Raw genomic sequence first — 56,796 nt, forward strand, 5'->3', positions numbered from 1 at the left:
TCCGTCGGTGTGTAGCGCAGCCAGGTAGCGCATCTGCATGGGGTGTAGAGGGTCGGAGGTTCGAATCCTCTCACACCGACCAAATTCCCCGAGAAAGGCCTTGTCAGACGACAAGGCCTTTTCTTTTATGGTCTTCCACCGCGATTGTCTCTCCGATCCCTTTGTGCTGTAGTAAAACCCCCTTTGCCAAGCGGCCCGCATCATGTTGCCTTCCCTTCGTACTTTCTGCACCCTTGCCCTCAGCGCCCTGCTGGTCGGCCAGCTCGCGGGCTGCGCCACCGCCTATGACAGTGAAAAATCGTTCTGGAATGGCCAGACCGGTTTTTCACAGACCCAGCTTGGCCCGGCCCGCTGGCAACTGGAGTTTGTGGGAAACGATCTGGTGGACAGGGAAACGGCGCGCAAATACGTGCTCAAGCGGGCCGGTGAGGTGGCACTGGCAAAGGGATACCCCTGGATTCGGGTCGAGACGCTGACCCTGTCGCGGGATGCCGTCAGGGTCACCCCGACCCGCCCCCAATTCGGGTTCGACGAGTACGAGCCAGACACCTTCATGGACGACATGCAGGTGGAACATCGCACCTCGGCCCTGCTCGTCTTCACCCTGGAGGCCAGCCCCCGGGACGCACAGAGCATGGAAGCCGTTTATCTCGCAAAAATTAAAATAAACAGCGATTAATACAAATAAATCACAAGATGCATATCAAATGCAGCTAACAATAGCGCAAAACTCCGAAACAAGTCACTGGATTTCCCCTTCGCGATTAGGCATGCTCCAGCACACCGGCTGTCTGGATTCCACCGCCCGGATCACAAAAAAGGACTGAGGCGGCCCCTCGCCGCCTGCACAGGCATTGCACCTATCGAAACCGGAACTCCCCCATGAAAATGAACAAGTTGACCGTTGCCATCCTCATTGCGATGTTGCTTGGCATCGTGACCGGGCAGGGTTATCGCCTGCTCGCGCCCGCACAGGCCGCAGGCTTTGCCGATGACATCACCCTGCTGACCGACATCTTCCTGCGCCTCATCAAGATGATCATCGCCCCCCTGGTGTTCACCACGCTCGTGGTCGGCATCGCCAAGATGGGTGACACCCGCACCGTGGGCCGCATCGGCGTCAAGACCCTGGGCTGGTTCATGCTCGCCTCCCTGATGTCTCTGACCCTGGGGCTGGTCATGGTCCACCTGATGCAACCTGGGGTGGGGCTCTCCCTCTCCCTGCCCGATGACGGCGCCAGCTCCGGCGTGCTTGCCACCGCCATCTCCCTCAAGGATTTCGTGACCCACGCCATCCCGAAAAGCGTGGTCGAGGCGATGGCCACCAACGAGATCCTGCAGATCGTGGTCTTCTCCCTCTTCTTCGGGCTGGCCGCCGCCGCCCTGGGGGACGACGCCAAGCCCGTGGTCAAGCTGATGGCCAGCGGCGCCGAGATCATGCTCAAGGTGACCGGCTACGTGATGAACTTCGCCCCGTTCGCGGTGTTTGGCGCCATCGCCGCCATGGTCGCCAAGGAGGGGCTCGGCATCCTCGCTACCTATGGCACCTTCATGGCCCAGTTCTATCTGGCGCTCGGCTGCCTATGGCTGCTGCTCATCGCCATGGGCAGCCTCTTCATCCGCCGCCGCATCCTGACACTGCTCGCCCTCATCCGCGAGCCCATCCTGCTGGCCTTCTCCACCGCCAGCTCCGAGGCCGCCTACCCCAAGACCCTGGACAGGCTGGAGAAATTTGGCTGTGACAAGCGCATCGCCAGCTTCGTGCTCCCCATGGGCTACTCCTTCAACCTGGACGGTTCCATGATGTACTGCACCTTCGCGGTGATGTTCATCGCCCAGGCCTATGGCATCGAGCTCTCCACGGCCCAGCAGATCACCATGCTGCTGCTGCTGATGGTCACCTCCAAGGGAATGGCCGGGGTGCCCCGCGCCTCCCTGGTGGTGATTGCCGCCACCCTCAACCAGTTCCACATCCCGGAAGCGGGCATCCTGCTGCTGCTCGGTATCGACCACTTCCTCGACATGGGGCGCTCCGCCACCAACGTGCTGGGCAACGCCATCGCCGCGAGCGTGGTGGCCAAGAGCGAAGACAGCCTGGGGGAGACCGCCCCCCTCGGCGAGGTGGACACCGCCAAGGCGTGATCCCCCCTGACCCCCATGACAACGGCCCGCTTCTGCGGGCCGTTGTCATATGCCTGATGGGGCACGCCGCGCCTCAGCACCAGCGCCTGACCTGTCGGCAATAGTCGTCATAGGCATCGCCGAATTGTCGCCGCAGCGCCTGCTCCTCCGCCAGGATCTGGAAGCGGGTAAGCCAGCCCCAGAGCAGCAGCGGCCCGAGCCACACTGCCATGCCTCCCAGATAGCACGCCAGCGCCAGGGTCCAGCAGAGCAGCCCCAGGTACATGGGATTGCGGCTGATGCGATAGACGCCCCGGGTCACCAGCACCCGGCTGCTCTCCAGCCGCTGGGGGTGCACAGTGGTGCGCTGCTGCCAGAAATGCAGAAGCGCACCGCCCCCCAGCAGGGCTCCCGCCAGCCACAGCGTGGCGACCAGCACCAGCCACAGGGGCGCCGCCCTCCCCTCACCCCGCCCCAGCCACATGGCGAGCACGATGACGACGAACAGCAGCAACGGTGGAATCCGCAACGTCAGCTTCATATTTTCTTCCTGCAACACGTGCCACGATTGACGCCGTTGAGATACACTCCCAGAGTCGGCATCTGGATAAAAAGTGAAATATATCATTAGCATAGCAACATGCTATGACCAGCCCTGCCGCAGCTCGCCTCAGCGATGAGCCCAGCCTCAACTCAAGACAATAAGAAAGGACTTGCCCCATGCACAAGAAAACACTGCTCGCGACCCTGATTTTTGGCCTGCTGGCCGGCCAGGCGGTCGCCGCCCCCTATCTGCCGCTCGCCGACGACCACCGCAACGGTCAGGAACAGACCGCCGCCAACGCCTGGCTGGAAGTGGATCTCGGTGCCTTCGAGCACAACATCCAGACCCTGAAGAATCGCCTCGGTGACAAGGGCCCGCAGATCTGCGCCATCATGAAGGCGGACGCCTACGGTCACGGCATCGACCTGCTGGTCCCTTCCGTGGTCAAGGCAGGCATCCCTTGCATCGGCATCGCCAGCAACGAAGAAGCACGTGTTGCTCGCGAGAAGGGCTTCGAAGGTCGCCTGATGCGGGTGCGGGCCGCCACCCCGGATGAAGTGGAGCAGGCCCTGCCCTACAAGCTGGAGGAGCTCATCGGCAGCCTGGAGAGCGCCAAGGGGATCGCCGGCATCGCCCAGCGCCATCACACCAACATCCCGGTGCACATCGGCCTGAACTCCGCCGGCATGAGCCGCAACGGCATCGATCTGCGCCAGGACGATGCCAAGGCCGATGCCCTGGCCATGCTCAAGCTCAAGGGGATCACCCCGGTCGGCATCATGACCCACTTCCCGGTGGAGGAGAAAGAGGACGTCAAGCTGGGGCTGGCCCAGTTCAAGCTGGACTACCAGTGGCTCATCGACGCCGGCAAGCTGGATCGCAGCAAGCTCACCATCCACGCCGCCAACTCCTTCGCCACCCTGGAAGTGCCGGAAGCCTACTTTGACATGGTGCGCCCTGGCGGTATCATCTATGGCGACACCATTCCCTCCTACACCGAGTACAAGAAGGTGATGGCGTTCAAGACCCAGGTCGCCTCCGTCAACCACTACCCGGCGGGCAACACCGTCGGCTATGACCGCACCTTCACCCTCAAGCGCGACTCCCTGCTGGCCAACCTGCCGATGGGCTACTCCGACGGCTACCGCCGCGCCATGAGCAACAAGGCCTATGTGCTGATCCATGGCCAGAAGGCCCCCGTCGTGGGCAAGACTTCCATGAACACCACCATGGTGGACGTCACCGACATCAAGGGGATCAAACCCGGTGACGAGGTGGTCCTGTTCGGACGCCAGGGTGATGCCGAGGTGAAACAATCTGATCTGGAGGAGTACAACGGTGCCCTCTTGGCGGACATGTACACCGTCTGGGGCTACACCAACCCCAAGAAGATCAAGCGCTAAGCAAATTGCTGACATGAAAAAGGGCCCCCTATGGAGCCCTTTTTTTTACTGCGCCGTTCACGCCGTCTTTTTGCGGGTCATCAGCAGACTCAGTCCCATGGAGGCCAGCAGGATCAGCGCCACCACGCCAAGGGCGATGCCGGTCGGTATCTTGAAGATATCGAGCAGCAACATCTTGACCCCGATGAACATCAGGATCAGCGCCAGGCCGTATTTGAGCAGGGCGAAGCGATCGGCCACCCCGGCCAGCAGGAAGTACATGGCGCGCAGCCCCATGATGGCGAAGATGTTGGAGGTGAGCACGATGAAGGGATCCGTGGTCACCGCGAAGATGGCCGGGATACTGTCCACCGCGAAGATGAGGTCGCTCACCTCCACCAGCACCAGGATGAGCAGCAGCGGGGTCGCGTAGCGCACACCGTCACGCCAGACGAAGAACTTCTCCCCCTCCAGCGTCTCGGTCACCTTGAAGCGACGACGCATCCAGCCGAGCAGGGCATTGTTCTCGAGATCCGGCTCCTTGTCGGCCGCCCACAGCATCTTGGCACCGGTCAGCAGCAAGAAGGCCCCGAACAGGTAGAGGATCCAGTGGAACTGCTCGATGAGCCAGCTGCCCGCGAACACCATGCCCGCGCGCATCACGATGGCCCCCAGCACCCCGTAGAGCAGGACCCGGCGCTGCAGCTCCGCCGGGATGGCGAAGTAGCCGAACAGCATCAGCCAGACGAAGACGTTGTCCACCGCCAGTGCCTTTTCGATGAGGTAGCCGGTGAGAAACTCCAGCCCCTTCTGGTTCGCGATTTCGCGCCCGGCACTGTGATCCAGCCAGAGCCAGATGGCCAGGTTGAACAGGAGCGCCACGCTGACCCAGATGAGAGACCAGATGCCCGCCTCTTTCAGGGACACCTTGTGCGCCTTGCCGCCACCGACAAAGCGGATATCAATCCACAACAGGACCAGCACTATGCTGAAGAAACCGGTCCACATCCACCATTCACCCATTTTCACTTCTCCCAAAACGACAAAACCCACGGCCGGGAGGCAGTGGGTTCGCGTTTGGAGCAGATACACCTTGCCTCTCGGCAAGGTCTCACTTACAGCCGACTTGCGTCAACTGCCCGGCTGCCGGGTGCACTGCAGGATATGGGTGCACCGTAATGACGACAAACCGGCGAGAAGTTACTCCCCTTGTAAGGCGGATAGTAGCAGCGACAACCGCTGGCGCCAAGAGAGGATTTGATGGGCAGGCAAAAAAGAGGGGCGCCACCCGGGCGCCCCTGTCACGCTCCCATCCTCAGAGCGGGTCCACCTTGAGACAGGAAACCGCGTGGTCGAAGTTGCCCTCGAGCTGGGGCCGGGTCTTGGCGCACTCCGGACCTGCCACCGGGCAGCGGGTGCGAAACACGCAGCCGGAGGGCGGATTCATGGGGGATGGCAGGTCCCCTTCCAGGATCTGGATGACCTTGCTGCGCTCCAGATCCGGATCCGGGATGGGGACCGCCGACATCAGCGCCTTGGTATAGGGGTGCAGGGGATTGGCGAAGATCTCCTTGCCGGTCCCCAGCTCCACCGCGTTGCCCAGGTACATCACCAGCACCCGATCGGAGATGTGTTTGACCACTGAGAGGTCGTGGGCGATGAAGATGAGGGAGAGACCCATCTCCTTTTGCAGGGATTTGAGCAGGTTCACCACCTGAGCCTGGATGGAGACATCCAGCGCCGAGACCGGCTCGTCACAGATGATCATCTTGGGCTCGAGGATGAGCGCCCGGGCAATGCCGATGCGCTGGCACTGGCCGCCGGAGAACTCATGGGGGTAACGGTTCACCAGGTTCGGCAACAGACCCACCTTGGTCATCATGGCGCGCACCTTCTCCTTCACCTCTTCCCTTGGCAGGGTCGGGTAGAAGGTGATGAGGGGCTCGGCGATGATGTCCCCTATGGTCATGCGGGGGTTCAGGGAGGCCAGCGGATCCTGGAAGATCATCTGGATCTCCTTGCGCTTCTCCCGCAGGGCGTTCTGCTCGAGCTTGGTCAAGTCCTGCCCAAGCCACACCACCTTGCCGTCGGTGGCCGGTACCAGGCCGATGAGGGCACGGGCGAAGGTGGATTTGCCGCAACCGGACTCCCCCACTACGCCCAGGGTCTCCCCTTCGTAGAGGCGCAGGGTCACCCCGTCCACCGCCTTCAGGGCGGAGGGCTTGGCCCAGGGCCAGGCCTTGTCACTCTTGATATGGAAGTGAACCTTGAGGTCGGACACTTCCAGCAGCAGTTTCTTGTCAGTACCCATTTAGTTCACTCCCTTGATCATGGCATCCGATACCCAGTGGCACGCCCGCTCCCGACCGTCGTTGAACGGTGTCAGGATCGGCGATTGCTGGCCACAAATCTCGCTCACCCGGTGGCAACGCTCCTGGAAGGGACAGCCGGTGGGCAAACGCAGCAGGTTGGGCGGATTGCCCGGAATGGTGGGCAGCTCTTCCCCTTCGGTGTCGAGGCGGGGAATGGCGCGCAGCAAGCCTTCGGTATAGGGGTGGCTCGGGCGATAGAAGATATCGTTGACCCGGCCGTACTCCATGGTCCGGCCTGCGTACATCACCAGCACCTTGTCGCAGATGCCGGCCACGACGCCAAGATCGTGGGTGATCATGATGATGGCGGTGTTGAACTCGCGCTTGAGCTCGTTCATCAGGGTCATGATCTGGGCCTGTACCGTCACGTCCAGCGCCGTGGTCGGCTCGTCGGCGATGAGCAGCTGCGGCCGGCACAGGAGCGCCATGGCGATCATCACCCGCTGACGCATGCCGCCGGAGAACTCGTGGGGGTACATGTTCATCCGCTTGCGCGACTCGGGGATCTTCACCGCGTCCAGCATGCGCACCGACTCCTCGAAGGCGGCAGCCTTGGTCATCCCCTTGTGCAGCATCAGCACTTCCATCAGCTGATCCTTGACCTTCATGTAGGGGTTGAGCGACGTCATGGGGTCCTGGAAGATCATGGCGATCTTCTCGGAGCGGATCTTGTTGAGCTTGTGCTCCGGCAGATTCAGGATCTCGTCCCCCTGAAATTTGGCCGAGCCGGTGATGACACCGTTCTTGGCGAGTAGCCCCATGATGGCAAAGGCAGTCTGGGACTTGCCTGAGCCCGACTCCCCGACGATCCCCAGGGTTTCGCCGGCAGAAAGAGAAAAGTTGAGGTCGTTGACGGCCACCACATTGCCGTCCGGGGTCTTGAACTCGACCCGCAGATCTTTCACATCCAGTAATTTCATCTCAGTACTCCTTATCGCGCTGTCGTGATGGGGGCCTGCCCGTGGTGAACGCGGTGCGTTCCCTGAACGGGTCTGATGGCCCCTTGGCGTCTTGCCGGTCCCTGGGTATCAGCGATCCTTGGGATCCAGGGCATCACGCAGACCATCCCCGAGGAAGTTGAAGCAGAACAGGGTCACCACCATGAAACCGGCGGGGAACAGGAGTTGCCAGATGGCCACTTCCATCGACTTGGAGCCTTCATCCAGCAGGGCGCCCCAGCTGGTCATGGGCTCTTGCACGCCCAGACCCAGGAAGCTCAGGAAGGATTCGAACATGATCATCCCCGGCACCAGCAGGGTGGCGTAAACCGCCACTATGCCGAGCACGTTGGGCACGATATGACGGGTGATGATCTTCCACTTGGAGACGCCGCAGACGTGGGCCGCCTCGATGAACTCCTTGCTCTTGAGACTCAGGGTCTGGCCGCGCACGATCCGCGCCATGTCGAGCCAGCTCACCGCGCCGATGGCGAGGAAGATGAGGGCCAGATTGCGACCGAAGAAGGTCACCAGCATGATCACGAAGAACATGAAGGGGAAGGCGTTGAGGATCTCAAGCACGCGCATCATCAGGCTGTCGACGCGACCGCCGATGAAGCCGGACGCGGCGCCGTAGAGGGTGCCGATGATGACAGCCACCAGGGCCCCCATGATGCCGACCATCAGGGAGATGCGTCCGCCGAGCAAGGTACGCACGAACAGGTCGCGCCCCAGGCTGTCGGTGCCGAACCAGTGGCCGGTCTCCATGTCCGGGGCACTCTGCATGGCCCCCCAGTCCGGGTCATCGAACGTGTACTGGGACAGGTGGGGCCCCACGATCACCGCCAGACCGATGATGGTCAGGATGATGAGGCTGGTCAGGGCCGCCTTGTTGCGCAGGAAACGGCGACGGGCATCCTTCCACAGGGAGCGTCCTTCCACCACTTCCACTTTCTGGGCGAACGCCTCGACGGCTTCGCGCTTTTCAGTTGTGACTACCATGATGAACTCCCGGCTTAGTAACGGATCTTGGGATCGATGACGGCATAGAGAATATCGACCACGGCGTTAAAGGTGATGGTGAGGGCGCCGACCAGAATGGTCAGACCGAGCACCATGGAGTAATCACGGTTGAGGGCACCGTTGACGAACAGCTGGCCGATCCCCGGCAGGCCGAAGATGGTCTCGATGACCACGGAGCCGGTGATGATGCCCACGAAGGCCGGTCCCAGGTAGGAGACCACCGGCAGCATGGCCGGGCGCAGCGCGTGCTTGAGGATGATGTGACGCAGGGGCAGCCCCTTGGCGCGGGCGGTACGGATGAAGTTGGAGTTCATGGTCTCGATCATGCTGCCGCGCATGATGCGGGAGATGGCGGAGATGTAGTACATCATCATGCCGAACACCGGCAGTACCATGAACTGGGCGCCGCCCCCCTGCCAGCCTCCCGCCGGGAACCAGCCCAGATAGATACTGAAGAAGAGCACCAGCAGCGGTGCCAGCACGAAGCCGGGTATCACCACCCCGGCCATGGCCGACGACATCAACAGGTAGTCGATGAGGGTGTTCTGTTTCAGGGCCGCAATGGTGCCGAAGGTGACCCCCAGGGTCACTGCCAGCAGGAAGGCGACCGAGCCTATCTTGGCGGAGACAGGCAGGGCCTGGCTCACCAGATCATTGACGGTGAAGTCCTTGTATTTGAAGGAGGGCCCCAGATCCCCCTGGACCAGGTTGCCGAGGTAAGTGAGGTATTGCATGCCGATGGGCTTGTCCAGGCCATATTTGGCTTCGATGTTGGCCAGGACTTCCGGCGGCAGGGCGCGTTCGCTGGTGAAGGGGTTACCCGGGGCGAAGCGCATCATGAAGAAGGAGACGGTGATCAAGACCAGCAGAGTCGGGATCGCTTCCAGTAGACGTTTAAGGATGAATTTCAACATAGACATTTCCTGTCCTGTACTGCTTCCAAAGGGTCGCGGTTGTAATAAAGGCCCGCCGTCTGGCGGGCCCTGCTTGTTATGCGACTTGTTTCTTTACTCAGTGAGCAACGATGTACATGTCTTTGCTGTAGATGTTGTCCAGCGGGTTGGCCGGGTAGCCGCCCACGTAGGGCTTGACCATGCGGGAGGTCACGTACTGATAGATGGGGGCGATCGGCATGTCCTTGGCCAGGATCTCTTCGGCCTGGACATAGAGCTTGTTGCGCGCCTCGGCATCCACCTGGTTGCGGGACTCGCTCATCAGCTTGTCGAACGTCGGGTTGGAGTATTTGCCGTCGTTGTTGCCGTGAGTGGTCTGCATCAGATCCAGCATGGAGGAGGCTTCGTTGTAGTCCGCAATCCAGCCGGCGCGGCCCACGTCGAAGTTACCCTGCTTCTTGGTCTCCAGGTAGGTCTTCCACTCCTGGTTCACCAGGCTCACCTGCACGCCGAGCTTCTTCCACATGGAGGCGACGGCCACGGCCACCTTTTTGTGGTTGTCGTCGGTGTTGTAGAGCAGCTCGAACTTGAGCGGCTTGCCCGGGCCGTAACCGGCTTCGGTCAGCAGCTCTTTCGCCTTGGCATCGCGCTCTGCCTGGGTCAGCTTGGACCAGGCCGGCGCCACCGGCTTGAAGCCATCTACAAAGTCAGGCACGAGCGTGTAGCCCGGGGTTTCGCCCTTGCCCATCACCTTGTCGGCGATCACGTTGCGATCGATGGCATAGGAGAGGGCGGTACGCACCCGCACGTCGTCAAACGGCTTGTGCTTGAAGTTGTACTGGTAGTAGTAGGTGCCCACATAGCCGCTGACCTTTACTTCGTCCGGCAGCTCTTTCTTCATCTGCTTGAAGCGTTCGATGGGCATGTTGTAGGTCAGATCCACTTCGCCAGCCAGATAGCGGTTCAGCTCGGCGTTGGTGGACTGGATGGGCAGGTAGGTCACCTTGTTGATGACGGTCTTGCCGTTGTTCCAGTAGTTGGGGTTGCGCTCGACGTCGACGCGCTCGTTGACCACCCAGTCCTTCAGCACGTAGGCGCCGTTGGATACCATGTTGCCGGGCTGGGTCCACTTGTCACCGAACTTCTCGATCACCTTCTTCGGGACCGGATAGGTGGTGGTGTGGGAGAGCATGCTGACGAAGTAAGGCACCGCCTTCTCCAGCTGCACCTCGAAGGTATGATCGTCCACCGCCTTCACACCCAGAGTGTCGGCCGGCTTCTTGCCCGCGATGATGTCGGAGGCATTGATGATGGTCGGGATCTCCATGTACCAGGAGTAGGGAGAGGCCGTCTTGGGATCCACCGCGCGCTGGAAGGCAAAGACGAAGTCATGAGCGGTGACGGGATCCCCGTTGGACCACTTGGCATCCTTGCGCAGGTGGAACACGTAATGTTTGTTGTCCTTGGTTTCCCAGGACTCGGCGACGCCGGGCAGGGTCTCACCCTTGGGGCCGGAGGAGACGAGACCTTCGAACAGGTCACGCAATACGTTGGATTCGGGGGTACCTTCCACTTTCTGGGGATCCAGGGTGGCGGGTTCGGAACCATTGCCTTTCACCAGGGTTTGCTCGGGAGCAAGCTTGGTACCGGCGGGGACATCGGCGGCGTGAGCCAGGGTGGCGCCACCGAAAAGTGCAGTCAATAAAAGGGTATTAATAATTGTTTTTCTATGAGTCATTTCCATACTCCAACAAGAACATTCCATGCATTTGTTATCCACGAGACAAACACCTCGCTGCCCGCATAATTCCCTGACAATTCTGATAATGCAATAGATATCATCAGGAACAGGCCGCTTTCATGGTCAAAAAAACAACTTAAAACCATTTATTCAGCATTTAAATATCCCGCAGCGGTCATTTTTCGTACAAGGCAGCTCGATTCTAGGAAATGACCAACAAAAAAGAAACAATAAAAAGCCGGTCACAAGGACCGGCTCCGACAAAAACGGACCTGGCTCACACCAGACCGGGGAAGACTCCCTTGATGCCCGCCACGATGATCTCGATGCCAAGGGACATCATGATGAGACCCATGATACGGGTCACCACGTTGATGCCGGTGTTGCCCATCAGCTTGAACAGCAGGGGAGCGGCGCGGAAGATGAGCCAGGAGCAGCAGGCAAACGCCACCACCACCACGAACATGCCGGCCATCTGGGGCAGGGTCTTCTGGCTGGCATAGACGATGGAAGAGGAGATGGCACCGGGTCCGGCCATCAGCGGCAGAGCCAGGGGCACCACGGCAATGGATTCACGCGCAGCCAGTTCACCCTTCTCCTGCTTGTTGTGCTTCACCTCCCCCAGCTTGCCCTGCAGCATGGACCAGGCGATCAGGGTGATCAGCGAGCCACCGGCAATGCGAAACGATGCCAGGGAGATGCCGAAACTGTCGAGGATGAGCTGTCCCATGCACATGGAGACCATCAGGATGATCATCACGGCAATGTGGGCGGTGGTGTTGGTCTTGCGTCGCTCCTCCGGCGACATGTGGCCCGTCAGGCTCACAAAAACCGGCAACAGACCCAGCGGGTTGATGATCGCAAACAGGCCGACGAAAAATTTCAGGTATAAAGAGAAGTCTATTGCTGCCATAGGCGCCATCCAGAACCAATACGAGCCACAAGGGGCCAACCCCCAAACTACGCGTAAATTTACACCATGGCTTTTCCCTTCTCCAATCAAATAATCTCACCCTTACCGGGGCTTTTTAGTTAGTTCCGCTAATGTATCGACAAAATTCAACATATCGGGTTGTTAAGGGAGAGTGGCCACCATTAACATCGCCGGGTGCCATGACAGCGCGTTATATCAACCCTCAGCCAAGAAACGATATTTTCGGCAAATGGCACCCTTGCTTCTCACCACACCTGCTTGCCGCCCCCACCCGCTCCTGTGACCCCGATTTTGGCCTTTCTCACCCTGGTGCGGTGCAGTGGGGCCGGCTGTGCAGAGGTGACAAGCTCCCTGCCACCGCCAGATGTGCTGTTTCGCCAGGGCGACTGGATGAAAACAACAACCCCTTTCTCAACATAAATGAAACGTCAGGGGGCTAGGCGTTCTGCCGCCATCATGGCAATGCCACCTTCCCCCATCCCGGTCAAGGCGAGAATTCATCGGATCCCCTTCCCTGAGCAGATATTTCAAGGGCGCGTGACAGCAGCTCGTGATGCCAAGAAAGGATGACACACTCCCGTAACATAGTGGTGCGATAAGGGGTGAAACAAAATTTCTTTTGTTCTTTTGTTACATATGATCCAGATCAATCTTTTCTGACACATCCCGACCCTATAATCGAGTCAGAAAACAGTTTACTAAGGCATGTAAATACCCCGTTATGGTGATTCTCGCCTTGACAAGGTGGCTATAATTGCCGGGCATTGCCAAGGTCTTACTAAACAGTTTTCAAATCATCAGGAGATAAACATGGCAGTAACCAATTTGGCTGAACTGGATGCACTGGTTGCCCGCGTCAAAGAAGCACAGCGTCAATTCGCCAGCTTCTCGCAAGAGCAGGTAGACAAGGTCTTCCGTGCCGCCGCCCTGGCCGCCAGCAACGCCCGTATCCCCCTGGCCCAGATGGCCGTGGCTGAATCCGGTATGGGTATCATCGAAGACAAGGTTATCAAGAACCACTTCGCCTCCGAATACATCTACAACGCCTATAAAGATGAAAAGACCTGCGGCATCCTGAGCCAGGACGACGAGATGGGCACCATCACCATCGCCGAGCCGGTAGGCATCATCTGCGGTATCGTACCGACCACCAACCCGACTTCCACTGCGATCTTCAAGGCCCTCATCTCCCTGAAGACCCGCAATGCCATCATCTTCTCCCCGCACCCCCGCGCCAAGAACTCCACCAATACCGCTGCCAAGCTGGTACTGGATGCAGCCGTGGCTGCCGGTGCGCCGAAAGACATCATCGGCTGGATTGATCAACCCTCCGTCGAACTCTCCAATGCCCTGATGCGTCACGACGACATCAACCTGATCCTGGCCACCGGTGGCCCGGGCATGGTGAAGGCCGCCTACTCCTCCGGCAAACCCGCCATCGGCGTGGGTGCGGGCAACGTGCCCATCGTCATCGACGAAACCGCCGACGTGAAGCGTGCCGTCGCCTCCATCCTGATGTCCAAGACCTTCGACAACGGCGTGGTCTGTGCCTCCGAGCAGGCTGTCATCGTGGTCGACTCCATCTACAACCAGGTCAAGGAGCGTTTCGCGACCCACGCCGGCTACATCCTCTCCAAGGACGAAGCGGACAAGGTGCGTAAAGTGCTGCTGATCAACGGCGCCCTGAACGCCGACATCGTGGGCCAGCCTGCCACCAAGATCGCCGCCATGGCCGGTGTGACCGTGCCTGCCACCACCAAGATCCTCATCGGTGAAGGTCTGGAACTCTGCGCGGAAGACGAGTTCGCTCACGAGAAACTCTCTCCAACGCTGGGTATGTTCCGTGCCAAGAACTTCGAAGAAGCCGTCGAAATGGCCTGCGACATGGTCAACATCGGTGGTATCGGCCACACCTCCGGTCTCTATACCGACCAGGATCGCAATGCCGACCGCATCAAGTACTTCGGCGACAAGATGAAGACCGCCCGTATCCTCATCAACACCCCCTCCACCCAGGGTGGTATCGGTGACCTGTACAACTTCGCGCTGGCCCCGTCCCTGACCCTGGGTTGCGGCTCCTGGAGTGGTAACTCCATCTCCGAGAACGTCGGTCCCAAGCACTTGATCAACAAGAAGACAGTCGCAAAACGGGCAGAAAATATGCTGTGGCACAAACTTCCGAAATCCATCTACTTCCGTCGTGGTTCCCTGCCGATCGCCCTGGGCGACCTGGAAGGCAAGAAGCGCGCCATGGTGGTGACCGACCGATTCCTGTTCAACAACGGCTATGCCGATGAAGTGGTTCGCCTGCTCAAGAAGCTGAACATGGAAGTGGAGATCTTCTACGAAGTGGAAGCCGACCCCACCCTGTCCGTGGTCCGCAAGGGCGCCGAGATGGCCAACTCCTTCAAGCCGGACGTGATCGTCGCCCTGGGTGGTGGTTCACCCATGGATGCCGCCAAGATCATGTGGGTCATGTACGAGCACCCGGATACCGCGTTCGAAGACCTGGCCATGCGCTTCATGGACATCCGCAAGCGTATCTACAAGTTCCCGAAAATGGGCGTGAAGGCCGAACTGGTCTGTATCACCACCACGTCCGGTACCGGTTCTGAAGTGACCCCGTTTGCGGTCGTGACCGACGACGCCACCGGCATGAAGTACCCGCTGGCCGACTACGAGCTGACCCCGAACATGGCCATCGTGGATGCCAACCTGGTGATGGGCATGCCCAAATCCCTGTGTGCCTTCGGTGGTATCGACGCCGTGACCCACGCCATGGAAGCCTATGTCTCCGTGCTGGCCAACGAATACTCCGACGGTCAGGCGCTGCAAGCCCTGAAACTGCTCAAAGAGTACCTGCCGTCCAGCTACATCAACGGCGCCAACGACCCGGTTGCTCGCGAGAAAGTACACAACGCTGCTACCATCGCCGGTATCGCGTTCGCCAACGCCTTCCTGGGTGTGTGCCACTCCATGGCCCACAAACTGGGTGCCGAGTTCCACATTCCGCACGGCCTGGCCAACGCCCTGCTGATCAGCAACGTCATCCGCTACAACGCGAACGACAACCCGACCAAGCAGACCGCGTTCTCCCAGTACGACCGTCCGCAGGCTCGCCGTCGCTACGCCGAAGTGGCTGACCACCTGGGCCTGACCGCTGCAGGTGACCGTACCGCCGCCAAGATCGAGAAGCTGCTGACCTGGCTGGACGAGCTGAAGGCCACCCTGGGGATCCCGGCCTCCATCCGCGAAGCCGGCGTGAACGAAGCGGACTTCCTGGCCAAGGTAGACCAGCTGGCGCTGGAAGCCTTCGATGACCAGTGCACCGGCGCCAACCCGCGCTACCCGCTGATCACCGAGCTGAAAGCCATCCTGATGGACACCTACTACGGCCGTCCCTTCATCGAGGAAGCCCCTGTTGCCGCCCCGGTTGCAGCCAAGGTCGACACCAAGGTGGACAACAAGAAAAAATCCAAGGCCTGATAAACGCCACGGATGACAAGAGCCCGCGCACATGCGCGGGCTTTTTTGTTTGTCTATCTGTTTAATTTTGCTAGCTTGTTGATAGGCAAATTCGACAGAAGAGCTAGTCCATGGCGCTGATACAGGCCTCCATCGAGCAGTTGAGAGTCGGCCACTACATCCATCTTCCCACGGGATGGACGAGCCACCCTTTCATGTTCAACGCCTTCAAAATCAAGGACCAGCAGCAGCTCGACATCATCCGCCACCTCGACCTGACCCTGCTGATGGTGGATCCCGACAAGAGCGATCTGCCGGTAGAGCCCCTGCTGCGGGCCGAACCCGTTCCCTCTCTTGAGATGAGCGACACCGGGGATACCGCCCCCTCTTCTGAGGGCCCCACCTTCGACGAAAAGGCGTTCAGGCGCTCCCTTCGCATCGCGGACAAGGCGTTCGGTCAATCCCTGTCAGATCTTCGCGACGCCCTTGGCGCCCTCAACCTCAAACCGGACGAAGGCCTGGCCAATACTGCGCAGATAGTGCGCAGCACCGCCGCCCGTCTGGCAGAACACCAGGGGCCGCTCGGTCTGCACCTCATCCGCAACCAGAACACGGATACCCTGCTGCAACACAGCCTGAGCGTGGCCTTCATCGCCATGCTGGTGGCACGGGAGCTTGGCATGAATCCCGTCGAGATCGAGGAGACCGGTCTGGCGGGCCTGATCCACGACATCGGCGAGCTCAGGATCCCGAGCCAGATCATCCAGAAGCGGGGGGAGCTCAGCAAGGCGGAGCAGAATTTCCTCAACATGCACCCCCAGTACGGACTGGTGATGCTCAACCAGTTGCAGGCTTTCGAACCCAGGATCCGTGAGGTCGCCTACCTGCATCACGAACGCCTCGATGGCAGCGGTTTTCCCCTCGGGATCAAGGGCGACAAGATCCCCCCCCTCGCCCGCCTCATCGGGCTGGTGGATCACTATGACGAGCTGCTTCACCCGCGCAGCGGCCTCAACCCGCCGGGGCCCAGCCAGGTGATCGGCCAGCTCTACAAGCTCTCCCAGAAGAAGTTCGAGCAAACCCAGGTCAGGTTGCTGATAAAGGTGCTGGGGGTCTATCCACCGGGTTCCCTGGTGCGCCTGGATGACGATGCCCTGGCCCTGGTGCTCTCCACCGAGCCCAGCATGCCCCTCAGACCCAAGGTGCTGCCCTACCTCAAGGGGCAGCGGCCGGAAGGAGTGGCCATGATCGATCTGCGGGAAGATGCGCGAAGCATCGTCGCCACCCTCAGACAGGAAGAGCTGGACGACGCACAACGCGCTTTTTTCGGTCTGGGTCGGCGGGTCTGTTACTATTTCGCCTTCTGAGTTATCCCCAGAAGCTGGGGATAACTCATTGGACAAACCTGAATAATTGCTCAGGTCCCCTCGAAATCGTCCACCATTGGAGCTGGATAAAAAACGCCCAGCCGATGGCCGGGCGGAGCATGCCACCTCCGTGTGGCGTATCCGGTGGATACCTTCATGCTCGCATCAGCAATATCAAGCGGGCATCGATTACACAAATATCAATTTAACGTGCTGATTTTATATGGTTTTATTTTTCCATTCTGGCAAACTGCCGCAGCGTTCAGCCCGCAGCCCGCATCAAGACGGGCTCAGGCTCACCCTGCGTCATGACAACGCCCGGCTCCGGCGTGGTGTTTGAGGAAGCTTTTTTATGCAACTAGTCCTCTCTCTGCTCCAGCAGATGAGCGTCAGCCTGGTCATCGCCTACCTTTTTTCCAAAAGCCCCCTGTTGCGTCCCCTGGCCAACTACTCCGTCAGGCTGCCCCACAAGGTGCTCATCTATGTCATCTTCTCCTGCTTTTGCATCCTGGGAACCTATGTGGGCCTCGACATCGATGACGCCATCGCCAACACCCGGGCGGTCGGTGCCGTACTGGGGGGACTGCTGGGCGGCCCCCTGGTGGGATTCCTGGTGGGGCTGACCGGCGGCCTGCACCGCTATACTCTGGGGGGGTTCACCGATCTCGCCTGCGCCATCTCCACCACCTGCGAGGGGCTGTTGGGGGGGCTGGTGCACTGGCGGCTGATGCGGGCAGGCAGGGTCAATGACCTCTTTGCACCCAGGGTCGCCTTCTTTACCACCTTCGTGGCCGAGATCATGCAGATGGTGATCATCCTGCTGGTCGCCACCCCCTTCGACAAGTCCCTGCTGCTGGTGCGCACCATCGCCACCCCCATGATCCTCGCCAACTCCTGCGGGGCGGCGCTCTTCATCAGCATGATCCGCGACCAGCAGCGGATGTACGAAAAGTTCTCCCGGGTCTTCTCCGCCAAGGCGCTCACCATCGCCAACCGTACCGTCGGCATCATGAGCCAGGGGTTCACTCCGGAGGCCAGCGGCAAGATAGCCCATATCGTTCAGGAAGAGACCGGCGTCGGCGCCGTCGCCATCACGGACACCGACAAAATCCTCGCCTTCATCGGCACCGGGGAAGATCACCACAAGCCGGGCACCCCCATCACCTCGGCGATCACCCTGCAAGCCATCGCCCAGAACAAGGTGCTGTTCGCAGATGGCAACAGCCAGCCCTATCGTTGCAGCATCTCCCCCCAGTGCCAGCTCGGCTCCGTGCTGGTGATCCCCCTGCAGGGTGACGAGGGGGTGATCGGCACCATCAAACTCTATGAGCCCAAGAAGCGGCTCTTCCTCAAGATCAATCACACCCTGGGAGAAGGGATCGCCAACCTGTTGTCCCAGCAGCTGCTGGCAGGCCGCCTGGAGCAGCAGCAGCGCCTGCTGGTGCAATCCGAGCTCAAGCTGGTACAGGCACAGATAAACCCCCACTTCCTGTTCAACACCCTCAACACCATCAGCGCCATTACCCGCCGCGATCCGGGACGGGCACGGGAGCTGCTGCTGCACCTCTCCCGCTTCTTTCGCAACAACCTCAAGCGCCAGAGCGGCCTGACCACGCTGCGTGAGGAGCAGGAGCACTGCCTCTCCTACCTGGAGATAGAGCAGGCCCGCTTTGGCGAGCGGCTCACCGTCATCAACGAGATCCCGCCCCACCTTGCCGAGGTGCAACTGCCGAGCTTCACCCTGCAGCCCCTCATCGAGAATGCCATCAAGCACGGCATCTGCTCCCTGCTGGGAGAGGGGCGACTTCGCCTCTTCGCGAGGGAAACCCCCGAGGCGATCACCCTTTGCGTCGAAGACAACGCCGGGGCCTGGCAGCCATCCGGCCAGGGGGATGGTCTGGGGATGAGCCTGGTGGACAAGCGCCTCAAGAGCGCCTTTGGCGAGCGCTATGGCATTGACGTCCAGTGGGAGCCGGAGCAATGGACCCGGGTCTCCCTGACACTCCCACGACAACCCCGCACCACCGCCAAGGAGATGACATGATCCGCACCCTGATCGTCGATGACGAGCCCTATGCCCGCGAAGAGCTGGCAGAGCTGCTGGCCAGCGATCCCGACATCGAGATCCTGGGCATGGCGGGCAACGCCATCGAGGCGCTCGGCCTCATCCAGCAACTCAAGCCGGATGTGGTGTTTCTCGATATCCAGATGCCCAAGCTCAGCGGCATGGAGCTGGTGGCCATGCTCGATCCCCTGCCCCGCATCGTCTTTGTCACCGCGTTCGACGACTACGCCATCCAGGCCTTCGAGGAGAACGCCTTCGACTACCTGCTCAAGCCGGTGGAGCCGGCGCGCCTCGCCAAGACCCTGGCGCGGCTCAGGCAGGACATCACCCCGCAACCGGTCGGGACCCTGGCCCCGACCATCCACCATATCCCCGGATACCTGCACAACCGGGTGCGGCTGCTCCCAACCTCCCAGGTGGAGTACGCCTTCTCCGATCTCGGCGGCGTCCATGTCGCCTGCCAGGGCGAGCTGTTTCACACCCAGCTCACCCTCAAGTCCCTCGAGGAGAAGACCCCGCTGCTGCGCTGTCACCGCCAGTATCTGGTGGCCCCGGCCGCCATCTTCGAAATCCGTTTGCTGGAGAATCAACTGGCGGAGATCGTGACCCCGAGCGGGGCCCGGGTACCGGTCAGCCGCCGCTACCTCAAGGAGCTAAAAGACGAGCTGGGACTGGAATAAAGCGGGGCGCGATGTGCGCCGGATCACAGCGGGCAACCACTCGGGTCGCCATGTCGCCGCTCACCCCCTTTCACCTGCCGTTAACAGAAGTCCCCACCTACACTGGCTGCGCACACCAAAAAATAACAAAGCAGGAGCGTAGCAATGATCTGGTTCTTCCTCTGTGTCGGCTTGTTGATAGCCGGCTACTTCATATACGGCAAATTCATCGAACGGATATTCGGGCCCAAACCCGAGTTGAAGACCCCCGCCATCACCATGGCGGACGGGGTGGACTATGTCCCCATGTCGGACAAGAAGGTCTACCTGGTTCAACTGCTCAACATCGCCGGCGTCGGCCCCATCTTCGGCCCCATCCTGGGTGCCCTCTATGGTCCGGTCGCCATGCTCTGGATCGTGTTCGGCTGCATCTTCGCCGGTGCGGTCCACGACTATTTCTCCGGCATGCTGTCGGTGCGCGCCAGGGGCTCCTCGGTGCCGACCGTGGTCGGTGAGCACCTGGGCACCGCCGCCAAGCACTTCATGAACCTCTTTGCCGTGGTGCTCCTGATGCTGGTGGGCGTGGTCTTCGTCCTGAGCCCGGCGGGCCTGCTCGCCAACCTCACCTCCACCGATCTGGTCTACTGGATTGCGGCCATCTTCGCCTACTACATCCTCGCGACCATCGTCCCCATCGACAAGATCATCGGTCGCTTCTACCCCATCTTCGGCGCGCTGCTGGTCTTCATGTCGGTCGGCCTCATCATCGGCCTCATCGTCTCCGGCAAGGGCTTCTACAACACCGGGATGGACTTCTCCAACCTGCACCCGACGGACCTGCCGCTCTGGCCGCTGCTGTTCATCACCATCGCCTGTGGTGCGGTCTCCGGTTTCCACGCCACCCAGTCCCCGCTGATGGCGCGCTGCATGCAGAACGAGAGCTCCGGTCGCTTCATCTTCTACGGCGCCATGATAGGGGAAGGGATCATCGCCCTCATCTGGTGCACCCTGGGTCTCTCCTTCTACGACAGCACCGAGGCACTCAACGCCACCCTGGCCAGCGGCGGCCCCTCTGCCGTGGTGCACGAAGTCTCCACCAGCCTGCTCGGTACCGTGGGCGGCATCCTGGCGATCCTCGGCGTGGTGATCCTGCCCATCACCTCCGGTGACACCGCGTTTCGCAGCGCCCGCCTCATCGTGGCGGACTTCCTGAACCTGACCCAGAAGCCCATGGCCAAGCGTCTGCTCATCGCCATCCCCATGTTCATCCTTGGCTTCATCATCTCCAAGGCAGAGTTCGGGGTGATCTGGCGCTACTTCGGCTGGGCCAACCAGACCACCGCCGTCATCATGCTGTGGGCTGCGGCCGCCTACCTCATCAAGGAAGGCAAGCTGCACTGGGTATGCACCATTCCCGCCATCTTCATGACCGCAGTGGTCATCACCTACCTGGCCAACGCCCCCATCGGTTTCGGCCTCGAGATGAATGTTTCCACCATCATCGGTCTGGTGAGCACCGCCCTCATCACCCTCGCCTTCCTGGTAAAATTCAGGCCCTCCCAACTGAGAGAGGCCAAGGAGAGCTGAGGCATCAGCTTCTCTTCATGACAAGAGGCCCGGCATTGCTGCCGGGCCTCTGCTTTTTGTGGTCACTCTCTGGCGGGGGGCTCGGCGGAATCGGGCGCCCGGGCCGGCGCCTGATACCACTGCTCCCTGGCCACCAGCACAGCCTGTTCCGGCTGGGCAATGAAGTTGGGGGACATGATCTGCACCCCGAACTCGTTGAAGACATCCTGAATATGGCCATGGAGCTCCGTCTTGACCACCGCAGGGAGTTCGCTTGCCTTCATCCTCACCTGCAACTCGTACTCCACATACCAATCCTGCAGATGCAACTGCCGCACCAGGGGAGCTTCATCCTGATTGAGCCGGGTGCAGCGCCGCGCGGCCAGCTCCAGCATGGCATGTACCTGACGCCAGGGGGTGTCATAACCGATGGTCACCTTGGTCAACAGGGCCACCCCCTTCTCGCCCGCCAGCCGTGTCAGGTTCACCACCTTGCCCCCCACCACCACTGCATTGGGCAGCGTGACCTCGTGATCCTGGCGCGTCACCAGCTTGGTCGAGAGGGCATTGAGCTCGCTCACCATCCCCTCCACCTCGCCGATCTGCACCAGATCCCCTGGCCGCAGTGCGCGGGAGTAAATGAGCACCAGGCCGCTCATGGCATGGTTCATGATACCGGCCGATCCCAGTGTCACCATCAGACCGAAGAAGACGCTGATCCCCTTGAAGGCATCGGAATCCGCACCCGGCAGATAGGGGTAGGCCACGGTCAGGGCAAACAGCCAGATCACCACTGACAGCAGTCGCCGGGTGGCGCCTATGGTCTCGGCGTGCAAACCCTGCACCCGAAACTGGCCACGCTCGATGCGGTCGAAGAGGATGGCCAGCATCTTGATGAAGAAACGGGTGATGACCACGATAAGCAGCACGGTTACCAGACCGGGCATGGCGGCAATCATGCCCTCCAGCATGTCGCCACACAGGGCAAACAGGGATTCCCCAAGCTGATAGCTCCAGGCCCGGGTCTGGGGGAACAGGCCGAGCACATAGGTCAGCCAGCCATAGGTGAGCATGAAGATGAGCAGCAGCGTGATGAGGCCGAGCAAGCGGACCTCGACATTCCCGGTGACCTGGCGCCAGGAGTGGGGGACCAGCCCCTTCTGCAGCAACAGGCGGTTGGCCAGCCACTTTCTGACTCGCCGATGCCCCCGCTGCAACAGCCAGATGAGGCCGAAGAAGATCAGGCTGACCACCACCGCCAAGCCGGCGGCTCTGAGCAAATAGGGGGTCGAGTGCAGCTCGAGATACTTGATGCGCACGCCGTCGAGCCGATGCAGGACACGTTCGGCCGCCTGATCCAGGGTCAGCTCGTCGAATTCATCAAGGTCCCCTTCCAGCAGCACCAGAATGCGCTTGCCATTGACCAGAAACTCCCGGCTCTCCTGGCCGTGTCGACTGCCTTTCGTCACGGCCACAGGCGTCATGAGGTCGCTTGGCTCCATCCGCTGAACTCGCTCATGGGCCAGCCGTACCCTGGCCGCCCCATCCAGGTTGCCATATTTAGCCGTCAGCATGACGATGGGTTCATGAAGCAGGACCAGGGTCTGTGCCAACTCCTGCTCATTGGGCTCCATTCTGGGTTCGGCGGTCCAGCCGAGGCGGGACCACAACAGGCAGATCAGCAACAGGCCAAGCCGCCATCCTTTGCCACTGCACCATTCGTTCATCAGGTTCACCTCTCACCTTGCCCGGGCATCCATTGCTGCTTGATTTTATCTAACCAAATCAATTTTGTGTGTTAAATGAGCAACCGATGAACCATGCCTGTACCGCCACACCAACTCTCCGATTGCAGACTTGCACCGACGGCATATGCTGTCATTATTGCCGAAGCCTCGACTCGACAATCGAAGCATTGTTAGCGACTCAGACGGGAGAAATCGATGGTACTTGACTACATTGCCCTGGGGATCCTGGTGTTTGTCGTCTTGGTCATGTTCTATGGCATTATCGTCATTCACGATATTCCATATGAAATTGCCAAGCACCGTAATCACCCCCACCAGGACGCCATTCACGTGGCAGGCTGGGTCAGCCTGTTCACCCTGCACGTGCTCTGGCCCTTCCTCTGGATCTGGGCCACGATTTATCGCCCCGATCGCGGCTGGGGCTTCTCGCAACGCCTACAACATGACGAAACAGAGATCAGCGCACTCAAAGAGGAGCTGGCCGCACTGCAGGCTCGCATGGCCACGCTCGAACAGACCGACAAATAGGTAACGCCCCATGGACCTGCTACTTATTCTCACCTATACGGCCCTCTGCATAGGTATTTTCAAGATCTTCAAGATCCCGCTCAACAAGTGGACCGTGCCGACCGCCGTGCTGGGTGGCGTCATCATCATCGGCACACTCATCATGCTGATGAACTACAACCACCCCTATTCCGAGCTGGCTCGCAACTATTATGTCTCCACCCCGGTCGTGCCCCTGGTCAAGGGACGAGTCACCGACGTCCCGGTCAAGCCCAACCAACCGGTCAAGAAAGGGGATGTGCTGTTTCGCATCGACGCTGAGCCCTTCCAGGAGAAGGTCGCCAGCCTGACGGCGCGCCTCGCCTCCAACACCGATTTTCTGAAGGCTCTGGACGCCCGCCTGCGCTCCGCCAGCCTGGACAGGGATCGCGCCCAGGAGCTGATGCGACGGGGCATCGGCAAACAGCGCGACCTCGACGTCACCCAGGCCAACGTGGATGACATCGTCGCCCAGATAGATCAGCAAAAAGCGACCCTCAATGACCTGAGTGCCCAGCTCAACATCGCCAAGTACGATCTGGAGCAGACCGTGGTCTACGCCCCGAGTGACGGTCATGTCGTGCAACTGGCATTGCGCCCGGGCATGATTGCCGCCCCCTTCATGTTCCGCCCCGTGATGACCTTCATTCATGAAGATGCCAATGCCTATGTCGGCTGGTTCTGGCAGAACAGCATGCAGCGGCTCAAGGCGGGTGACGAGGCCGAAGTCGTGCTCGACGGCATCCCGGGTCGCATCTTCAAGGCCAAGGTGCAGTCCGTTATCCCGGCCATGGCACCGGGCAACATCCAGGCACAGGCAGGTCTTATCGATCAGACTTCGGCTCAGGTACCGGGTCGCCTGCCCATCGTGCTCGAGATCACCGATCCCGAGTGGGCAAACTACCAGGTGATCGCGGGCTCCAGCGGTCAGGCCGCCATCTATACCGAGCACTTCCACCACGTGGCCATCATGCGCAAGATCCTGATGCGCATGGGTAGCTGGCTCAACTACCTGTTCCCCTTCCACTGAGGTCCCTGACCTGCACGGGCCGGCATCTTGCCGGCCCGCTTCCTGTCAGCACGCCCCCCTCACTGCATTTTCCCTGCAAGATCCCTATAATGGCGCCACCTTGCGCCACAACCGTTCCCCATGTTCGTTCTCAGACCCTATCAAACCGACGCGGTCAACGCCGTCATCAGCCACTTTCGCAAACACCCGGATCCCGCCGTGGTGGTGCTGCCCACCGGGGCCGGCAAGAGCCTGGTGATCGCCGAGCTGGCCCGCAAGGCCCGTGGCCGGGTGCTGGTGCTAGCTCACGTCAAGGAGCTGGTGGAACAGAACCACGCCAAGTACGAGGCCTGGGGACTCCGGGCCGACATCTTCGCCGCCGGGCTGGATCGGAAGGAGGCGAGCGCCCAGGTGGTGTTTGGCTCGGTGCAGTCGGTGGCGCGCAATCTGGATGCCTTCGACGGGGCTTTTTCGCTGCTCATCATCGACGAGTGCCACCGGGTCTCGCTCGATGACGACAGCCAATACCATCAGGTGATCGAGCATCTCAAGGCCGCCAATCCGGCCCTCAAGATCCTCGGGCTCACCGCCACCCCCTATCGGCTGGGGCTGGGCTGGATCTACCGGCGCCACTACCACGGCATGGTCAAGAGCCACGGCGAGCGGCTGTTCGGTGACTGCGTGTTCGAACTGCCCCTGCGCTTCATGGTGAAAAACGGCTACCTGACCCCGCCGCGCCTGGTGGACGCCCCCATCGTCCACTACGACTTCAGCAAGCTGGTGCCGCGGGAAAACGGCCTGTTCAGCGAGGCGCAGCTCAACGGCGAGATCAAGCGACAGGAGCGGGTCACCCCCCATATCCTTAGCCAGGTGCTGGAGTATGCGGCCGACCGGCAGGGGGTGATGATCTTCGCCGCCACCGTCGAGCATGCCCGGGAAATTCATGACCTGCTCGGTGCCAGAGACCAGCAGGCCGCCCTCGTCACCGGCGAGACGCCGGGACCGGAGCGCGACGCTCTAATCAGTGCCTTCAAGGCGCGCGAGCTCAAGTTTCTGGTCAACGTGGCAGTGCTCACCACCGGCTTCGATGCCCCCCACGTCGACCTCATCGTGATGCTGCGCCCCACCGAATCGGTGTCGCTCTATCAGCAGATTGTGGGACGGGGCCTGCGCCTCTCACCCGGCAAGAGCGATTGCCTGGTGCTCGACTACGCAGGCAACAACTTCAACCTGTTTGCCCCCGAAGTGGGGGAACCCAGGCCCCACGCCGGCACCGAGCCGGTTCAGGTGCCCTGCCCCGCCTGCGGCTTTGCCAACACTTTCTGGGGCAAGACCGACGAGGATGGCAAGGTGGTCGAACACTACGGCCGCCGCTGTCAGGGACTGTTTGAAGATGACGAGGGCAACCGCGAGGAGTGCGACTACCGCTTTCGCGCCAAGATCTGCCCAGGTTGCGGTGCTGAAAACGACATCGCCGCCCGCCGCTGCCAAAGCTGTGACCAGCTGCTGGTGGACCCTGACGACAAGCTCAAGGAGGCCCTCAATCTCAAGGACTGCATGGTGATCCGCTGCGCCGGTTTGATCCTGAGCCCTGGGCGCGGCAAGCAGGGGGAGCGGCTGGAGGTGACCTACCACGACGAGGATGGCCTGACCCTGACGGAGTACTTCCCCTTTCACTCCCGGGGTGCACAGCGCTTGTTTCAACAACGCTTTGTGCGTCATCATTGGCCCGCCCCGGGCCTGGAGCCCGAATTCACTACCCTGGCGAGCGTGATGCTCGCGGCAGACCAGTTCCGTCACCCGGATTTCGTCATCGCCCGCAAGTCGGGACGCTTCTGGCAGGTGAAGGAAAAAATATTCGATTACGAGGGGCGTTACCGGACTGCCAACGCCCCGGCCTGACCCCATGGCAGGCGATACCCGGCAGTCACCCGGTTTGATTATCGGGGCGGTTTCTGATGCCGCCCTTTCGTTCAGTTAGAGGATCCTATGCAGCGGCTGTTGATTGGTTTTTGTGCTCTCTTTTCTCTGGCGGTCCAGGCCGCCCCGCTGACCCCGCCCAAGGGGGGCCAGTACGCCGTCATCGTACAGGGTAACAACGGGGTGGAATTTGCCCGTCACGCCGATGACATGATAGCCCCCGCCTCCACCATGAAGGTGCTCACCGCGCTCGCCGCCCGCCTCGAACTCGGTGCCGACTTCCGCTTCGCCACCGACATCCAGGCCCAGCCCGGCGCCAAACAGGGCACTACCATCAACGGCGACATCTGGATCAACTTCGTCGGCGACCCGACCCTGTCGCGCATGGATCTGGTTGCCCTGTTCAAACAGTTGGGCGTCACCCGCATTCAGGGCAACGTCTATGTCAACACCGGTGCCTACAACGGCTATGAGCGTGGCAACGGCTGGTCCTGGGGGGATCAGACCCTCTGTTTCGCCGCTCCCGTCTCCTCGGTCATCATCGACAAGAACTGCGCCTACGGCACCATCACCGCCACCCAGATTGGCAAGCCTGCGGTGGGCAACGTGGCCACCGGCGTGCCCATCGGCATCGGCGCCGACAACGTGGAGGTGATGAGCTATGGCGACATGGCGCGTCAGTTCTGTGCTCTGGAAGTAGACATGGCCAAGGGCAACTTCTACGAGCTCAAGGGCTGCATCACCCCGAACAAGGAGCCACAAGGGCTGCGCTTTGCCATCCATGACGTGGAGGCCTGGGGCTGGGACAACATCCGCTGGGCCATGAACCGCGCCGGGATCAGCCACGACGGCCTGCTGCGGGTCACCCATCAGGCCCCTGTCGGTGCCCAGACCCTGGCGACCCACTACTCTGTCTCCCTGCCGGTGATGCTCGCCAAGATGTTGAAAAAGTCCGACAACCTCTACGCCGATACCTTCCTCAAAACCGTGGGGCGTCACTACTACAACAAGCCGGGCAGCTATCGCAGCGGCACCATGGCGGTGCGCGCCATCCTGACCAAGCACGGCATTGACCTTGGCAACGCCACCCTGGCCGACGGCTCCGGCCTCTCCGCCCACAATCTCATCAGCGCGCGCCAGATGTTGTCGGTGCTTAACTTCATCCAGAAGAACGATGCCGAGCTCGACTTCATCAAGCTGCTGCCAAGCTCCCAGGTGGACGGCACCCTGGCCTGGCGCCGCAGCGTCACCGCCCCCATGATGAAGAACAAGGTGCACGCCAAGACGGGCACCATCACCGGCACCTCGAACCTCGCCGGCTTCATCGACACCGCAAGTGGCCAGCGCAAGGCCTTCGTGATGTTCCAGCGCGGCCTGTCGCAAGACCCCGCCACCCACGAGCGCTATCGCGCCAGCAAGGCCCCCTGGCCCTGGACCGTCTTCGAAAAAGGCGTGCTGGAGAGCATCTACCAGCAGCAGCCCATCCAGATCGCCGAGCAGTGATGAACGATATAGGTGGCCTTGCCAGCAAGGCGGCCCCCATTCCCCGACCTTGGCGCGAGACAGGGGCTCTGGAGCCTTCATCAGCAATGGGCGCAATCGGGGGTGGCGAACGGACGCATCGCTATTTTCGGCTTTGACTGGCACGGCGGCGGGGCTATGCTGTGCCCAGCCTCATCTCAATGGCCTTCTTCAACGGCTTGTTTAATGGAGAGAAAAGATGTTTGTAGAGATTTTTGGTCGTCCCGGTTGCCCCTATTGCGTGCGTGCCAAGCAGATTGCCGAGCAACTGACCGAGGAGCGCGATGACTTCGAGTTCCGCTACGTGGATATCAACGTGGCCGGGCTGACCAAGGACGATCTCGCCGCCAAGGCGGGCAAGCCGGTCACCACTGTGCCGCAGATCTTCCTGGATGAGCAGCACATCGGCGGCTGCACCGATTTTGAGGCCTATGCCAGAGCCAATCTGGGTCTGTAAGCCCCGACACCATGAAAAAAGGCGCCTCTGGCGCCTTTTTTCATGTCGCCAAGCCTGCCTCAGGCCACCGGCGTGAAGCGGCTCACCACCTGTCCCTGATGTTCAATCCACTCCATGAACATGGCGACGGGGCGGGCATAGACCTGACCATCCTGTTCGGATTGATAGATCACCAGCTGCTCCTGGGTTTCGGTGTGCAAGGCCAGGGCAAGAACCTGGTAATAGCCCCCCTTGAAATGGCGGTAGCGACCGGTGGCGGGTGCCTGCATGAGTGAACCTCGAGAGCGGGAAGATGAGCCCCTGTGCCTGCGTGCTCCCCTGGCAGACCGACGGGTCGGGGCCTTTTTTACCCCAGCCAATCGTGCCAGATGGGGGAGATATTTCAATACACTCATGTTGCTTTATGAATCTGCCCCTCATCTTTCACTGATCTACCAAAGAGAGGCAAACGATCATGCTGAATTTAACATTTCAACAACCCTGTTTCAGGGGTAAATATCAGGGATTTATTCCATAAATTAGATTGTTCTAGCATTCAATTCTGTGAAGAATAGGGGCAGAGAAATTTGATACTAAAAACAGCTTTTCTGCCAACGCGCCCCACGGGGAAGGAATCACGCTCACCATGTTCACTATCGACAAGTCGCACAAGCTCGACGATGTCTGCTATGACATCCGCGGCCCGGTGCACAAAGAAGCTCGCCGTCTCGAAGACGAAGGTCACCGCATCATCAAGCTCAACATCGGCAATCCGGCCCCGTTTGGCTTCGAAGCACCGGAGGAGATCATCAAGGATGTGATCCTCAACATGCCCCAGAGCCAGGGCTACTGCGACTCCAAGGGGCTCTTCTCCGCCCGCAAGGCGGTGATGCAGTACTACCAGCAAAAAGGGATGCGCAAGGTCGACATCGACGACATCTACATCGGCAATGGTGCGAGCGAGCTCATCGTGATGGCGATGCAGGCGCTGCTCAACAACGGCGACGAGATGCTGGTGCCCTCCCCCGACTACCCGCTCTGGACCGCGGCCGTCACCCTCTCCGGTGGCCATGCGGTGCACTACCGTTGCGACGAAGGGGCTGACTGGTATCCGGATCTCGACGACATCCGCGCCCGCATCACCCCGCGCACCCGCGGCCTGGTGCTGATCAACCCCAACAACCCGACCGGCGCCGTCTACGGCAGCGAGTTCCTGCTGGAGGTGATCGAGATCGCCCGCCAGCACAACCTCATCATTTTCGCCGACGAAATTTACGACAAGATCCTCTACGACGACATCTCCCACACCAGCGTCTGCACCCTGTGCGACGATGTCATGGTGGTGACCTTCAACGGCCTCTCCAAGGCCTACCGCGCCTGTGGCTTCCGCCAGGGCTGGATGGTCATCACCGGTCCCAAGGGTCGCGCCAAGGGCTACATCGAGGGGCTGGAGATGCTGGCCTCCATGCGGCTGTGTGCCAACGTGCCCATGCAGCACGCCATCCAGACCGCCCTTGGGGGCTACCAGAGCATCAACGAGCTGATCCTGCCGGGGGGCCGCCTGCGTCGCCAGCGGGACAAAGCCTGGGAGCTTTTGAATGAGATCCCCGGTGTCTCCTGCGTCAAGCCCAAGGGGGCGCTCTACATGTTCCCGCGCCTCGACCCCAAGGTGTACGACATCCGCGATGACCAGAAGATGGTGTTCGATCTGCTGCAGCAGGAGAAGCTCCTGCTGGTGCAAGGTACCGGCTTCAACTGGCCTGCACCGGATCACTTCCGCCTGGTGTTCCTGCCCCGGGAAGAGGAGCTGGAAGAGGCTATCGGCCGTCTCGCCCGCTTCCTCAAGGGCTACAAGCAGTAAGCAAGGCTCATGAAAAAGGCTCCCGCGGGAGCCTTTTTGTTGTCTGTCGTTTTCTATCCGCGCCATCAGCCGTGCAGCAGAGCCCCGGCCACCAGTACCACCATGGTGATGAGAGCCGCCCCGATGATGAAGGGCAGCACCCAGCGCACGAAGCGATCGTAGGGGATCCTGGCGAGCGCCAGCCCCGCCACCAGGTGAGCGGCGGTGGGGGCGAACAGGTTGATCCAGCCGGAGGCGGACTGATAGGCGGTGATCACCAGATCCCGCGAGATGCCGGAGAAGTCCGCCAGCGGCCCCATCAACGGCATGGAGACGGTCGCAAGCCCCGAGGTGGAGGGAATGAAGAAGCTCAGGATGATGTGCACCAGATAGGCCATCAGGATGAAGACCGACGACGACAGCCCGCTCACCAGTCCCTCGGCCCAGTGCAGTATGGTGTCGATGATGACGCCGTGCTCCATCACCACATAGATGCCGTGCGCCACCGCCACCACCAGGGCAACCCCGATGAGATCCCGCGCCCCGTTGAGGAAGGTCGCCACGTAGTTGGACTCCGGCATCCGGTTGATGAGGGCAATCAGGATGGAGGCGCTGAAGAAGAGGGTGGAGAGCTCGTCAAACCACCAGCCCAGGGTGGGCAACAGATCGATGCCCAGATCCGACCAGGGCACCACCGCATAGATCATCAGCAGGAAGGTGCCGAAGAAGACCAGCATGGTGAGCTTCTGCTTGCCGCTGAAGGCGAGGTTGCCGCTCTTCATCTGGGAGAACTCGTCGTCATAAACGATATCAGCCAGCACGGAGCGGGACTTGTCCTGCTGCACCTGCCTGGCGTAGCGCATCACGAACCAGGAGGCGAAGATCACCAGCAGCAGCCACTGGATGACCGTAGCCCTATCCCCTCACCGATGGGGATACCCGCGAAACCGGAGGCGATGCCGGTGGCAAACGGATTGACGGTGGAGGCGAGCACCCCGACCCCGGAGCCGAGCAGGATGATCCCGGCCGCCACAATGCGATCGAAGCCCGCCGCCATCATCACCGGCACGATGAGTGCCCAGAAGGCCACCGTCTCCTCCGCCATGCCGAAGGTGGAGCCACCCAGGGCGAACAGGGCGATCAGCACCGGGATGAGCAGCCGCTCGCGCCCGGCGAAGGTACGCACTATGGCCCCGACCCCGGCATCCAGCGCACCGCTCTGCATGGTCACCGCCAGAAAGCCGCCGATGATGAGTACGAACAGTGCTACGTCCGCCGCCTTGTGAAAGCCCTGGATGGGCGCCTTGAGCACATCGAATACCCCCTGGGGTTGGGAAGGGAGCTCGGTGTAACTGCCGGGTACCGGCAGCAGTCGCTCGTCACCGCTGTAGTCGGCCACGGCCGCTGCCGCCACCGGCTGCTGGGTCTTGGCCGTCACATAGTTGTATTTGCCCGCCGGCAGCACCCAGGTGAGGGCCGCCATCAGGGCGATGATGATGAAAAGCAGGGTATAAACCGTCGGGAGCTGGCGCTTCTTGGGCGCCTCATGGGATGTGGTCATGACTTTCGTACCTCGGCGGTGCCGTCTGTGATCCGGACAGCGCAAGCCTAGCGGGTTTGTTCGGGGAAAAAGGTGATCGCGGATAATAAACCTGAGGCAACAGGTTGAGTCTGCTGCAAAAAAACAGGGCCCCGCAGGGCCCTGTCTGTGCTGGTGACCGACTTACAGCTCGACCACGTCGAATTGCACGTCCGGATTCACGTCCGCATCGTAGTCCACCTCGTCCAGACCGAAACCGAACAGGCGCAGGAACTCCTGCTTGTAGCCGGTGTAGTCGGTCAGTTCACTGAGGTTCTCGGTGGTGATGGAGGGCCAGAGATCACGGCAGGTCTGCTGCACGTCTTCACGCAGTTCCCAGTCATCCATGCGGATGCGTGCCTGCTCGTCCAGCGCCATGTCGGCGCCGTACAGGCGGGTGCGCATCATGCGGTCCACCTGCTCCATGCAACCCTCGTGGATGCCCTTCTCCTTCATGATCTTGAAGGCCATGGAGATGTAGAGCGGCATCACGGGAATGGCAGAGGAGGCCTGGGTCACAACGGATTTGAGGACGGCCACGTGGGCGGTCCCCCCCTTGGCGGCCAGATCGCCACGGATCGCGGTGGCGGCACGGTCCAGATCTTCCTTGGCTCGGCCCAGGGTACCATGCCAGTAGATTGGCCAGGTCAGGTCGGTACCGATGTAGGAGTAGGCCACGGACTTGGCACCGTCAGCCAGCACACCCGCATCGCGCAGAGCCGCCATCCACAGTTCCCAGTCCTGGCCGCCCATGACGGTGATGGTGCTCTGGATCTCTTCCTCATTCGCCGGCTCGACGGTGGCGGTGATGATCTGATCCTTGTTGGTGTCGATGGCGGTGGAGGTGTAGACCTCGCCGATGGGTTTGAGGGCGGAGCGCACCACTTCGCCGGTGTCCGGCAGCTTGCGCACCGGAGAGGCCAGGGAGTAGACCACCAGATCGATTTGACCCAGATCCTGCTTGATGAGCTCGATCACCTTGGCACGGCACTCGTGGGAGAAGGCATCGCCATTGATGCTCTTGGCGTAGAGGCCGGCCTCTTTGGCGGCCTTGTCGAAGGCGGCGGAGTTGTACCAGCCGGCGGAGCCCGTCTTGGTCTCGGAGCTCGGCTTTTCGAAGAAGACACCGATGGTGGCAGCTCCGCTGCCGAAGGCTGCGGCAATGCGGGAGGCCAGACCATAGCCGGTGGAAGCGCCGATCACCAGCACCTTCTTGGGGCCATTCTCGATGGCGCCCTTGGCTTGGGTGTAAGCGATCTGGCGACGAACATTGGCTTCACAACCAACCGGGTGGGTGGTGGTGCAGATAAAGCCGCGAACCTTGGGTTTGATGATCATGTGTTGTCTCTTATCCGTTTGATGGATGAAATCGGGGCATAAGATACCTCATTGCGGCCCGTTATGGTGCTCTGATGTGTTGAACTGCGGTGTAGCCCGCCGCGAAAAATGAAAAACACTTCTGGGTAAAACGATAAACAGAGCTCGGCCGCATTTATCAAACTCGGTGAATCAGAAGCCACCAAGTTTGAAAGACGCTTAACAGGGGTTTAAACCTCGATTTCATAGGTGGGTAAATCAGGGGCGGGCCCTATGATAGCACCACTCTGATAGAACGCCTTCTGGCCGATGGCCACCCCTCCCCCTCGCACGATCACCACGCCCCCGCCTGGGGTCTCCAGCGTGGTGCTGGTGCCCGTCGTTGCGGTGACGGTACCGACCAGCAACGGGTCGGCACCGGGTATCAGTGCCTGGAACTGCTTGAACAGGTTCATACAAATCGCTCCACACTCAGTTGCTGGCGAACCGTAATGGCTCGGCCCTGCATTCCAGCCGCGACCCTGACCCCTCGGTTAAAGCCCTTCCAGCCATCGACCGCCAGCAACGCCCCGGGCAAGATGAGCCCGGTGTCGCTTGAGAGCGGCAGTTCGATGGTCTGGGTGCGCCTCGGCATGGTCTTGGCCAGCCCCACCACACCTTGGGCGCGAGCTGCCACCACATCGCACACCAGCGGGTGGGTGATGGCCGGAGCCTGCCGATCCCCTGCCGTGCCTTGGCGCAGCACCCGGGCATTGATGCCCTGATGGCCACCGCTGACATAGATGCCGTTCGCCACCTGCCCCGGCTGGAAGTCGCTGCCCAGCGTCGTGATGATGGCGCGGGGGATGGCCACGTCTGCCAGCGCCCCGTCGAGCTGCCAGGGTACGGTCGGATAGCGCGGCTTGATGACCAGGTGCCGATCGCGCTGGTGCGGCAGCACGAACCCGCCCGCCGCCTCTGCCAGGTACTTGATCGCCTCGATGGGGGTCTGGCTCTCCAGACTAAAGAAGCCGCCAGGTACCAGCCAATCCGGCGCCTGCCAGTCCAGGCTCCAGCCGAACGGCAGCAGCGCCTCCGCGAGCTGGGCCATGGTAGCAGCCCCGCTCTCACTCACTGCCAGGGGTAACACGTGGGTTGGCGACAGGTAGGCTGTGCGCGAGCGCCCTGTCAGGGTCGCCGACTCGCGGCCAAAGCTCTGGCTCGACTGCCAGCCATCGCACACGCAATCCCACTGCTGGCCGTTGACATGGATGCTTACCTCCTCCTCGTCCGTCATTTCGGCCGCCGCGATGCGCGGGATCTGGGACGTGAACTGCCAGGCCCAGGAGTCGGTATCGAGTTCGATGCTCAGCGAGGTGGCGGGAATGTCGAGCCCGTCCCTGACTCGCACTATCTGTGCTGCGTTGCTCACCAGGTAAACCCTCCGGGTTGGAATAACGATGTGGGCCTGCCCGAACCAGACAAACTCCAGGGAGGCATCCCCCCGGGGTCGGCCAAATACCAGCGCCTTGGTGCGCTTGTCCGGCCGCTCCGGCTTGATGGGCGGCTTGGGGGGCGGGCTGGTCCCCCAGGGGGGCTGCATCGCCTCCTCCCACCGCTCCAGCCAGCCCTTGAGCAGGGGCAGGCCCAACTGCCACTGCTGGCCGCCCAGGGTGAACCCTTGCGGGGCCCCCTGCTGCCAGCTGCCTGGCTGCCACACCTTGTCCTGGCGCGGCGGGTGGTGATACTCGTTCACCTGCCAGCGGCTGACCGGGGCCCCCTCGACCCAGAGCGAGCGGGTGACGACATGACCAGGCGGCAGGCTGTCGAACCCCTGGCCATGGCTCGTGCCAAGCGGCAGGGCCTCGTCAAACAGCCCCCGTACCGGCTCATGGTGGCGGGGCATCTGGTCGCTGAGATCCACCACCACCGCCATCAGCGGGCCGGCCTCCTGCCAGTCAGCCTGACAGGTCGCGGGTGTCATGGCGGGCCGTTGCCAGTCGTCGGCCACCGCCGTGGTCACCAGGGCGGCACGGTCCCAGTCCCCCGCGCTGGTGTGGCTGGGGCCCCTGAACACGTTGATGTCATAGCCAGCCTCGAAGTCGTGCAGCGCCGCCTGGGGGGTACTGGCCAGGGTGGCCTCGATGACCACGGTGGCGCTGACGGTGGCCACCGGCGCCGCCGGTTCGGCGGTCAGGTGGCCGGGGTGAACCAGCCCGGCCGAGACGCCAGACACCGGCGCGGTACTCTGCCCCAGCAGCACGGCGGGCAGCACCAGCCCCGGCGAGCAGGCCAGGCTGGGCGGCAGGCTGGTGCCCTGCAATACCGCGACATAGCGCACCACCAGGAGCGGGTTCAGCTCCAGGGCAGCGCTGTGCTTGCGGGCCTTGCGCAGTTCAAGCCGGGCGTCGGTTCTGGCCATGCTGACCTCGTGGCTCAGGGGGAGCGGTTAGGGTTCGGTGCTTATGGTTCTGTGATGGTGGCGCTGTTGATGCGCACCATGGCGCCGGTAAACAACTCGGTGGCGGGGATCTCGATGTCGGCTCCGCTCTCCGGTGGCCCCACGTCGAGATCCGCCACAAAGCCCCCGTCCCGGTTGGCGATGCGTCCCCAGGCATGGATCCCGCTGGCGGTCGCCATCTGCTCGGCCAGGGGTTTGAGGGTCAGCACCCCACCCGTCACGCTCTGGGCGCAGGGGTGGGGGAACTGCAGCGCCACCAATAGCACCTGGTCGGTGATGGCGGCGGCCGGGGCGGGTCTCGGTCCGGTGTAGATCTTGAGGGTCGCGGTCCCGGCGCTGCCCTCGTCGATGGCGGCCGCCAGCAGCTGGGCGCGACTGGTGCGCAGGGTGTCAGAGAAAACGAGCATATCAACCTCCGCAGGTAGTGCAGCCCGGTCAGACCAGGCCAACCCCCTCACCGGGGGCATAGGGGGTGGGGAGCTGATAGTCGGCCGCCACCGCGTTGTAATCGGCGGGGCCGAACGCGGGATCGTCCTGGGCGACCAGCATGTAACGGCGGTTGAGCCAGAGGCTGTCGAACCGGTACTTGCCATCACTGGCCCGGCTCATGGTCTCGGCGACCAGATCCCCCGACTGGGTGAAGCAGAGCACCCGGCGCCGGACTCCCTCCCCGTCGATGGTGACGGTGCTCTCGATGTAGCCCATAAAGCGGGAACGGCCATCTGGTGTCACCATCATCAATCCATCGTAAGCCCCCAGGACGGGGCCGCATGTGAGCTGCAGATACCTTGTTAGCGGAGGCGATGCCTCGGCCGGGGTTTCTTGGTTGCCCCACACCAGCCCATGACCAACGACCGCAAAGGGATATAGCGGGTCCATTGCTACCTCCAGGGGCCGGTAATATCAAAGCCCACCAAGGTGGCGATGAATGAGCCGTTGATATTGGCGTTATAACTCGCACGGATAAAGCGCACCCCTTTCCCTCCCAGCAACGGCAGCGAGCTGAACGTCTTGCTGTCGTAGTCGGAAATGTCGCCATACGGGTTGATGAGCCCCGGCAATGAACCGCGCAGGGTATTGCCGCTTTCCAACACCATGGTGGGCTCCTTGGCCAGATAAAAGCCGTTGTCGGCGGGGTTGGGCACAGCAAAGCCACTCCCCATCCTTGAGAAGAGACCCAGGGTTTGCCAGCTCACGGCGCCAAAAAGCTGGCTATGTGGCCTGGCCAAGGTGCGCTGGCTCGTTACGCCATGAGTGAGAAAGTCATTAAGGGTGTTATTGGGGGAGTAATTCCCTGGTCCTGACCAACTGAGACCACTGGTGGCACCGATGGCATTCGGGATCCCCCCAAGCACTGCGTGATAGCGATCCCCCGGTCTGACCGAATTGATATACCCGGCAGGGAGGCAAGCGCGGCCATTTCGCCCAGTGAATGCAGGGATGAAATAAAAAAACAGGTTATCCCCGATAAAATCCCAGCGACCATCAGAGTAACGTTTGGTCGCAGGCCATACTTGCATGCTGATTTGGGTGTAGGTAGTCAGATCCTGTACATCCTCGACCATGCTGACCTTGGCGAAGTAATAGTTCAGGGTCGCATTCGTCCAGCCGCTGAACGCGGTGTTGTCAATGTGGTAGCAGACCGGGTATTGATCCACCGACTCCGGGCTGCGGATGATCATGGTCTGGCCGTCAGCGCTTTCTGCCAGCAGCGTCCAGCCCAGCCCCGGGATCTTGATGCTGATGGTCCCAGTGGCATTACTGCCCGGGTTGCCCCCATCCAGCTCGAACCAGACCTTGGTCGCATTCACCTGCTTGACCCGATGCTCGCCATTGTAGGCGGCCGGGGTAGCACCGCTGATGGCGATCACCGATTCAGGCAGATAGCTGTGCCCGCTGTCGATGGTGGCCACCGCGCACCCCATGGCGGCATCCCATGCCAGGCTGCTGACCGTCAGATTGCCAAACCCCGTGATGAGACACGCCTTGAGCAAGGCACAAAGGGCCCCGGCGCTGGTGTCCCCCAGGCTAGGCGCTCCCTGCATTTGACTCGCATACCATTTCACCGGAAAAGCCATGGTGTTCTCCTGATTGGTTGGGGTGGGGCAGATTGCCCCACCCGGTTAACGGTTGACGTTGCCGCGCAGCTGCAGCTCGAACTTGTCGGTCTCTTGCGCCGCCACCGACTGCAGGATGGTGCGGATCACCCAGAGCGGATAGGCCGCCGCCTGGGTGGTGAAGCGCAGCACGTTGCCGCTCGACCAACCCGCCCCCCAGCCACGGTGATCCAGCCTGAAATAGGGCTGGCCGTTGTTGGGGTTGATAGGGGCCAAGTCGGTGTTCACGTCCCCCACCGCGATCTGGCCCACATGCTCCCCGACCAGCACAAAGGTGGTGCTGGAGTTGAAGATGATGGCCCAGCGCTCCTGCAGGGTGGCGCGGTTGGTGACCAGGATCGGGTAGTCGGTGTCGTTGTACTGCGCCGTGGACTGGTCGCCGATGAGGTAATCAGACCAGACATTGGTCCAACTCTTCTGATCGAACAGCCCGGTGTAACGCGCCCACAAGTCGCCGATGATGAGCGCACTCGATACCAGGGTGTCGGCGGCGTCATAGGCGTGGGACAAGGGCCTGGCCAGTCTGAGCCGGCCCGAGATCTCCACGTCGCTGACCAGGCTCATGTCCTCGATGCGGTGCACCACGTAGAGGGGTTCGGCGTAACCGGTCAGGTTCAAGGGGCTGGCAAGCGTCACCACGCCGCTGTCCAGGTTGACGCTGTAGAGCGCCTGGGCCAGCTGCTTGCCGTCCTTGTCCTCCACATGGGCATAAGCCAGCCGTTCGCGGCCGATGTTGAGCTGCTGCCCGGCACTGACCCCCATGGGGAAGGCGGCCTTGCGGGTGCTGTGCACCACCACGATGTTGCCGGTGCGGATGAACGGCACCCGGCCATCGGACGGCAGCCGCACCGGATCCAGCCCGATCAGGTCGGCATCGAGCGGCAGATAGCTGAACACCACGCAGTTGAACCGGATGGTGTCGGCCACCACGCTGAGCGGGCGCCAGATCTTGCCATCCTCCCCCACCTGCTCGGCGTCATACCAGGGCTGCCCCTCGTTGCCGGCGGCCGTGACCTTGCGGCCAAAGCGCACCCATACCACCCCGGTCTGGTAGTTCACCCGGCCATCCATGTCGGTGGTGGTGAAATAGCCGTCCCCGTCCGCCGTTGCCTCGATGCGCCGCCCGGTGGCGGTGTTGGCGCTGAGGTAGAGGCTGCCCGGGGCCACCGGGGCCCCGGGGGTGCGGAAGGTCACCGCATCCACCGACTGAACGCTGAACGAGGTGGCCAGGGACTGCAGCGACGGCTGGGCCCCCTGCCCTGCCGCCCAGTCGGCCAGCACCGCGACCCCGTTGCTGTAGTCGATGGTGCCCGCCTGGATGCCGGCACCGGTCTCAGGGTCCGGGTTGCGGTAGAGCAAGCCTTGGCGGTCTACATAGACCGCCCCCCCCAGGGTGAAGCGCATCGAGCCCTCCAGGATCGCCTCGGCATAGCCGGGGGTCACGTCGATGCGCAGCGCCTGGGCGGTCAGGGTGGCATTCTGCGCCAGGGCGCTGTTGTTGTTGCGGTAGGTCACATCGACCCAGCCCCCCTCGCCATCGGGGAAGGTGTAGGCGCTGTTGATGTACTGGAAGCCGGTCAGGGTCCAGCGCATGTCGGTGTACCAGGTGCCCGTCACCGGGTCCTGATGGCTGCCCGCCGGCACCCAGGCATAGGTCGGTTCTGGCAGCAGGGCGGTGCCGTCCGGCATGAAATGCAGGGTGCCGGCGCCGTAGTCGATGGCGCCCAGCACGTTGCCGCTGGCGTCTTTCAGGTTGCCCTGACCATCGTCCTGCAGCGTGATGATGGGGTCCTTCTTCTCGATGGAGAGGATCCGCTCATCGGCCGCCACGATGTTGTAAAGCGCGTTGAACTTCACCCGCACCGACCCCGGGGTGAGGTTGAGCGCCCCGCCGCCGTCACCGTCCAGGGTGATGGAGAGGTGCCCCACCTGGCCGGGGGTGCTGAGGCGCCCAGGCTCGATGTGGCGCTCGGTCACCGGTTCGCCATACTGGTACTGGGCCACGTACTCCTGGCCCAGTGCCGGCAGGGTGATGTGCTCCAGATCGATGATGCCCTCGGCATAGTCGATGGTGCCGGTGATGTCGCCCCGGATCCGCCCATCCCCCACCGCATCGTTGGCGGTCTTGCCAGCGCCCCAGGTCAGGATCAGGCTCTTGGGGGTGATGCCGGTGTGGGGCAGCTGCCAGGCGCTCTTGCTGATGCTGATGGCCTGGCCGCTGCGGTTGGTGTAGTTGACCGGGGTGGCCCAGCTGAACAGGATCGCCGTGTCCACGTCCGGCAGCGCCCCCAGGGTCAGCATGACCGAGCCGGTGGCCAGATTGACCACGCCGGACCCGTAGGACCTGTCGGCCCCGAACAGCTCGCCCCGGCCGTTGTCCTTCAAGTCGTACCATTTGCCTTGCGCCATGAACGACACCGTCAGGGTGCCCGGCGCCGGGGTCGGCTGCAGGGTAATGGTGTAGGCATAGCCCCGGTTGTTGGCCTTGATCTCGATCTGGGCCGTGTCGGCGATACGCGACGGGCGGGCCGCCGGCCAGAAACTGACGCTCTTGCTCGCGGTACCGTAGTTCGGGCACTGGGCGTTGAACTCCAGCTGGCCCCGGCCATAGTCGATGGCCCCCACCACAGACCCGGCGACAACCAGCTCGCCCCCCTTGTCGGTGATGGTGGCCGCGCCGATGGTGATGCTGAGCGTCCCCGGCTTGACGCCGGTGCCGAGGAACAGGCCCCGACTCGGGGCGATGCTGGCCACGGTCGAGAAGGTGACCAGGGCCTTACCGGAATCCACCAGGCTGGCCAGCTCGCCGGCGGCGGTCAGGTCCACCGCCGGGGTCTCGCTCCTGGCCGCCGGCACCAGCTGGGTGAAGATGGTCTTGGCCTTCACCTGCATGGCCCCGAACGCCGCATTTTCCGCGAGCTTGGTGGTGGCGAAGTAGTTGGCCGCATCGGCCACCACGGTCTCACGCAGGGCGGTCTTGAGGTTGGTCACCACATCATAGGGGGTCGGCTGCTCCCCCTCGAAGGTGTAGCGCAGCGGATCCGCCAGCTTGCAGGTCACCACGTTGCGGGTGAACTCGGGCACCCCGGGGATCTGGAACTTGGCCAGTTGCTGGGTCACCTCCAGAATGCGCACATACTGCTCGAACTCGCCGGCCTTGCCCTCGTTGCCGACCAGCACCAGGGTCTCCCCCACCTCCGGCAGGCGCACCTCGACGCGCTGGAAGAAGCGGATCGCCCGCTGCCCTTCCAGCTGGGTGTCGTACAGGAAGCCGCGCCACTTGGGCCCACGGGCCAGGTAGCGCTCCAGCACGTCACGGGCGGCGGCGCGGGTGTCGTGGTGGTCCTCGGTGCTCATCAGGCACAGACCCACGTTCGGGTCGCTCGGCGGCAGCAGCACCGTGGTGTTGGCGCCGTAATAGGTGTCGGTGTTGTCGGTCTGCACCGTCAAGAAGGCCTTGCGCAGGTTGACCACCCCATAGGCGCGGTCGAGATCGCTGATGTCGGGGAACAGGCTGTTGTGCTCGCCGCTGACGATCTCGTGGCCGGTTACCCGGCCGCCACCATCGGGGGTATCCGTCAGCCGCTGGCTGGCCAGCAGCTTGATGTCGCCGGAAAGAATGCTCATCGGATCACCTCGGTGAAGTTAAGGGTCAGGGCATAGGGCTCACCCGCCTCGGGGTCGGCCATCTCGATCAAGGGGGTGGCCACGATGCCGGGCCTGCGCCAGAACACCTCCCGCTGCAGTCCATCCAGCAGGGTCAGGGTCATCAGCTGGGCCACCTGGGCCTCCAGCGCCTTGAGTGCGAGCACGGTGGCACGGGGGCAATGGCCCACCAGGGTGATGGGGCGCCCTTCCGGTTTGGCCGTCTCCTCAACCAGGAGAGCGCCAGAGAGCGTCGGCGTGACCACTTGCTCGACGGGGGCCCAGTCGAACTCGTCGCGCCAGATGAGATCATCGGGCAGGTGCAGCCCGTTTAAGGTGACGTTCATGAGCGCAGTCCCTGCTGTTTAAGGAGGTTGATAAAGGCGGCGGCATTGGCCTCATCGGCCTGCACCTCAGCCTTGGCACCGTTCGATGCACGCAACTCGATGATGATCCGCTGGGGTTGCCCCTGGCTGAATGAGCTCTGGGGGATACTTGATGACCCGGCTTGGCTGGGGGCCGGTGTGGGCACCTGCGCCTTCTCTGATTCCTTGGCCTGGGCTTTGCTCAGCTCCTGCTGGAGCCTGGTGCGCATGGCCTCCATCTCCTTCTGGAACTTCTCGCCGTAATACTTGCTCCACTCGCTATAGGCGGGAATGTCCCTGACCTTCTGGCTGTAGCGGGCCAGCTCCTCTTCCACGCCGGCGAGGGTGTTGGCCAGGGCATCGGCATTGCCGCGCAGGTTGTTGATGTCCACGGTCTTGTAGAAGAAGGAGCCGGCGCCCACGCTGCGGGTCACCTCCCCCCGGCCACCGCCCGCACCGCCCCCGCCACCTGCCGAGGCCACGGCGTTGCCGGTCTGCTGCGCCTCATCCTGTACGCCGCGAAGGTTGGAGCGCATGGCATCGGTCGCACTCTTGGCCCGGGCGGCGGCGGTGTCGAAGCCATCGCCGATCGCCGCCACCGCCTGTTTGGCGTCACCGCTGCCCCCCTTCACCTTGCTCATTGCGTCGGCCGCGATGGCCATCGAGCGGGTGATGCCATCCCCGGTGAGCTGGCCCTGTTTGGCCATCGCCTGCATGCGCTCGATCACCGCGTCGATCTCGGCCTTGTTCTTCGCCTGGTTGAACGCCGCCGCCAGGTACTCCTCACAGGCCGCCGAACTGGAGCCGCTGTGCTGCACCAGGGTATCCAGGGCGCCGAGGGTCTCCTTGAAGCTCTCACCGATACGGCCATTGGCCCGCTCGAAGTCCAGCCCCAGGGTCTGGGCTGCCTTGCCCAGCGTGGCGGGGAGCTCTGCCGCCGTTTTCCTGGCCACGGCGTTGATCTCATCCAGGTAGTCGCGGGTCTGCTTGGCCTCGGTACCGAGCGCCTGCACGGCGGCGGCCCCCGCTCGCCAACTGCCGGTCGCCTCGTCGTAATGGATCTTGCCCTCGGCCACGGCCCTGTCCATGTCTTCCACACTGGTGATCGCAATGCCTAGCTGAGCCGAGAGCGCCGCCAGTTGGCCATTGAGCTGGGCCTGGGTCTGCGCACGGAGCGCCTGGGATTCTCGCAGCGCCAGCTCGGCCTGCATCCACTCCTTGAGGGCGGTGGCCAGGCGGATGATCTGGAATATCGACTCGACAGTGACGGCAGCCAGCAACCCCTTGATCGCCATCCCAAGGGCTTGCACCCCGATAGAGGCGGCGGCCGCCGCCGTCCCTGCCGTGGTCATGCCCCCCGCCGCCGTGGCCGTCGCCGCCGGCAGGGCGATGAACTGGCCATAGAGGCCGCGCAGATCGGCAATCCAGCCCGCGATTTTCAGGCCATACCAGGCCTGAGCCATCACCAGCAGGGCATCCCGCCAGGCATAGACGGTCTGGATGAAGGCCTTGATGGACTCCCCCAGAGAAACGATGCCATCGGAGAAGCGCTGGGCCCACGCCTGCAGACGGCCATCCTGGGCCATCAGGTCAAACTCACGGTTGAGGCTGGCCAGCTGATTCTTGAGCCAGGTCAGCGCCCCGTTCTCCGCCACCATGCGGTAGAACTTGGCCAGGTTGTCCTGGGTGTTGGAGATAAGCCCGGAGAGCAGGCTCATGTTGTTGGCGGCGGCCCCGCTCGACTGGGCCGCGATCTCGTTCATCAGCGCCTGGATGGTGTCCCGGCCGAGCTTGCCGGCTTCCGAGAGCTTCTGCAGCTCGGCGGTGTTCTTGCCGGTCACTTGTTCCAGCAGCTGCCACACCGGCACCCCGCGCTCGATCAGCTGCAGGATCTCCTCCCCCTGCAGCTTCTGCTTGGCCCAGGCCTGGCCGAGGGCCAGGGAGATACCCTGCACCTCCTCGAACCCGCCGCCGAGCTTGTAGGCCTGATCGACGATGCCCTGCATGGCGCCGTTCATGGGGTCGATGCCAAAGGCTTTCAGGCGCACGAAGACCTGGGTCACCTCGTCGAGCTGCAGCGGAGTGTTCTTGGCGAAGTCCTGGATCCAGGCGGAGGCCTCTTTGCCACCGGCAATCGACCCCATAACCGCCTTGAGCTGGACGCTAAGGCGCTCGGCCTGATCGCCGGTCTGGAACATGGCCATCAGCTGGGTGGTGAGGGTCTGGATCCCGAACCAGGTACCCGCCATCGCCACCAGGCGGCCGGTCAGGCTACCGATGGCCCCCTGGAACCCGCCAGCGCCTTGCCCCCCCTGCACCAGGGAACGCCCCAGCCGTTCGGTCTGGGCCGCGCTCTCGCGCAGTTCGCGCTGCAGCCGGCTCTGCTCCTGGGCGAGGTTGCGGGTATCGAGCCCGGCTTGACCGAGGGCGGTGTGTAGGCGGGTGTGGCTGGCAGCCTGGGCGACCAGCTGGCGCTCCAGTTGCTTGACCTCGGAGGCCAGCAGTCGTTCCTGGTCGGTGAGCTGGCGGGCGCTGCCTGCCGCCCCCTGCTGCTCGCGGCGCAGTTCGGCCAGTTTGTCCCGGGAGAGCACGGTGGCCAGTTCGAGCTGGGTCAGGGCGCGGCCGCTGGCCTCGAACTGGGCGATCAGGTCGCGCTGCTGAGTCAAGGTTTCCAGCGTCTGCGCCAGCCGCTCGGTCTCAGCGGCGGTATCGGTCGAGAGAGGCCCCAGCTCCTGCACCTGCCCCGCCAGCGCGGCCAGGTCCTCGCGACCGGTGACCTTGGCCGCCAGCTCCAGGGCGAGTTTGAGGGTGGAAGAGGTAGACATGGGGCATTCCGATCAGATTCAGATATGCCCTATGGTAAAGAAATGGCAGGATGTAAGGGTTTATGGCGAATTACTGAGACATATCACAGGAATGTCGTTCGCATTCGAGTACGCTTTGCAATTCTGACCAACAGCCTTAAGTTCCTTAAAATGTCCGTAACCATTTTAATGCGCCATTACTTATCCATCAGTCATCTATCAGCCGCAGCATTGTTTGCCAGACAATGTCATGACATTGAGTCTGATGCTATAGCAACGCCAATTGATAGTAATGAACGTAGGCAACATAACGCATATGCCGTTTCGTCCATAATTGTGTCAACTGCATTCCTTGAAGCAACAATAAACGAACTTTTTTCTGATTGTGCAGATGCACATACTACAGGGGGGATTGCAGCGCTGCCAGCCAAAGACATCATGGGGCGTCTTTGGAAAATTGGTGTACCTCGGACGGCTTCTTATACAATACTTGAGAAGTATGAAATAGCTCTGGAGTTGAATAATAAGCCAGTTATCGATAAAGGTTGTAATCCATACCAAGACGTCAAACTATTAGTAGAACTACGAAATGCACTTATCCACTACGAGCCAGAAACATTCGTTAGCTATAACGGAAATGAATCACCAAAGCTTCATAAGTTTGAGAAACGTTTGACAGGAAAGTTTAGTATTAATCCACTAACAGGCGTTGGTAACCCTTTTTACCCTGATAAGCTTCTTGGATCGGGTTGTGCTCTATGGGCTGTTAAGACTGCAGTTGCATTTACAGATGAATTCTTCAAGAGGCTGGATGTCCCCGCCAATTATGACCATATTCGCCCCATATTTTCTAAGTAACTAATCTCAGTTGTCAGAAAAACATGGGACATACTATCTGTGGATTTATGACTACATGTCATATTGAATTTATTACCCATACAAAAGAGAGAAAAATAAATTATGTCGCAAGTTGAAAGTAAGCCACTGCAGAAATTAAGAAACAGAATTGAACAAGAGAAACAGAATCTTCAGATACTGGATGTTGCATTGCTTGGTGCACATAAAATATCTGCCAAGGAGTCCGGTTCATTAGCAAAAGTATTAGGTTACGATGAATCTAAATATGATCAACTTCATATTCCAGCAAACCAAAGCCCCAGACTCTTGGCGCAAGCAAAAAATGCCAATTACAAGGCTGCCATAATTAATCTTTATTCTTTGTGGACCGATTACATGAGGGGTATTCTTGCCCTTTTGTATGAAACAAACCCACATCAAATAGCTCAAAAATCACCCGGGGAAATAAAATACTCTGAAATTATCAGCCTAGGTGACTACGAGTCTATAAAAATGAAGATATGCGATAATGTTTTTAGAGCTTTAGAAAATGAAAGAAGCACAAGTAAATTGCTGGACAAGATCATAAGGCATACTAATATCAGCATTAAAAATGACATAAAAACCAATGCCTTAGCTTACTTGGAAATGCGCCATTTGTTTATACACAATTCAGGTCGCGTAGATGCTAAATTCAAAAAAAATTATGGTTCAGCAATAGACTGCACTATCGACTGGAAACTGCCAACAAGGTTTTTTATAGTTGAAAATGCCTTTAATGCAGTTATTTTATTATGCCAAGAGGTTGATAAATCATTGTTGTCTGGAAACTACATTAAATCACGAGCAGGTTAGTTATGACCATTTCTTTAGGTTCAAAGTTCAACTAGATATATATAATCTAGCGCTTATGGCCAATATGAAAACGGCGGGTCTCCCCGCCGTTTTCATTGTCCCCCGTCACACCGTCTCCGGCCGGTCCACATAGAAAGGCGCATCCTCGCCATCCAGGGCCAGCAGTTCCCCTTCCAGCTCGATCTCGATGGGCTTGTCGCTGAGGAAGTCCACCGCCTTCTTGGGGGACAAGCTGGCGCGGGGTACCGTCAGCAGGATGGATTCCCCACTGATCACGCTGCGCCCATCCAGGGTCAGCTTCGCCTTCACCTCCGGCTGCACGTTGCCGGCGATGCGGGTACCGGTGATGGCGTTATAGCTGGCGCTGACGGTCACGGGGCCGCCATCTGCCACCGCCCCCGCCTTGGTGGCCCGCAGCAGCCCCAGGGCATAGTTGATCTCAAAATCGGTGCCGAGCACCAAAGAGGTGGCCCCCTCCTTCACCACCAGGCCAGTGGCCGAGAGGTTGGTCTTGCCCAGGCTCACCCACTTGGGGTGCGCCAGCAGGGTCACCGGCACCTCGGTCAGCGTCCCCGCCCCCTGGTTGATGGGGCTTTCCAGCCCCATAAAGGCGGCGGCCAGCAACACCGGGGGGATCTCGCTGGTCTTGATATTGACCGTGGCAGGCTTGGCCACGAAGTAGCTTTCTCGCGCCTGACCCAGCTTGTGCTTGCGCTTGCTCGGGATGCTGATCTTCTCGCTGTCCGGTTTGACTTCCAGGCTGTTGACGTCCACCGGGCCGATCACCCCGTTCGAGACGTTGTTGGTGAAGGTCTCGATGTAGAGATCCCCTTCCAGGTGCAGTGTTTCGCTCATGACCGTTCTCCCTTGAATTTCACTGTCGTCTTGAAGGCAAGGGGCAGATAGACCACCCCACCCTTGTAACTCGGCTTGACCGGTGCGGTTTCACGCCGAAAGGTACTGTCACCGCAGACCCGACCGGCCACGGCCTGCAACATGCGCCCCAGCCACACCCCGGCGCTGGCCTCCTTGGGGGTGGCTCGATGTACCAACACCAGCAGCCAAACCTGATCGAACGCGCTTTGCCGCCCGCTTTGGCTGGTCTCGCTCTCTCGCTCTCCCTGGTAAATCACATGGATGGCCGGGGTGTGCTGCCCCAGGTTGGCCACCGCCTCCAGATCGGTGGCTACAAACACCTCCTTGAGCCCCCGGGTCTTCAAAGGCAGCAGCAGCTCGCGCAACCGCTCCCCCGCCGCCAGGTAGTCGAGTTCAGGCGTCGGCCCGTTCATAAGAAGCCCCCACTGCCCCGGCCAAACACCCGACCATCGGACTGCAACTGGGCCAGGTTCTGGCTCTCCACCTGCTCGCCGTCAGCCGCCAGCCCCAGCGCCAGCTCCCCCTTGCCCACCGACTTGAGGAAGGCCAGGGCCGCCTCATTGCGTTTGGCAATCTGCTCCGGCGCCTGCTCGCCATAGAGGCGGTGGCGGGCAATGTCGGCGCAGATGGGCACCAGGGCGCTCGGTACATGGGCCAGCGGCAGCGGGTATCGCCCCGCCAGGTAGCCGTCGATCAGGGCGCCGGCGTCCTGCAGTGCGATGGTGATGGCCGCACTGTCCAGCTCGCCGGCCGGGGTCATGGCGAGGCGCAACAGCTCCGCCTCGCCAAAGCGGGTCATCATGTCATTGACGCTGGCGTACATATCAGGCGTCCTCGGCCACGGGGTCGGTAGGCGGCTCAGTGGTGACGCCAGCCTCGTCCTTGACCGGGTATTGCACCTCGGTCGCCGCAATGGCTGCCGCCAGCTCGGCCTTCTTCATGCTGGCGGCCCCCGGGATCGCCATCTCCACGGCCAGTTCGCGCAGCTCCTCGACCTTCATCTCGGCCAACGGGGTGACCTTGCCATCTAGGGTGGCGACGCCCGCCAGATAGCCCGAGCCGGTCAGGCCGCCCACTGCTGGGTCCAGATCCCAGCCCGTCTGCGGTGCATCAGTCGTCGCAGGGGCGACGTCTTCACCCAGGCGGGTGACCACCAGGCGCGGATCGGCCTCCAGGGTCTCGCACTGCACAGGCGACACAGCCTGCTCAGACTTGCCAGGTGCAATCGCCAGGCCCGCGCGAAAATAGATCTGACGAACCGTTGATGTGATGCCAACTCGAATAGCCTGTTCCATCTCGTGTTCCATCTCATGTTTCCCTCTGTCTCGTTCAATCCAGGATCCGGTTTAAACGGGGGTTAAACGCCCACACTGCGCTCGCTTCACCCCGCCGTTAAACAGCTCGGTGTCGCTTACAGGTAGTCAGCCACCACCAGTTCCAGCTTGCCCTTGAGCTCGTTGCTGGAGCTGCTTTCCAGCTCGCGCTCCAGCATCTGGGTAGCCAACTTCTCAAGCGACGCCGGCACCACCAACAGGGTCGGCTTGATGCCGAGCTTGCGGCCACCGTCCGCCTGGAATTCCCGCATCCGGCTGTAGGCATCCCACAGGTTGTCGGGAGTCAGCGCCCGCTTGTTGGCGAACGCCAGCTGCCAGAAGCCGAAGCCGGCGGCATCGCGGCAGTCCACCCCGTAGCGGAACTCCTTGCGGGTGAACACCGCCTCGTCGTCGATCTTGGTCATGGCGATGAGCTCGGGGGACTTGCGATCCTGGAAGATGATCGGCTTGAGGGCGCGGCTGGTATCGAGCAGGAACCAGGGCTCGCCGGTATAGGCGCCATCCACCACCAGGTTGGCCACCAGCGCCGGGGTGCCGGTGCCATCGACCTTGGGATAGACCGGGTGATCGGTATCGAAGAAATACTGGGCGTCGTAGCAGGGTGTGGTGAAACCGGCGCCCAGCAAACCGAAGCAGAGCTCGTCGGGATGTACCCCGGCCGAGCGCCCCATCTCGGCGAACAGCGGGGCATAGATGCCCAACTCGTCGTCCGCGATATCGTTGCGATCGACGGCCACGGTGGCTTCGAAGTCTTCGTTGACGATCTGGTAACCGTGGGTCTTCATCGACTCGATCACCCGATCCCCGACCCACTTGCGCAAGCTCGGGAACTTGCCGAGCCAGCCATAGGTGTTGGACTTGGTGGTCGATTTGATCACGGTGGCGATCTTGGTGTACTGGGTCGGCGCCTCGCTCTTGGCGTCTTCAAAGTTCTTCTTGAAGCCGGTGAAGAGGGACTGCAGCAGCGCGGGTGTAATCATGGCCATGGTCTATTCCTTCTCTGGTTAAACGGAACTGCCTTCGCGTGAAACGGGGCTTGCTCAGGTCTTGGCCTTGGCAAAGTCCTCGTGACTGATGCCGAGCTGGTCGGCGGCGTACTTGTCCTCGGCCGAGAGCACGGCTTCCCCCTTTTTCTCAGGCAGGGTGACGCTGGAGGTCTGGCTCGCCGTGAGCGCGGCGATGGCCGGGCGCGGCTCCAGCAGGGCCTTGAGGGCGGCCACCCCCTTCTGGGCGGCGAAGGCGGTCAGGTACTCCTCTTCGGCCGCCACCACCTTGCCTGCGGTGCGGGCCTCCTTGATGAGGGTCACGGCATCGGTGGTGTCCACCTGGGCGGTCAATGCCGCCACCTGGGTGACCAGGGCGTTATAGGTCGCCACCGGCACGAATTGCGCCAGGTCAACCTGTGCTCCTTGTTGTACTGACGTCGTCTGTGCCTTGAGGGCAGCCAGAGCGGTCTTCTCGGCCGAGAGCGCGGCCTCCAGCTCCGGCGCCTTCTTGGCGCTGGCCTGCAGGCTGTCGAGCTCGGTGAGCGCCTTCTGCAGTTGCTCGTCGGTCGGGTCACCGGTCAGCTCGATACCGAGCTTGGCCAGCAGCTTTTTCAGCAGTTCATTCATGGAGTTCTCCTTGGTGAGGGTGGCCGGCTGGCCGGGTTGAATCAGTTGGGCACTCAAGGCCGCCAGCGCCTGCATGCCCACCACCCCGGGATCGTTGGTGATGGCGGTCATGCGCAGCTCCAGGGGGCGGCCCTGGGCGTCATAGGGGAAGACGGCAGAGAGGAATCGATACTCTTTGGCGGCGACCAGGGCGGCGGCCCGCTCGGTCCAGCGGGGTTTGATAAAGAGTCCCTCCCCCTCGCGCCACTCGATTTCGTCGCCGTTGTACCACCCGGCCGCCGGAGCGGGCTGGCCGTTCTGATCCACCTTGAGGGTCTGGTGGTCGTAGTCGATGAGGATGTCTTGACCGAGCGCCTTGGCCCGGTTGATCAGGGTAGTGGCGATGGTCTTGTCGAGCTGCCAGTGGCCACCAGGCACATCGAAGGGGCGGCCATCCCTGGCCTTGAACGGGCCCACCGGCAGCAGCTGGTGCCAACCGTCGTCGCTCGGGCCAAGCGCCGCATCGAGCACAGCCAGCCCCAGGGTTGTGGGTCTCGCGGTCAAGATGGCCACGGCAATCGCAGATGGGGGCATCACTCTCACTCCGGCTGGACATAGCAAAAATCAGTGGTGCCAGTGTCAGGGAGGAGTGCAAGGGGTGGGGTTTATGGTGGGTTAGTGCAGATCCAGGTAGAACGCTAAAACACGAGCGTTCCGGAGGGGATATTTGGACCTATAGAGCATGCTGGAAGCTACTTTACATACGACTAGATTACGGCTACAACTTGATTGCCGCTGTACCTTCAAGGGAGCGGTGCAAGGCTGATCCGGTTACCCCGGTCAGTACCCGTGCTGAGCCCCTAAAGGCCGACGGGACTTCAACTTAAACCGAAGTCCGTCCGGCCATAACCCAATCGATACCGTTACGGACTTCAATACATCACTGATTGAGGTTTCGTCTATGCGTTCCATCGCCAAACAACGCCACAAGGCAGCCGTTCGCCAATCCTTTCACTGCTTCTACTGCGGGTTCCCTATGTGGGAATCATCGCCTGCACCGCTGATTCGCCAGTACGGCCTAACCCCTACCGAAGCTCGCTCCCTGCAATGCACGGGGGAGCATCTTCATCCCAGAAGTGACGGAGGCTCGGATCATGCCAGCAATATCGTCGCAGCCTGCAAGCACTGCAACAGTACCCGCCACAGAACACCCAACGTGTTAAGCCCCGGCCAATACCAGAAGAAGGTACAAAAACAGATCGGCAAAGGGCGCTGGTTCTCTGAGAGCCTCATTCGCAAGGTAAAAGCCAAGGAGACAATGGCTGTTTAATGGTGTTTAAACGCGCTTTTGCCGTGTGAAGAGCGGACGGGCCATGCCATCGCACTGGCCCTGCCCCCGCAAACGCGCCCAGAGGCTTAGGGCGCGTCCGCCGTCAGATAGCCTTCCAGCGTCTCCAGCACGCTCTGCTGGTCTGTTTCCGACAGCCCCAGATAGGGGCGCTCGGGCAGGTTGATCTCGGGGCGGCCGAACTGGTGAGCGGCGCCGTATTCCAGCGGGGTACCGAAGTAGAGGGCCAGGGGATCGGCCTGATAGTTGAGGGTATCGCGCAGATCGTCGTTGAGGCGCAGCACCTCGTCGGCATGGCGTGGCTTGCGGGCGCGGTACTTGTCCGAGAGGGGGGCCCAGGGCTCCCCTTCCGGGGTCTCCTGCACATCCCAGCGATCCCGGTGGGAGAGCGCCAACCCCTCGCCGATATCCGCCAGAGGCTCGCTCAAGTCGCCGGTGCGCTGATAGAGCCGGGCCAGCAGCTCATGGGCATCAACCACCCCGTGGTGGCTGATGGCGATAAAGCTGCCCGCCATCAGACGTCATCCTCAAATGTGGTCATAAAGTGCAGTGCCTCCTCATCGGCCGCAGCCATGGCGGCGGCCCAGAGATCCCCCAGCAGGTCGGCCTCTTCGCCTTCGGCTTGTTCGCACAAGGCATCCAGCGCCTTGGCCTGTGCCAGGGTAAAGGGGCCATCTTCTGCCAGCAGGGCGCTGGCTTGCTCCAACAGGGTCATCCTTTCTCTCCTTTGCGGCTGGCGGTCGTGGCCTGGGCCAGCATGGCCTCCACCCGTTTGGCCAGTTCGGGGAAATGCGCCACCATGGCATCCCTCGCCAAGACCCAGGCGGCAAACGCCTCGGCGGCGGCCTCCATCCTGGTCTTGCCGGCATACTCAGTCAGCAGCCCCCCCCCCGTCAGGTCAGGCTCCCCGGCCCAGAAGTGAACCTGGTGGCCCAGCTCATGCAACCAGGTAGAAAGCCGCTGCGCAGATTCACCCTGCTTGCCGCCGACGTTGGCCGAGACGCTCCAGTGACGGCGCAGGGTCTCACCGCTGGTGCCTCTTGGCTGCCATTGGCGCGGACCGCTGTTGTGCCTGGCATCGGCCACCACCTCGGCCGCCGCCGCTTGCACCGCCTGCATATCCACCGCTTTGAGTGTATCACCAGCCTTCACTTTGATAACCAGATGGCCCCAGCCTTTGGCCGTAAAGCCATTGGTCGCGCTGGCCCGGCGCGTGTAATAGAGGGAGCGCACCAGGTAAGGGTCTGTGCCCAGGTACTCGGCAATGGCCGGCGCAACCTTGAGCCCTGCCGCCCCCTTGCCCATCTCGGTCTGCTTGATAAACAGGGTCTTGATTGGGTGCGCCTTGAGGAAGGCCGCCAAGGGCTCACGCTGGGGTGCGGGTAGCTGGGCCAGCAGATCGCTGACCCCCTGCGCCGTCACCCCCTTGGCCGTCGAAAACGCGCTCTCCACCAACCGCTGCGGCAAGCGGTTGGCCAGCGCGGGTTTCGCCGCCTCCCGCTTGGCCATCGCCTCGGTCAGGGCGGCGGGTGTCTTTGGCCGGTAATCAAAACCCGGATCGATGCCACGAGGGATCCGGTGTATCTCGCCGGTCGCCTTGTCCACCCACTCATAATTGCCGTCATCCGGTGCCTGGCCCACCGTCAACCCCCGACGTTTGAGATCCGCCTCGGAGAGCAGGAACTTCTTGCACTTGCAGCCATAGCCGTTGCTGGGGCTGTGGGTCTCCCACCAGGGATGGTCCACCGGCAGCACCAGGTTGTTCCACTTGAGATGCAGCTCCCTGGGGTGCTCGGAGTCGCCGTGGCGATAGAGGGCAAAGGGGCGCTTGTGCTTGATGCGCTCAATCTGGTCATCACGCCCGGCGTTGTAGCTCTGGCGCAGGTTGGTCTCGAAGATGACGCGAGAGCGCCAAGACGCCGGGCCGGTATGCTCCCAACCGTGGCGAGCCACGACCTCCTTGAACGCCTTCTGAAAGGCCCCGATGGATTGCCCTTCGCTTATCGCCTTGTCCACCGCCCCGCGCAGGTCCGCCAGCAAGTCCGTCTTGGTCGCCCCCGCCACCATAAAGGCGCGGTTCTGGGCATCCCGCCACACATCGGCCCAACGCTCGCTCGGCATATTCAGCTTCTGGCGAAAGAAGGCGATCGCCTCCTCGAACGGCAGACTGCCGTAACGAACGGGCATCAGTTGCCCTCCTCCATCTCCAGCATGCCGAGCAGTTCGCTTGCTGCAATGGCCTGGGTCAGCAGGGCCCCCAGTTCGTCATGACTGAGGTTGGGCTCCAGCGCCAGCAAGCCATCCCGGATCTCCTCCAGGGTGGTGGCCTGCATCACCAGTGCCTGGACGGCATCGGTCATGCCCGCCAGCAAGGGGGCGACCTCCGCCTGCAGCCTCGCCAGTTGGGCGTCGTTGTTATCACCCTGAACAGGATTCTTTGCCGCCAAGGCCGCCAACCCTTGCGCCCTGAGAGCCGCCTCCCCGGCCCCTGCCTGCTTATCGACGATGACCAGCACCTCTTCCCCTTCCTTGGGCGCCGGGATCTGCAGTTTGTCCCGCACCCACTGCGCCGGGATCTGCATCCCCATGCCCACCAGGGCCCGCAGTGGATAGGCCAGATCGCGCATGTCCTCGGGCTCGGTCACGTCGAATTCCAGGCGCGGGCAGCGGCGCGGCCCCTGGAAGCTCTTGCCGTTCAGGGCAAACAGCGGATAGACCAGATCCCGGGTCAGGGTAGCGGCGAGCTGGCGAAGGTCTGCATCCCGCACCTCCTGGCGCACCTCGTTGTGGACGTTGCCGAGCGCATGGGTCGAGCTCTTGCCGTCTGCCTGGCTGGTCAAGGTGCCGCCCAGGATGGCCTTGCTCATGGAGCGTTCGCACCAGTCCATCATCACCACAAAGGGATCGGCCTGACCGCTCGCCGCATTCTGGAACTCGATCTCCATCCCCCGGGGGATGATGCCGCCGGCGTTATGGCCGATGGAGAGCACCGCCTGCAGCAAGGTGGATTTCTCCTTCTCGGTGGCCCCTTCCGGGTATTTGCCCAGACGCACCGGCAGGCCGTAGATCTCCAGAAACTCGGCGAGATCCCGCACGCTGTAGTTCTTGAACAGGAAGGGCCAGACCAGGGTGCGGATAAGGCCGGTGCGGGCCAGATACCCCGATTTCGACTTGGCCTTGTGCATGATCCAGCCGAACGGATTGAGGGCCGCCCCCTCCTTGCTGCCGTCCCGCAGTCGCAAATGGTTCCAGTCATCCGGGTGGGTCTGGAACCAGGCGGGATCGCGCCAGACGATGCCCTTGGGGAGCTGCAACCCCTCCACCATCTCCCAGCCGCTGAACTCCTGGGCACTGAACCCCTTGAGCACCGCATCGGTGGCGTCAAAGATGGCATCATCCAACCAGGTGAAGTCCTCCAGCAGCTCGCGGATCATCTCGCAGTCGCGCTGCTCGGCGGGGGTCGCATTGCGGGGCGGCTCTATGGTCCAGCTCACCCCGAGCAGGGAGCGGCGCCGCTTGCCAAGCTCGCTCTGCAGATGGGCGTCCTTCTCTTCCATGTCTTCGGCCAGCTCGCACTGGGCGATGAGGCTCCCCTCCTCCGCCTCTTTGAGCGCAGCGGCCGCCTTGCCCGGGGTGAGCCCCACCGTGGGGTGTTCGCTGTAGTGGCGGCGCAGTTGGGCCAGCTTGGCGTCGTTTTCGGTTTGCGGCTCTTTCTGCAGGCGCAGCGAGTTACCATGAATGTCGATGAGTCCGGCCATTACCAACCCCCTCTCTCACTTTTGATAAGATCCCTCGTCCCGAGGGATGGGTGATAGTCGTCGTTGCTGTCGCGCCCGTGTTTACCAGGTAAGGGGGTGAACTCGATGGCGCCCCCCTCCATCCAGCTGGCCCGCACGGCCATGGCCAAGGCCACGGCAAAGTCGCCGTGGCGCTGCTGGCCGCCCTGGCCGGTGTTCTTGCCCTTGTCGATCTTGGGCACCCCGTTGATGACCTGGATTTTGCCGAGGTCGTCCTGCACGTCCGCATGGCGCGGGATCACCAGGTTGCCATCCTCAAACTCGGCCTTGAGCTTGGGCATCCACTCCCGATACCAGGGGTCATTTAGCATCACGCACTCGATCATGCTGGCGCCCCAGCGCAGCCGGGCAGCTTCTGCCAGATAGCCGCCGTTGCCGGTGGCATCGAAGGCGGCCGCCGTGAAGCGATGCAGCCCCAAGAGCAAGTAGAACAGGATCTGGCGCTGGGTCTCATAAGGGGCGTTCACCAGTTCCACCGCGAAGGGCACCCGTTTGCGCAGATTGGGCGCTATGGAGAGCGGGACGAACACCGAGAGATCCCCCTTGCGGGCGAAGTCCTCACCGAGCACATGGCGGCAACTGCGATCGAGCGCTTCCAGGCAGGGCTTGAGATTCTCCTCACACCAGATCTCCGCCACCGCCTTGCGGGTCTCCTCGCTTTGCAGCTCGAAGTCCGCAGGCGCGGTGAAACGCAGGATCGGAATATCTGGCTGCATGGCCCGCTCGATCAGGGTGCGCTTGATGTAGACGCCGCTGCTCTGCTTGGGCACGCAGAAATACTCCTCCAGCGCGTCTTCCTCGGTGGCGGTGTCTTTCAGCAGCCCCGCCTTCCAGGCATCCTCTGCTTCTTGAGACCAGGACATACCTTTGACCTGGCAGATGCGGCGATAGAGCCCCTGACCGCATGCGTCATCGAGCGTGATGGTGTGAATGGAGTAACGTTTCTTGCCGGCGCGGCTGTCACCGATCAGCTGGTTAAACAGGTTATCCACGCCATTGTGGGTACTGATGAGACGTACCTTGGCGCCCCACATGGTCAGCGCCAGCGCCGCTTTCAGCACCTCGGCCAGCCGGTCGTGGAAGGCGGCCTCGTCAATGGTGACATTGCCCTGCATCCCCCGCAGGTTGGAGGGGTTGCTGGAGAGCGCCTGCACCTTGAAGCCCGAGGCGAAATAGACCACGAAGGTGAGGATTGCCTTGTCCTCGTCGTCGGTGAACACCTCCTCCTGGATCTCACCGGCAGCCTTATTGAATGCCTTGGCCCACATGGCCACCGCATCGATAAACTCCCGGGCCATCTCCTTGTTGCTGCCCACATAAAAGTGGTGGCAACCGCCAGCTGGCTTAGATTTGGAAGCGGTGAGCGTGGCGTCGGCCGCCTCCGCCCAGGTGATCCCGGTACGACGGCTCTTCTCGGCGATCTTGAGCGGGCTCTCGTCGGCTATCCAAATCTTCTGGTACGGCAGTAGCACCTCGTCGGGGCTGTATTCAGTACCGAGGGTCTGGGCCAACTGCTGGGCGATAGGGGTCTGTACGATCGTGGTCATCAGACAATCCCCAGGATTTCGCGGCGTATCTCGGCGGCGGCTTCACCGCTCAAGCCCGCCTGGGTGACGATGGCCTCCGTCTTGGCGGCCACCTCCTCGGCAAAGGCCTGGCGGATCTCTTTCTCCCGCTTGTGGCTCTGCATGGCCGTGGATTCGAGGCGCTGGGCAGCCAACATGGCGTTTTTCAGCATGTCGATATCCACCGCCTCCTCCGGGTTCTGCACCTGGGCCAGCATCGCCTTGAACAACTGGG

Annotated in this window: 48 protein-coding genes, 1 tRNA gene and 1 pseudogene (1 of these 50 only partly in view); 18 read left to right on the plus strand and 32 right to left on the minus strand. The window is 61.6% G+C overall.

What is annotated here, in order from left to right; translation table 11 throughout:
• The first annotated feature begins 5 nt into the window (after positions 1–5).
• The 3 genes from AB5Y70_RS04210 (at position 6) to AB5Y70_RS04220 (ending at position 2,142) form a co-directional block, all read left to right on the plus strand.
• Positions 6–82, plus strand: a tRNA-Pro gene (locus tag AB5Y70_RS04210).
• Positions 83–202: 120 nt separating this feature from the next.
• The gene (locus AB5Y70_RS04215) at positions 203–679 is read left to right on the plus strand and encodes a hypothetical protein (RefSeq protein WP_041212844.1); all 477 of its coding nucleotides are present in this window, start codon (positions 203–205) and stop codon (positions 677–679) included.
• 203 nt (positions 680–882) lie between these two features.
• A complete protein-coding gene (locus AB5Y70_RS04220; RefSeq protein WP_041212843.1) occupies positions 883–2,142 on the plus strand; it encodes a dicarboxylate/amino acid:cation symporter in 1,260 nt (419 codons plus the stop codon).
• A 73-nt stretch (positions 2,143–2,215) separates the two neighbouring features.
• Here the strand turns inward: AB5Y70_RS04220 and AB5Y70_RS04225 are convergent, their stop codons facing one another.
• A complete protein-coding gene (locus AB5Y70_RS04225; protein WP_010674336.1) occupies positions 2,216–2,662 on the minus strand; it encodes an isoprenylcysteine carboxylmethyltransferase family protein in 447 nt (148 codons plus the stop codon).
• Positions 2,663–2,841: 179 nt separating this feature from the next.
• Here AB5Y70_RS04225 and alr point away from each other — a divergent pair, with 179 nt between their 5' ends.
• Positions 2,842–4,068, plus strand: a complete 1,227-nt coding sequence (gene alr, locus AB5Y70_RS04230) for an alanine racemase (protein WP_041212842.1) — start codon at positions 2,842–2,844, stop codon at positions 4,066–4,068.
• Between the two features lie 57 nt (positions 4,069–4,125).
• Here the strand turns inward: alr and AB5Y70_RS04235 are convergent, their stop codons facing one another.
• The 7 genes from AB5Y70_RS04235 to AB5Y70_RS04265 form a co-directional block, all read right to left on the minus strand.
• On the minus strand, positions 4,126–5,070 hold the full coding sequence (locus tag AB5Y70_RS04235) for a TerC family protein (RefSeq protein WP_041212841.1): 945 nt from the start codon (positions 5,068–5,070) through the stop codon (positions 4,126–4,128).
• Positions 5,071–5,362: 292 nt separating this feature from the next.
• Positions 5,363–6,358 (minus strand): murein tripeptide/oligopeptide ABC transporter ATP binding protein OppF, encoded by a 996-nt coding sequence (gene oppF / locus AB5Y70_RS04240; RefSeq protein ID WP_010674333.1) that lies wholly within the window; start codon positions 6,356–6,358, stop codon positions 5,363–5,365.
• Positions 6,359–7,339, minus strand: a complete 981-nt coding sequence (locus AB5Y70_RS04245) for an ABC transporter ATP-binding protein (RefSeq protein ID WP_039038983.1) — start codon at positions 7,337–7,339, stop codon at positions 6,359–6,361.
• A gap of 108 nt (positions 7,340–7,447) precedes the next feature.
• Positions 7,448–8,359 carry an oligopeptide ABC transporter permease OppC gene (gene oppC, locus AB5Y70_RS04250; protein WP_010674331.1) on the minus strand — a complete coding sequence of 304 codons (912 nt, stop codon included), beginning with the start codon at positions 8,357–8,359 and terminating at the stop codon, positions 7,448–7,450.
• A 14-nt stretch (positions 8,360–8,373) separates the two neighbouring features.
• Positions 8,374–9,294: an oligopeptide ABC transporter permease OppB gene (gene oppB / locus AB5Y70_RS04255; protein WP_010674330.1), complete on the minus strand. Its 921-nt coding sequence runs from the start codon at positions 9,292–9,294 to the stop codon at positions 8,374–8,376.
• 97 nt (positions 9,295–9,391) lie between these two features.
• Positions 9,392–11,011, minus strand: coding sequence for an ABC transporter substrate-binding protein (locus tag AB5Y70_RS04260; protein WP_041212840.1), 1,620 nt, complete (start codon positions 11,009–11,011; stop codon positions 9,392–9,394).
• A 280-nt stretch (positions 11,012–11,291) separates the two neighbouring features.
• Complete coding sequence (locus AB5Y70_RS04265) at positions 11,292–11,927, minus strand: YchE family NAAT transporter (protein ID WP_010674328.1); 636 nt, start codon at positions 11,925–11,927, stop codon at positions 11,292–11,294.
• An 831-nt stretch (positions 11,928–12,758) separates the two neighbouring features.
• On the opposite strand from AB5Y70_RS04265, the gene adhE reads away from it, so the two are divergent.
• From adhE to AB5Y70_RS04290, 5 genes are all read left to right on the plus strand, one after another.
• Positions 12,759–15,434, plus strand: coding sequence for a bifunctional acetaldehyde-CoA/alcohol dehydrogenase (gene adhE / locus AB5Y70_RS04270; protein WP_010674327.1), 2,676 nt, complete (start codon positions 12,759–12,761; stop codon positions 15,432–15,434).
• A gap of 110 nt (positions 15,435–15,544) precedes the next feature.
• Entirely contained in the window at positions 15,545–16,780 is a 1,236-nt protein-coding gene (locus AB5Y70_RS04275; RefSeq protein WP_043155725.1) for an HD-GYP domain-containing protein, read from the plus strand.
• A gap of 352 nt (positions 16,781–17,132) precedes the next feature.
• Complete coding sequence (locus AB5Y70_RS04280) at positions 17,133–18,824, plus strand: sensor histidine kinase (RefSeq protein WP_041212838.1); 1,692 nt, start codon at positions 17,133–17,135, stop codon at positions 18,822–18,824.
• A complete protein-coding gene (btsR, locus tag AB5Y70_RS04285; RefSeq protein WP_010674324.1) occupies positions 18,821–19,525 on the plus strand; it encodes a two-component system response regulator BtsR in 705 nt (234 codons plus the stop codon). The genes AB5Y70_RS04280 and btsR overlap by 4 nt, the downstream gene beginning before the upstream one ends.
• Before the next feature lie 144 nt (positions 19,526–19,669).
• Entirely contained in the window at positions 19,670–21,091 is a 1,422-nt protein-coding gene (locus AB5Y70_RS04290; RefSeq protein ID WP_041212837.1) for a carbon starvation protein A, read from the plus strand.
• A gap of 62 nt (positions 21,092–21,153) precedes the next feature.
• Here AB5Y70_RS04290 and AB5Y70_RS04295 read toward each other — a convergent pair whose 3' ends face one another.
• Complete coding sequence (locus AB5Y70_RS04295) at positions 21,154–22,797, minus strand: mechanosensitive ion channel family protein (RefSeq protein WP_368175940.1); 1,644 nt, start codon at positions 22,795–22,797, stop codon at positions 21,154–21,156.
• A gap of 216 nt (positions 22,798–23,013) precedes the next feature.
• Between AB5Y70_RS04295 and AB5Y70_RS04300 the strand changes: the two genes are divergently transcribed.
• The 5 genes from AB5Y70_RS04300 (at position 23,014) to AB5Y70_RS04320 (ending at position 28,271) form a co-directional block, all read left to right on the plus strand.
• Positions 23,014–23,346, plus strand: coding sequence for a DUF3302 domain-containing protein (locus AB5Y70_RS04300; protein WP_104452765.1), 333 nt, complete (start codon positions 23,014–23,016; stop codon positions 23,344–23,346).
• A gap of 10 nt (positions 23,347–23,356) precedes the next feature.
• Complete coding sequence (locus tag AB5Y70_RS04305; RefSeq protein ID WP_039038992.1) at positions 23,357–24,394, plus strand: HlyD family secretion protein; 1,038 nt, start codon at positions 23,357–23,359, stop codon at positions 24,392–24,394.
• A 120-nt stretch (positions 24,395–24,514) separates the two neighbouring features.
• Positions 24,515–26,275 carry a DEAD/DEAH box helicase gene (locus AB5Y70_RS04310; protein ID WP_109422055.1) on the plus strand — a complete coding sequence of 587 codons (1,761 nt, stop codon included), beginning with the start codon at positions 24,515–24,517 and terminating at the stop codon, positions 26,273–26,275.
• A gap of 87 nt (positions 26,276–26,362) precedes the next feature.
• Entirely contained in the window at positions 26,363–27,796 is a 1,434-nt protein-coding gene (gene dacB / locus AB5Y70_RS04315; RefSeq protein WP_043156376.1) for a D-alanyl-D-alanine carboxypeptidase/D-alanyl-D-alanine-endopeptidase, read from the plus strand.
• A 217-nt stretch (positions 27,797–28,013) separates the two neighbouring features.
• Positions 28,014–28,271, plus strand: coding sequence for a GrxA family glutaredoxin (locus AB5Y70_RS04320; RefSeq protein WP_010674029.1), 258 nt, complete (start codon positions 28,014–28,016; stop codon positions 28,269–28,271).
• 59 nt (positions 28,272–28,330) lie between these two features.
• Here the strand turns inward: AB5Y70_RS04320 and AB5Y70_RS04325 are convergent, their stop codons facing one another.
• Positions 28,331–28,540 carry a DUF1653 domain-containing protein gene (locus AB5Y70_RS04325; RefSeq protein WP_010674028.1) on the minus strand — a complete coding sequence of 70 codons (210 nt, stop codon included), beginning with the start codon at positions 28,538–28,540 and terminating at the stop codon, positions 28,331–28,333.
• A gap of 356 nt (positions 28,541–28,896) precedes the next feature.
• Between AB5Y70_RS04325 and AB5Y70_RS04330 the strand changes: the two genes are divergently transcribed.
• A complete protein-coding gene (locus tag AB5Y70_RS04330; protein ID WP_005302243.1) occupies positions 28,897–30,111 on the plus strand; it encodes a pyridoxal phosphate-dependent aminotransferase in 1,215 nt (404 codons plus the stop codon).
• A gap of 65 nt (positions 30,112–30,176) precedes the next feature.
• Here the strand turns inward: AB5Y70_RS04330 and AB5Y70_RS04335 are convergent.
• From AB5Y70_RS04335 to AB5Y70_RS04380, 10 genes and pseudogenes are all read right to left on the minus strand, one after another.
• A pseudogene (locus tag AB5Y70_RS04335) lies at positions 30,177–31,651 on the minus strand (YfcC family protein).
• Positions 31,652–31,813: 162 nt separating this feature from the next.
• Positions 31,814–33,007, minus strand: coding sequence for an enoyl-ACP reductase FabV (gene fabV / locus AB5Y70_RS04340; RefSeq protein ID WP_041212832.1), 1,194 nt, complete (start codon positions 33,005–33,007; stop codon positions 31,814–31,816).
• Positions 33,008–33,216: 209 nt separating this feature from the next.
• Positions 33,217–33,441 carry a hypothetical protein gene (locus tag AB5Y70_RS04345; RefSeq protein ID WP_069652667.1) on the minus strand — a complete coding sequence of 75 codons (225 nt, stop codon included), beginning with the start codon at positions 33,439–33,441 and terminating at the stop codon, positions 33,217–33,219.
• A complete protein-coding gene (locus AB5Y70_RS04350) occupies positions 33,438–35,387 on the minus strand; it encodes a hypothetical protein (protein ID WP_368175941.1) in 1,950 nt (649 codons plus the stop codon). Before AB5Y70_RS04350 ends, AB5Y70_RS04345 begins: the two co-directional genes overlap by 4 nt.
• A 41-nt stretch (positions 35,388–35,428) precedes the next feature.
• Entirely contained in the window at positions 35,429–35,833 is a 405-nt protein-coding gene (locus tag AB5Y70_RS04355) for a hypothetical protein (RefSeq protein ID WP_180907226.1), read from the minus strand.
• Between the two features lie 28 nt (positions 35,834–35,861).
• Positions 35,862–36,164 (minus strand): hypothetical protein, encoded by a 303-nt coding sequence (locus tag AB5Y70_RS04360; protein WP_235677344.1) that lies wholly within the window; start codon positions 36,162–36,164, stop codon positions 35,862–35,864.
• A gap of 143 nt (positions 36,165–36,307) precedes the next feature.
• The gene (locus AB5Y70_RS04365; protein ID WP_368175942.1) at positions 36,308–37,504 is read right to left on the minus strand and encodes a hypothetical protein; all 1,197 of its coding nucleotides are present in this window, start codon (positions 37,502–37,504) and stop codon (positions 36,308–36,310) included.
• A 45-nt stretch (positions 37,505–37,549) separates the two neighbouring features.
• Positions 37,550–41,170, minus strand: a complete 3,621-nt coding sequence (locus tag AB5Y70_RS04370; protein WP_368175943.1) for a curculin (mannose-binding) lectin protein — start codon at positions 41,168–41,170, stop codon at positions 37,550–37,552.
• On the minus strand, positions 41,167–41,535 hold the full coding sequence (locus AB5Y70_RS04375) for a hypothetical protein (protein WP_180907223.1): 369 nt from the start codon (positions 41,533–41,535) through the stop codon (positions 41,167–41,169). The genes AB5Y70_RS04370 and AB5Y70_RS04375 overlap by 4 nt, the downstream gene beginning before the upstream one ends.
• Positions 41,532–44,378 carry a tape measure protein gene (locus AB5Y70_RS04380; protein ID WP_368175944.1) on the minus strand — a complete coding sequence of 949 codons (2,847 nt, stop codon included), beginning with the start codon at positions 44,376–44,378 and terminating at the stop codon, positions 41,532–41,534. Before AB5Y70_RS04380 ends, AB5Y70_RS04375 begins: the two co-directional genes overlap by 4 nt.
• 42 nt (positions 44,379–44,420) lie before the next feature.
• Here AB5Y70_RS04380 and AB5Y70_RS04385 point away from each other — a divergent pair, with 42 nt between their 5' ends.
• Both AB5Y70_RS04385 and AB5Y70_RS04390 read left to right on the plus strand, forming a co-directional pair.
• Positions 44,421–45,215 carry a hypothetical protein gene (locus tag AB5Y70_RS04385; RefSeq protein ID WP_368175945.1) on the plus strand — a complete coding sequence of 265 codons (795 nt, stop codon included), beginning with the start codon at positions 44,421–44,423 and terminating at the stop codon, positions 45,213–45,215.
• Positions 45,216–45,317: 102 nt separating this feature from the next.
• Positions 45,318–46,049 (plus strand): hypothetical protein, encoded by a 732-nt coding sequence (locus tag AB5Y70_RS04390; RefSeq protein WP_368175946.1) that lies wholly within the window; start codon positions 45,318–45,320, stop codon positions 46,047–46,049.
• A gap of 105 nt (positions 46,050–46,154) precedes the next feature.
• Here the strand turns inward: AB5Y70_RS04390 and AB5Y70_RS04395 are convergent, their stop codons facing one another.
• From AB5Y70_RS04395 to AB5Y70_RS04420, 6 genes are all read right to left on the minus strand, one after another.
• On the minus strand, positions 46,155–46,904 hold the full coding sequence (locus AB5Y70_RS04395; RefSeq protein WP_180898558.1) for a hypothetical protein: 750 nt from the start codon (positions 46,902–46,904) through the stop codon (positions 46,155–46,157).
• Complete coding sequence (locus AB5Y70_RS04400; protein WP_323921620.1) at positions 46,901–47,338, minus strand: hypothetical protein; 438 nt, start codon at positions 47,336–47,338, stop codon at positions 46,901–46,903. The genes AB5Y70_RS04395 and AB5Y70_RS04400 overlap by 4 nt, the downstream gene beginning before the upstream one ends.
• Positions 47,335–47,748, minus strand: coding sequence for a phage protein Gp36 family protein (locus tag AB5Y70_RS04405; RefSeq protein ID WP_323921619.1), 414 nt, complete (start codon positions 47,746–47,748; stop codon positions 47,335–47,337). The genes AB5Y70_RS04400 and AB5Y70_RS04405 overlap by 4 nt, the downstream gene beginning before the upstream one ends.
• A gap of 1 nt (position 47,749) precedes the next feature.
• Positions 47,750–48,124, minus strand: a complete 375-nt coding sequence (locus AB5Y70_RS04410; protein ID WP_368175947.1) for a Rho termination factor N-terminal domain-containing protein — start codon at positions 48,122–48,124, stop codon at positions 47,750–47,752.
• Positions 48,125–48,336: 212 nt separating this feature from the next.
• Complete coding sequence (locus AB5Y70_RS04415) at positions 48,337–49,245, minus strand: Mu-like prophage major head subunit gpT family protein (protein WP_128296919.1); 909 nt, start codon at positions 49,243–49,245, stop codon at positions 48,337–48,339.
• Positions 49,246–49,299: 54 nt separating this feature from the next.
• Positions 49,300–50,445: a phage protease gene (locus tag AB5Y70_RS04420; RefSeq protein WP_368175948.1), complete on the minus strand. Its 1,146-nt coding sequence runs from the start codon at positions 50,443–50,445 to the stop codon at positions 49,300–49,302.
• A 367-nt stretch (positions 50,446–50,812) separates the two neighbouring features.
• Between AB5Y70_RS04420 and AB5Y70_RS04425 the strand changes: the two genes are divergently transcribed.
• Positions 50,813–51,181, plus strand: a complete 369-nt coding sequence (locus tag AB5Y70_RS04425; RefSeq protein ID WP_368175949.1) for an HNH endonuclease — start codon at positions 50,813–50,815, stop codon at positions 51,179–51,181.
• Between the two features lie 86 nt (positions 51,182–51,267).
• Here AB5Y70_RS04425 and AB5Y70_RS04430 read toward each other — a convergent pair whose 3' ends face one another.
• The 6 genes in view from AB5Y70_RS04430 to AB5Y70_RS04455 are tightly spaced (each overlapping or abutting the next) and all read right to left on the minus strand, a layout consistent with a single transcriptional unit that may run on beyond the window.
• Entirely contained in the window at positions 51,268–51,714 is a 447-nt protein-coding gene (locus tag AB5Y70_RS04430) for a phage virion morphogenesis protein (RefSeq protein ID WP_341722553.1), read from the minus strand.
• Positions 51,714–51,914: a hypothetical protein gene (locus AB5Y70_RS04435; RefSeq protein WP_010674009.1), complete on the minus strand. Its 201-nt coding sequence runs from the start codon at positions 51,912–51,914 to the stop codon at positions 51,714–51,716. The genes AB5Y70_RS04430 and AB5Y70_RS04435 overlap by 1 nt, the downstream gene beginning before the upstream one ends.
• The gene (locus AB5Y70_RS04440; protein ID WP_368175950.1) at positions 51,911–53,386 is read right to left on the minus strand and encodes a phage minor head protein; all 1,476 of its coding nucleotides are present in this window, start codon (positions 53,384–53,386) and stop codon (positions 51,911–51,913) included. Before AB5Y70_RS04440 ends, AB5Y70_RS04435 begins: the two co-directional genes overlap by 4 nt.
• Complete coding sequence (locus AB5Y70_RS04445) at positions 53,386–54,957, minus strand: DUF935 domain-containing protein (RefSeq protein ID WP_341722551.1); 1,572 nt, start codon at positions 54,955–54,957, stop codon at positions 53,386–53,388. The genes AB5Y70_RS04440 and AB5Y70_RS04445 overlap by 1 nt, the downstream gene beginning before the upstream one ends.
• Entirely contained in the window at positions 54,957–56,543 is a 1,587-nt protein-coding gene (locus tag AB5Y70_RS04450; protein ID WP_368175951.1) for a hypothetical protein, read from the minus strand. Before AB5Y70_RS04450 ends, AB5Y70_RS04445 begins: the two co-directional genes overlap by 1 nt.
• Positions 56,543–56,796: the end of a DUF3486 family protein gene (locus AB5Y70_RS04455; RefSeq protein ID WP_290433647.1), read on the minus strand. The gene runs 322 nt beyond the window's last position; the window shows 254 of its 576 coding nt (coding positions 323–576); its start codon lies beyond the right edge, outside the window — the gene reads right to left on this strand; it ends in the stop codon at positions 56,543–56,545. The genes AB5Y70_RS04450 and AB5Y70_RS04455 overlap by 1 nt, the downstream gene beginning before the upstream one ends.

The organism is Aeromonas sp. s1(2024), from assembly GCF_040908005.1.
Taxonomy (GTDB): Bacteria; Pseudomonadota; Gammaproteobacteria; order Enterobacterales; family Aeromonadaceae; genus Aeromonas; species Aeromonas caviae.

Excerpts from the sequence above, each read along its gene's own strand:
- AB5Y70_RS04405 (WP_323921619.1), bottom strand. The coding sequence starts at position 47,748 with ATGTACGCCAGCGTCAATGACATGATGACCCGCTTTGGCGAGGCGGAG.
- AB5Y70_RS04395 (WP_180898558.1), bottom strand. The coding sequence starts at position 46,904 with ATGAGCGAAACACTGCACCTGGAAGGGGATCTCTACATCGAGACCTTC.
- AB5Y70_RS04260 (WP_041212840.1), bottom strand. The coding sequence starts at position 11,011 with ATGACTCATAGAAAAACAATTATTAATACCCTTTTATTGACTGCACTT.
- AB5Y70_RS04430 (WP_341722553.1), bottom strand. The coding sequence starts at position 51,714 with ATGGCGGGCAGCTTTATCGCCATCAGCCACCACGGGGTGGTTGATGCC.
- AB5Y70_RS04390 (WP_368175946.1), top strand. The coding sequence starts at position 45,318 with ATGTCGCAAGTTGAAAGTAAGCCACTGCAGAAATTAAGAAACAGAATT.
- AB5Y70_RS04235 (WP_041212841.1), bottom strand. The coding sequence starts at position 5,070 with ATGGGTGAATGGTGGATGTGGACCGGTTTCTTCAGCATAGTGCTGGTC.
- AB5Y70_RS04435 (WP_010674009.1), bottom strand. The coding sequence starts at position 51,914 with ATGACCCTGTTGGAGCAAGCCAGCGCCCTGCTGGCAGAAGATGGCCCC.
- adhE (WP_010674327.1), top strand. The coding sequence starts at position 12,759 with ATGGCAGTAACCAATTTGGCTGAACTGGATGCACTGGTTGCCCGCGTC.
- AB5Y70_RS04360 (WP_235677344.1), bottom strand. The coding sequence starts at position 36,164 with ATGATGGTGACACCAGATGGCCGTTCCCGCTTTATGGGCTACATCGAG.
- AB5Y70_RS04245 (WP_039038983.1), bottom strand. The coding sequence starts at position 7,339 with ATGAAATTACTGGATGTGAAAGATCTGCGGGTCGAGTTCAAGACCCCG.
- btsR (WP_010674324.1), top strand. The coding sequence starts at position 18,821 with ATGATCCGCACCCTGATCGTCGATGACGAGCCCTATGCCCGCGAAGAG.
- AB5Y70_RS04265 (WP_010674328.1), bottom strand. The coding sequence starts at position 11,927 with ATGGCAGCAATAGACTTCTCTTTATACCTGAAATTTTTCGTCGGCCTG.
- AB5Y70_RS04350 (WP_368175941.1), bottom strand. The coding sequence starts at position 35,387 with ATGGCCAGAACCGACGCCCGGCTTGAACTGCGCAAGGCCCGCAAGCAC.
- AB5Y70_RS04400 (WP_323921620.1), bottom strand. The coding sequence starts at position 47,338 with ATGAACGGGCCGACGCCTGAACTCGACTACCTGGCGGCGGGGGAGCGG.
- AB5Y70_RS04370 (WP_368175943.1), bottom strand. The coding sequence starts at position 41,170 with ATGAGCATTCTTTCCGGCGACATCAAGCTGCTGGCCAGCCAGCGGCTG.
- AB5Y70_RS04445 (WP_341722551.1), bottom strand. The coding sequence starts at position 54,957 with ATGGCCGGACTCATCGACATTCATGGTAACTCGCTGCGCCTGCAGAAA.
- AB5Y70_RS04325 (WP_010674028.1), bottom strand. The coding sequence starts at position 28,540 with ATGCAGGCACCCGCCACCGGTCGCTACCGCCATTTCAAGGGGGGCTAT.
- oppB (WP_010674330.1), bottom strand. The coding sequence starts at position 9,294 with ATGTTGAAATTCATCCTTAAACGTCTACTGGAAGCGATCCCGACTCTG.
- AB5Y70_RS04295 (WP_368175940.1), bottom strand. The coding sequence starts at position 22,797 with ATGAACGAATGGTGCAGTGGCAAAGGATGGCGGCTTGGCCTGTTGCTG.
- AB5Y70_RS04355 (WP_180907226.1), bottom strand. The coding sequence starts at position 35,833 with ATGCTCGTTTTCTCTGACACCCTGCGCACCAGTCGCGCCCAGCTGCTG.
- AB5Y70_RS04415 (WP_128296919.1), bottom strand. The coding sequence starts at position 49,245 with ATGGCCATGATTACACCCGCGCTGCTGCAGTCCCTCTTCACCGGCTTC.
- AB5Y70_RS04450 (WP_368175951.1), bottom strand. The coding sequence starts at position 56,543 with ATGACCACGATCGTACAGACCCCTATCGCCCAGCAGTTGGCCCAGACC.
- AB5Y70_RS04320 (WP_010674029.1), top strand. The coding sequence starts at position 28,014 with ATGTTTGTAGAGATTTTTGGTCGTCCCGGTTGCCCCTATTGCGTGCGT.
- AB5Y70_RS04305 (WP_039038992.1), top strand. The coding sequence starts at position 23,357 with ATGGACCTGCTACTTATTCTCACCTATACGGCCCTCTGCATAGGTATT.
- AB5Y70_RS04440 (WP_368175950.1), bottom strand. The coding sequence starts at position 53,386 with ATGCCCGTTCGTTACGGCAGTCTGCCGTTCGAGGAGGCGATCGCCTTC.
- AB5Y70_RS04290 (WP_041212837.1), top strand. The coding sequence starts at position 19,670 with ATGATCTGGTTCTTCCTCTGTGTCGGCTTGTTGATAGCCGGCTACTTC.
- AB5Y70_RS04420 (WP_368175948.1), bottom strand. The coding sequence starts at position 50,445 with ATGCCCCCATCTGCGATTGCCGTGGCCATCTTGACCGCGAGACCCACA.
- AB5Y70_RS04215 (WP_041212844.1), top strand. The coding sequence starts at position 203 with ATGTTGCCTTCCCTTCGTACTTTCTGCACCCTTGCCCTCAGCGCCCTG.
- AB5Y70_RS04425 (WP_368175949.1), top strand. The coding sequence starts at position 50,813 with ATGCGTTCCATCGCCAAACAACGCCACAAGGCAGCCGTTCGCCAATCC.
- AB5Y70_RS04310 (WP_109422055.1), top strand. The coding sequence starts at position 24,515 with ATGTTCGTTCTCAGACCCTATCAAACCGACGCGGTCAACGCCGTCATC.
- alr (WP_041212842.1), top strand. The coding sequence starts at position 2,842 with ATGCACAAGAAAACACTGCTCGCGACCCTGATTTTTGGCCTGCTGGCC.
- AB5Y70_RS04345 (WP_069652667.1), bottom strand. The coding sequence starts at position 33,441 with ATGAACCTGTTCAAGCAGTTCCAGGCACTGATACCCGGTGCCGACCCG.
- AB5Y70_RS04220 (WP_041212843.1), top strand. The coding sequence starts at position 883 with ATGAAAATGAACAAGTTGACCGTTGCCATCCTCATTGCGATGTTGCTT.
- AB5Y70_RS04275 (WP_043155725.1), top strand. The coding sequence starts at position 15,545 with ATGGCGCTGATACAGGCCTCCATCGAGCAGTTGAGAGTCGGCCACTAC.
- AB5Y70_RS04330 (WP_005302243.1), top strand. The coding sequence starts at position 28,897 with ATGTTCACTATCGACAAGTCGCACAAGCTCGACGATGTCTGCTATGAC.
- AB5Y70_RS04280 (WP_041212838.1), top strand. The coding sequence starts at position 17,133 with ATGCAACTAGTCCTCTCTCTGCTCCAGCAGATGAGCGTCAGCCTGGTC.
- dacB (WP_043156376.1), top strand. The coding sequence starts at position 26,363 with ATGCAGCGGCTGTTGATTGGTTTTTGTGCTCTCTTTTCTCTGGCGGTC.
- AB5Y70_RS04380 (WP_368175944.1), bottom strand. The coding sequence starts at position 44,378 with ATGTCTACCTCTTCCACCCTCAAACTCGCCCTGGAGCTGGCGGCCAAG.
- AB5Y70_RS04375 (WP_180907223.1), bottom strand. The coding sequence starts at position 41,535 with ATGAACGTCACCTTAAACGGGCTGCACCTGCCCGATGATCTCATCTGG.
- AB5Y70_RS04225 (WP_010674336.1), bottom strand. The coding sequence starts at position 2,662 with ATGAAGCTGACGTTGCGGATTCCACCGTTGCTGCTGTTCGTCGTCATC.
- AB5Y70_RS04300 (WP_104452765.1), top strand. The coding sequence starts at position 23,014 with ATGGTACTTGACTACATTGCCCTGGGGATCCTGGTGTTTGTCGTCTTG.
- oppC (WP_010674331.1), bottom strand. The coding sequence starts at position 8,359 with ATGGTAGTCACAACTGAAAAGCGCGAAGCCGTCGAGGCGTTCGCCCAG.
- oppF (WP_010674333.1), bottom strand. The coding sequence starts at position 6,358 with ATGGGTACTGACAAGAAACTGCTGCTGGAAGTGTCCGACCTCAAGGTT.
- AB5Y70_RS04365 (WP_368175942.1), bottom strand. The coding sequence starts at position 37,504 with ATGGCTTTTCCGGTGAAATGGTATGCGAGTCAAATGCAGGGAGCGCCT.
- AB5Y70_RS04385 (WP_368175945.1), top strand. The coding sequence starts at position 44,421 with ATGGCAGGATGTAAGGGTTTATGGCGAATTACTGAGACATATCACAGG.
- fabV (WP_041212832.1), bottom strand. The coding sequence starts at position 33,007 with ATGATCATCAAACCCAAGGTTCGCGGCTTTATCTGCACCACCACCCAC.